Annotated in this window: 62 protein-coding genes and 1 tRNA gene (2 of these 63 only partly in view); 29 read left to right on the forward strand and 34 right to left on the reverse strand. The window is 60.6% G+C overall.

The genetic code is table 11. The features are described from left to right. Positions 1–1,070, forward strand: partial view of a DNA topoisomerase IV subunit B gene (parE, locus tag ACSQ2W_RS18495; protein ID WP_436087563.1) — the 3' portion only. 1,006 nt of this gene lie to the left of the window's left edge; the window shows 1,070 of its 2,076 coding nt (coding positions 1,007–2,076); the start codon falls outside the window, past its left edge; its stop codon occupies positions 1,068–1,070. Between the two features lie 105 nt (positions 1,071–1,175). Here parE and ACSQ2W_RS18500 read toward each other — a convergent pair whose 3' ends face one another. Then, positions 1,176–1,634, reverse strand: a complete 459-nt coding sequence (locus ACSQ2W_RS18500) for a GNAT family N-acetyltransferase (protein WP_436087564.1) — start codon at positions 1,632–1,634, stop codon at positions 1,176–1,178. Between the two features lie 249 nt (positions 1,635–1,883). On the opposite strand from ACSQ2W_RS18500, the gene ACSQ2W_RS18505 reads away from it, so the two are divergent. Further along, on the forward strand, positions 1,884–2,330 hold the full coding sequence (locus tag ACSQ2W_RS18505; protein ID WP_436087565.1) for a hypothetical protein: 447 nt from the start codon (positions 1,884–1,886) through the stop codon (positions 2,328–2,330). Positions 2,331–2,334: 4 nt separating this feature from the next. Here ACSQ2W_RS18505 and ACSQ2W_RS18510 read toward each other — a convergent pair whose 3' ends face one another. Then, positions 2,335–3,354, reverse strand: a complete 1,020-nt coding sequence (locus ACSQ2W_RS18510) for an SDR family oxidoreductase (RefSeq protein WP_436087566.1) — start codon at positions 3,352–3,354, stop codon at positions 2,335–2,337. Between the two features lie 90 nt (positions 3,355–3,444). Here ACSQ2W_RS18510 and ACSQ2W_RS18515 point away from each other — a divergent pair, with 90 nt between their 5' ends. After that, a complete protein-coding gene (locus ACSQ2W_RS18515; RefSeq protein ID WP_436087567.1) occupies positions 3,445–4,017 on the forward strand; it encodes a TetR/AcrR family transcriptional regulator in 573 nt (190 codons plus the stop codon). A gap of 2 nt (positions 4,018–4,019) precedes the next feature. On the opposite strand, the gene ACSQ2W_RS18520 is transcribed toward ACSQ2W_RS18515, so the two are convergent. After that, the gene (locus tag ACSQ2W_RS18520) at positions 4,020–5,159 is read right to left on the reverse strand and encodes a DUF2336 domain-containing protein (protein ID WP_436087568.1); all 1,140 of its coding nucleotides are present in this window, start codon (positions 5,157–5,159) and stop codon (positions 4,020–4,022) included. 138 nt (positions 5,160–5,297) lie between these two features. On the opposite strand from ACSQ2W_RS18520, the gene ACSQ2W_RS18525 reads away from it, so the two are divergent. After that, positions 5,298–5,954, forward strand: coding sequence for an aldolase (locus ACSQ2W_RS18525; protein WP_436087569.1), 657 nt, complete (start codon positions 5,298–5,300; stop codon positions 5,952–5,954). Positions 5,955–5,960: 6 nt separating this feature from the next. Here ACSQ2W_RS18525 and ACSQ2W_RS18530 read toward each other — a convergent pair whose 3' ends face one another. Together ACSQ2W_RS18530 and ACSQ2W_RS18535 are read right to left on the reverse strand one after the other, a co-directional pair. Continuing rightward, the gene (locus ACSQ2W_RS18530; RefSeq protein WP_436087570.1) at positions 5,961–6,563 is read right to left on the reverse strand and encodes a flavin reductase family protein; all 603 of its coding nucleotides are present in this window, start codon (positions 6,561–6,563) and stop codon (positions 5,961–5,963) included. Further along, entirely contained in the window at positions 6,563–7,147 is a 585-nt protein-coding gene (locus tag ACSQ2W_RS18535) for a nitroreductase family protein (protein WP_436087571.1), read from the reverse strand. Before ACSQ2W_RS18535 ends, ACSQ2W_RS18530 begins: the two co-directional genes overlap by 1 nt. 126 nt (positions 7,148–7,273) lie before the next feature. Here ACSQ2W_RS18535 and ACSQ2W_RS18540 point away from each other — a divergent pair, with 126 nt between their 5' ends. Next, a complete protein-coding gene (locus ACSQ2W_RS18540; RefSeq protein WP_436087834.1) occupies positions 7,274–8,272 on the forward strand; it encodes a hypothetical protein in 999 nt (332 codons plus the stop codon). A gap of 9 nt (positions 8,273–8,281) precedes the next feature. Here ACSQ2W_RS18540 and ACSQ2W_RS18545 read toward each other — a convergent pair whose 3' ends face one another. The 5 genes from ACSQ2W_RS18545 to ACSQ2W_RS18565 form a co-directional block, all read right to left on the reverse strand. Then, positions 8,282–9,124 (reverse strand): lysophospholipid acyltransferase family protein, encoded by an 843-nt coding sequence (locus ACSQ2W_RS18545; RefSeq protein WP_436087572.1) that lies wholly within the window; start codon positions 9,122–9,124, stop codon positions 8,282–8,284. Positions 9,125–9,328: 204 nt separating this feature from the next. Beyond that, on the reverse strand, positions 9,329–11,317 hold the full coding sequence (gene thrS, locus ACSQ2W_RS18550; RefSeq protein ID WP_436087573.1) for a threonine--tRNA ligase: 1,989 nt from the start codon (positions 11,315–11,317) through the stop codon (positions 9,329–9,331). A 180-nt stretch (positions 11,318–11,497) separates the two neighbouring features. Continuing rightward, on the reverse strand, positions 11,498–12,037 hold the full coding sequence (locus ACSQ2W_RS18555) for a DUF1697 domain-containing protein (RefSeq protein WP_436087574.1): 540 nt from the start codon (positions 12,035–12,037) through the stop codon (positions 11,498–11,500). Then, on the reverse strand, positions 12,034–12,417 hold the full coding sequence (gene yidD, locus ACSQ2W_RS18560) for a membrane protein insertion efficiency factor YidD (RefSeq protein WP_436087575.1): 384 nt from the start codon (positions 12,415–12,417) through the stop codon (positions 12,034–12,036). The genes ACSQ2W_RS18555 and yidD overlap by 4 nt, the downstream gene beginning before the upstream one ends. A 1-nt stretch (position 12,418) precedes the next feature. Next, positions 12,419–12,868: an iron-sulfur cluster assembly scaffold protein gene (locus ACSQ2W_RS18565; protein ID WP_436087576.1), complete on the reverse strand. Its 450-nt coding sequence runs from the start codon at positions 12,866–12,868 to the stop codon at positions 12,419–12,421. A 339-nt stretch (positions 12,869–13,207) separates the two neighbouring features. Here ACSQ2W_RS18565 and folE point away from each other — a divergent pair, with 339 nt between their 5' ends. The 3 genes from folE (at position 13,208) to ACSQ2W_RS18580 (ending at position 15,474) form a co-directional block, all read left to right on the forward strand. Continuing rightward, positions 13,208–13,825: a GTP cyclohydrolase I FolE gene (folE, locus tag ACSQ2W_RS18570; protein ID WP_436087577.1), complete on the forward strand. Its 618-nt coding sequence runs from the start codon at positions 13,208–13,210 to the stop codon at positions 13,823–13,825. Between the two features lie 24 nt (positions 13,826–13,849). After that, entirely contained in the window at positions 13,850–14,302 is a 453-nt protein-coding gene (gene hisI, locus ACSQ2W_RS18575) for a phosphoribosyl-AMP cyclohydrolase (protein WP_436087578.1), read from the forward strand. A gap of 209 nt (positions 14,303–14,511) precedes the next feature. Further along, on the forward strand, positions 14,512–15,474 hold the full coding sequence (locus ACSQ2W_RS18580; protein ID WP_436087579.1) for a patatin-like phospholipase family protein: 963 nt from the start codon (positions 14,512–14,514) through the stop codon (positions 15,472–15,474). Between the two features lie 58 nt (positions 15,475–15,532). Here the strand turns inward: ACSQ2W_RS18580 and ACSQ2W_RS18585 are convergent, their stop codons facing one another. Together ACSQ2W_RS18585 and ACSQ2W_RS18590 are read right to left on the reverse strand one after the other, a co-directional pair. Beyond that, the gene (locus ACSQ2W_RS18585; protein WP_436087580.1) at positions 15,533–15,985 is read right to left on the reverse strand and encodes a CBS domain-containing protein; all 453 of its coding nucleotides are present in this window, start codon (positions 15,983–15,985) and stop codon (positions 15,533–15,535) included. 235 nt (positions 15,986–16,220) lie between these two features. Further along, positions 16,221–16,952 carry a rhomboid family intramembrane serine protease gene (locus ACSQ2W_RS18590; protein ID WP_436087581.1) on the reverse strand — a complete coding sequence of 244 codons (732 nt, stop codon included), beginning with the start codon at positions 16,950–16,952 and terminating at the stop codon, positions 16,221–16,223. Between the two features lie 423 nt (positions 16,953–17,375). On the opposite strand from ACSQ2W_RS18590, the gene ACSQ2W_RS18595 reads away from it, so the two are divergent. The 6 genes from ACSQ2W_RS18595 to ACSQ2W_RS18620 all read left to right on the forward strand — a co-directional run bounded on the left by ACSQ2W_RS18595 (position 17,376) and on the right by ACSQ2W_RS18620 (position 23,270). Then, positions 17,376–18,005, forward strand: coding sequence for a PAS domain-containing protein (locus ACSQ2W_RS18595; protein ID WP_436087582.1), 630 nt, complete (start codon positions 17,376–17,378; stop codon positions 18,003–18,005). Between the two features lie 91 nt (positions 18,006–18,096). Then, on the forward strand, positions 18,097–18,705 hold the full coding sequence (locus tag ACSQ2W_RS18600) for a PilZ domain-containing protein (protein ID WP_436087583.1): 609 nt from the start codon (positions 18,097–18,099) through the stop codon (positions 18,703–18,705). Between the two features lie 598 nt (positions 18,706–19,303). After that, positions 19,304–19,912: a transglutaminase-like cysteine peptidase gene (locus tag ACSQ2W_RS18605; protein WP_436087584.1), complete on the forward strand. Its 609-nt coding sequence runs from the start codon at positions 19,304–19,306 to the stop codon at positions 19,910–19,912. 621 nt (positions 19,913–20,533) lie between these two features. Further along, on the forward strand, positions 20,534–21,265 hold the full coding sequence (locus ACSQ2W_RS18610; RefSeq protein WP_436087585.1) for a hypothetical protein: 732 nt from the start codon (positions 20,534–20,536) through the stop codon (positions 21,263–21,265). Positions 21,266–21,449: 184 nt separating this feature from the next. After that, positions 21,450–22,928, forward strand: a complete 1,479-nt coding sequence (locus tag ACSQ2W_RS18615; RefSeq protein WP_436087586.1) for a D-alanyl-D-alanine carboxypeptidase — start codon at positions 21,450–21,452, stop codon at positions 22,926–22,928. Between the two features lie 75 nt (positions 22,929–23,003). Continuing rightward, positions 23,004–23,270, forward strand: coding sequence for a hypothetical protein (locus ACSQ2W_RS18620; protein WP_436087587.1), 267 nt, complete (start codon positions 23,004–23,006; stop codon positions 23,268–23,270). Between the two features lie 455 nt (positions 23,271–23,725). On the opposite strand, the gene ACSQ2W_RS18625 is transcribed toward ACSQ2W_RS18620, so the two are convergent. Next, positions 23,726–24,160: a DUF1489 family protein gene (locus ACSQ2W_RS18625; RefSeq protein WP_436087588.1), complete on the reverse strand. Its 435-nt coding sequence runs from the start codon at positions 24,158–24,160 to the stop codon at positions 23,726–23,728. A 71-nt stretch (positions 24,161–24,231) separates the two neighbouring features. Next, positions 24,232–25,632: an L-serine ammonia-lyase gene (locus tag ACSQ2W_RS18630; RefSeq protein ID WP_436087589.1), complete on the reverse strand. Its 1,401-nt coding sequence runs from the start codon at positions 25,630–25,632 to the stop codon at positions 24,232–24,234. A 257-nt stretch (positions 25,633–25,889) separates the two neighbouring features. Between ACSQ2W_RS18630 and ACSQ2W_RS18635 the strand changes: the two genes are divergently transcribed. From ACSQ2W_RS18635 to ACSQ2W_RS18645, 3 genes are all read left to right on the forward strand, one after another. Next, a complete protein-coding gene (locus tag ACSQ2W_RS18635) occupies positions 25,890–26,582 on the forward strand; it encodes a DUF599 domain-containing protein (protein ID WP_436087590.1) in 693 nt (230 codons plus the stop codon). Between the two features lie 82 nt (positions 26,583–26,664). Then, positions 26,665–27,672: a heparan-alpha-glucosaminide N-acetyltransferase gene (locus tag ACSQ2W_RS18640; RefSeq protein WP_436087591.1), complete on the forward strand. Its 1,008-nt coding sequence runs from the start codon at positions 26,665–26,667 to the stop codon at positions 27,670–27,672. A 2-nt stretch (positions 27,673–27,674) separates the two neighbouring features. Beyond that, positions 27,675–28,148, forward strand: coding sequence for a methyltransferase family protein (locus ACSQ2W_RS18645; RefSeq protein ID WP_436087592.1), 474 nt, complete (start codon positions 27,675–27,677; stop codon positions 28,146–28,148). 24 nt (positions 28,149–28,172) lie between these two features. Here the strand turns inward: ACSQ2W_RS18645 and ACSQ2W_RS18650 are convergent, their stop codons facing one another. Then, entirely contained in the window at positions 28,173–28,559 is a 387-nt protein-coding gene (locus tag ACSQ2W_RS18650; protein ID WP_436081637.1) for a MerR family transcriptional regulator, read from the reverse strand. A 166-nt stretch (positions 28,560–28,725) separates the two neighbouring features. Beyond that, the gene (mgtE, locus tag ACSQ2W_RS18655; protein ID WP_436087593.1) at positions 28,726–30,153 is read right to left on the reverse strand and encodes a magnesium transporter; all 1,428 of its coding nucleotides are present in this window, start codon (positions 30,151–30,153) and stop codon (positions 28,726–28,728) included. Between the two features lie 258 nt (positions 30,154–30,411). On the opposite strand from mgtE, the gene ACSQ2W_RS18660 reads away from it, so the two are divergent. Continuing rightward, entirely contained in the window at positions 30,412–30,912 is a 501-nt protein-coding gene (locus ACSQ2W_RS18660) for a peptide deformylase (protein ID WP_436087594.1), read from the forward strand. Between the two features lie 66 nt (positions 30,913–30,978). Here the strand turns inward: ACSQ2W_RS18660 and ACSQ2W_RS18665 are convergent. Then, positions 30,979–31,063: transfer RNA gene (locus ACSQ2W_RS18665), tRNA-Leu, on the reverse strand. 196 nt (positions 31,064–31,259) lie between these two features. On the opposite strand from ACSQ2W_RS18665, the gene lipB reads away from it, so the two are divergent. Then, on the forward strand, positions 31,260–32,006 hold the full coding sequence (gene lipB / locus ACSQ2W_RS18670; protein WP_436087595.1) for a lipoyl(octanoyl) transferase LipB: 747 nt from the start codon (positions 31,260–31,262) through the stop codon (positions 32,004–32,006). Positions 32,007–32,044: 38 nt separating this feature from the next. Here the strand turns inward: lipB and ACSQ2W_RS18675 are convergent, their stop codons facing one another. Together ACSQ2W_RS18675 and ACSQ2W_RS18680 are read right to left on the reverse strand one after the other, a co-directional pair. After that, positions 32,045–32,647: a hypothetical protein gene (locus ACSQ2W_RS18675; RefSeq protein WP_436087596.1), complete on the reverse strand. Its 603-nt coding sequence runs from the start codon at positions 32,645–32,647 to the stop codon at positions 32,045–32,047. A gap of 148 nt (positions 32,648–32,795) precedes the next feature. After that, positions 32,796–33,707, reverse strand: a complete 912-nt coding sequence (locus ACSQ2W_RS18680) for a DMT family transporter (protein WP_436087835.1) — start codon at positions 33,705–33,707, stop codon at positions 32,796–32,798. 230 nt (positions 33,708–33,937) lie between these two features. On the opposite strand from ACSQ2W_RS18680, the gene ACSQ2W_RS18685 reads away from it, so the two are divergent. From ACSQ2W_RS18685 to fghA, 5 genes are all read left to right on the forward strand, one after another. Continuing rightward, a complete protein-coding gene (locus tag ACSQ2W_RS18685; protein WP_436087597.1) occupies positions 33,938–34,333 on the forward strand; it encodes a helix-turn-helix domain-containing protein in 396 nt (131 codons plus the stop codon). Positions 34,334–34,420: 87 nt separating this feature from the next. Then, positions 34,421–35,548 (forward strand): S-(hydroxymethyl)glutathione dehydrogenase/class III alcohol dehydrogenase, encoded by a 1,128-nt coding sequence (locus tag ACSQ2W_RS18690; protein WP_436087598.1) that lies wholly within the window; start codon positions 34,421–34,423, stop codon positions 35,546–35,548. Between the two features lie 166 nt (positions 35,549–35,714). After that, a complete protein-coding gene (locus ACSQ2W_RS18695; protein ID WP_436087599.1) occupies positions 35,715–36,185 on the forward strand; it encodes a YaiI/YqxD family protein in 471 nt (156 codons plus the stop codon). Positions 36,186–36,210: 25 nt separating this feature from the next. Next, positions 36,211–36,864, forward strand: a complete 654-nt coding sequence (locus tag ACSQ2W_RS18700) for a DUF1345 domain-containing protein (protein WP_436087600.1) — start codon at positions 36,211–36,213, stop codon at positions 36,862–36,864. Between the two features lie 29 nt (positions 36,865–36,893). Then, a complete protein-coding gene (fghA, locus tag ACSQ2W_RS18705) occupies positions 36,894–37,727 on the forward strand; it encodes an S-formylglutathione hydrolase (RefSeq protein ID WP_436087601.1) in 834 nt (277 codons plus the stop codon). A 61-nt stretch (positions 37,728–37,788) separates the two neighbouring features. Here fghA and ACSQ2W_RS18710 read toward each other — a convergent pair whose 3' ends face one another. After that, complete coding sequence (locus ACSQ2W_RS18710) at positions 37,789–38,100, reverse strand: DUF1883 domain-containing protein (protein ID WP_436087602.1); 312 nt, start codon at positions 38,098–38,100, stop codon at positions 37,789–37,791. Positions 38,101–38,287: 187 nt separating this feature from the next. Between ACSQ2W_RS18710 and crcB the strand changes: the two genes are divergently transcribed. The 4 genes from crcB to ACSQ2W_RS18730 all read left to right on the forward strand — a co-directional run bounded on the left by crcB (position 38,288) and on the right by ACSQ2W_RS18730 (position 41,229). Further along, a complete protein-coding gene (crcB, locus tag ACSQ2W_RS18715) occupies positions 38,288–38,665 on the forward strand; it encodes a fluoride efflux transporter CrcB (protein ID WP_436087603.1) in 378 nt (125 codons plus the stop codon). A 128-nt stretch (positions 38,666–38,793) separates the two neighbouring features. Next, on the forward strand, positions 38,794–39,786 hold the full coding sequence (locus ACSQ2W_RS18720; protein WP_436087604.1) for an RluA family pseudouridine synthase: 993 nt from the start codon (positions 38,794–38,796) through the stop codon (positions 39,784–39,786). Continuing rightward, complete coding sequence (locus tag ACSQ2W_RS18725; RefSeq protein ID WP_436087605.1) at positions 39,786–40,451, forward strand: HAD-IA family hydrolase; 666 nt, start codon at positions 39,786–39,788, stop codon at positions 40,449–40,451. Before ACSQ2W_RS18720 ends, ACSQ2W_RS18725 begins: the two co-directional genes overlap by 1 nt. Continuing rightward, positions 40,444–41,229: an ATP12 family chaperone protein gene (locus ACSQ2W_RS18730; protein ID WP_436087606.1), complete on the forward strand. Its 786-nt coding sequence runs from the start codon at positions 40,444–40,446 to the stop codon at positions 41,227–41,229. The genes ACSQ2W_RS18725 and ACSQ2W_RS18730 overlap by 8 nt, the downstream gene beginning before the upstream one ends. 79 nt (positions 41,230–41,308) lie before the next feature. Here the strand turns inward: ACSQ2W_RS18730 and sugE are convergent, their stop codons facing one another. The 3 genes from sugE to ACSQ2W_RS18745 all read right to left on the reverse strand — a co-directional run bounded on the left by sugE (position 41,309) and on the right by ACSQ2W_RS18745 (position 44,371). Further along, positions 41,309–41,623, reverse strand: coding sequence for a quaternary ammonium compound efflux SMR transporter SugE (gene sugE, locus ACSQ2W_RS18735; protein ID WP_436087607.1), 315 nt, complete (start codon positions 41,621–41,623; stop codon positions 41,309–41,311). 148 nt (positions 41,624–41,771) lie between these two features. Then, positions 41,772–43,082, reverse strand: a complete 1,311-nt coding sequence (locus tag ACSQ2W_RS18740) for a replication-associated recombination protein A (RefSeq protein ID WP_436087608.1) — start codon at positions 43,080–43,082, stop codon at positions 41,772–41,774. Next, a complete protein-coding gene (locus ACSQ2W_RS18745; RefSeq protein WP_436087836.1) occupies positions 43,079–44,371 on the reverse strand; it encodes a DegQ family serine endoprotease in 1,293 nt (430 codons plus the stop codon). The genes ACSQ2W_RS18740 and ACSQ2W_RS18745 overlap by 4 nt, the downstream gene beginning before the upstream one ends. Positions 44,372–44,640: 269 nt before the next feature. On the opposite strand from ACSQ2W_RS18745, the gene ACSQ2W_RS18750 reads away from it, so the two are divergent. Continuing rightward, positions 44,641–45,507 carry a hypothetical protein gene (locus ACSQ2W_RS18750; protein WP_436087609.1) on the forward strand — a complete coding sequence of 289 codons (867 nt, stop codon included), beginning with the start codon at positions 44,641–44,643 and terminating at the stop codon, positions 45,505–45,507. A gap of 207 nt (positions 45,508–45,714) precedes the next feature. On the opposite strand, the gene rplQ is transcribed toward ACSQ2W_RS18750, so the two are convergent. The 11 genes from rplQ to rplF form a co-directional block, all read right to left on the reverse strand. Continuing rightward, the gene (rplQ, locus tag ACSQ2W_RS18755; protein WP_436087610.1) at positions 45,715–46,140 is read right to left on the reverse strand and encodes a 50S ribosomal protein L17; all 426 of its coding nucleotides are present in this window, start codon (positions 46,138–46,140) and stop codon (positions 45,715–45,717) included. A 121-nt stretch (positions 46,141–46,261) separates the two neighbouring features. Continuing rightward, positions 46,262–47,272 (reverse strand): DNA-directed RNA polymerase subunit alpha, encoded by a 1,011-nt coding sequence (locus ACSQ2W_RS18760; protein WP_018328262.1) that lies wholly within the window; start codon positions 47,270–47,272, stop codon positions 46,262–46,264. Between the two features lie 100 nt (positions 47,273–47,372). After that, positions 47,373–47,762, reverse strand: a complete 390-nt coding sequence (gene rpsK / locus ACSQ2W_RS18765) for a 30S ribosomal protein S11 (protein WP_018328263.1) — start codon at positions 47,760–47,762, stop codon at positions 47,373–47,375. Positions 47,763–47,996: 234 nt separating this feature from the next. Continuing rightward, entirely contained in the window at positions 47,997–48,365 is a 369-nt protein-coding gene (gene rpsM / locus ACSQ2W_RS18770) for a 30S ribosomal protein S13 (protein WP_436081657.1), read from the reverse strand. A 230-nt stretch (positions 48,366–48,595) separates the two neighbouring features. Beyond that, the gene (locus tag ACSQ2W_RS18775) at positions 48,596–49,192 is read right to left on the reverse strand and encodes an adenylate kinase (protein WP_436087611.1); all 597 of its coding nucleotides are present in this window, start codon (positions 49,190–49,192) and stop codon (positions 48,596–48,598) included. Then, a complete protein-coding gene (gene secY, locus ACSQ2W_RS18780) occupies positions 49,189–50,529 on the reverse strand; it encodes a preprotein translocase subunit SecY (protein ID WP_436087612.1) in 1,341 nt (446 codons plus the stop codon). The genes ACSQ2W_RS18775 and secY overlap by 4 nt, the downstream gene beginning before the upstream one ends. Positions 50,530–50,764: 235 nt before the next feature. Then, the gene (rplO, locus tag ACSQ2W_RS18785; protein ID WP_436087613.1) at positions 50,765–51,235 is read right to left on the reverse strand and encodes a 50S ribosomal protein L15; all 471 of its coding nucleotides are present in this window, start codon (positions 51,233–51,235) and stop codon (positions 50,765–50,767) included. Between the two features lie 13 nt (positions 51,236–51,248). After that, positions 51,249–51,452, reverse strand: coding sequence for a 50S ribosomal protein L30 (rpmD, locus tag ACSQ2W_RS18790; RefSeq protein WP_112850761.1), 204 nt, complete (start codon positions 51,450–51,452; stop codon positions 51,249–51,251). A 13-nt stretch (positions 51,453–51,465) separates the two neighbouring features. Next, the gene (rpsE, locus tag ACSQ2W_RS18795; RefSeq protein ID WP_037133560.1) at positions 51,466–52,035 is read right to left on the reverse strand and encodes a 30S ribosomal protein S5; all 570 of its coding nucleotides are present in this window, start codon (positions 52,033–52,035) and stop codon (positions 51,466–51,468) included. A 134-nt stretch (positions 52,036–52,169) separates the two neighbouring features. Next, positions 52,170–52,532, reverse strand: coding sequence for a 50S ribosomal protein L18 (gene rplR / locus ACSQ2W_RS18800; RefSeq protein ID WP_037169470.1), 363 nt, complete (start codon positions 52,530–52,532; stop codon positions 52,170–52,172). Between the two features lie 12 nt (positions 52,533–52,544). Continuing rightward, a protein-coding gene (rplF, locus tag ACSQ2W_RS18805) for a 50S ribosomal protein L6 (protein WP_018328271.1) crosses the window boundary here: on the reverse strand, positions 52,545–52,878 show its 3' portion. Its footprint extends 203 nt past the window's final position; 334 of the gene's 537 nt are visible here — the last part of the coding sequence; its start codon lies beyond the right edge, outside the window; the stop codon is at positions 52,545–52,547.

The raw sequence follows: 52,878 nt of genomic DNA on the forward strand, positions 1-52,878 counted from the left end.
GCACGCATGAGGCCGGGTTTCGCATTGCGCTGACCAAGGGGCTGAAGGCCTATGCCGAGCTCACGCAGAACAAGCGGGCGGCAATCATCACGACCGAAGACGTGATGATCTCGGCGGCCGGCATGTTGTCAGTCTTCATCCGCGAGCCGGAATTCGTCGGCCAGACCAAGGACAAGCTGGCGACGGTAGAAGCGCAGCGCATCGTCGAGAACGCGCTCCGCGACCCGTTCGATCATTTCCTCGCCGACAACCCGCAGGAAGCAGCCAAGCTGCTCGAATGGGTGATCGAACGCGCCGACGAGCGTGTGCGCCGCCGCAAGGAAAAGGAAGTCAGCCGCAAGACCGCGGTGCGCAAGCTTCGCCTGCCCGGCAAGCTCGCCGATTGCTCGCAGAATTCGGCCGAAGGCGCCGAACTTTTCATCGTCGAAGGGGATTCGGCCGGCGGCTCGGCCAAGCAGGCGCGCAACCGCGCCAACCAGGCGATCCTGCCCCTGCGCGGCAAGATCCTCAACGTCGCCAGCGCCGGCCGCGAAAAGCTCGGCGCCAACCAGCAGATCGCCGATCTCACCCAGGCGCTCGGCTGCGGCACGCGCAGCAAATACCGCGAGGAAGATCTCCGCTACGAGCGCGTCATCGTCATGACCGATGCCGACGTCGACGGCGCCCATATCGCATCACTGCTGATCACCTTCTTCTATCAGGAGATGCCGGAGCTGATCCGCGGCGGACACCTGTATCTGGCCGTACCGCCGCTCTACCGCATCACGCAGGGCGCAAAGACGCTCTACGCCCGCGATGACGCCCATCGGGTGGAGCTGATGGGAACGGAGTTCAACGGCCGCGGCAAGGTCGAGATTGGCCGCTTCAAGGGTCTTGGCGAAATGATGCCGGCGCAGCTGAAGGAAACCACCATGGACCCGGCCAAGCGCACGCTGCTGAAGGTTGCCATCGACGAGATCGATTTCGAAGGCACCCGCGAGGCCGTCGACAATCTGATGGGCACCAAGGCCGATGCCCGCTTCCGCTTCATCCAGGAACGCGCGGTGTTTGTGGAAAACCTGGATATCTAGGCAGGTCATTTCACAGCTTGATTCAACAGGCTGTTGAATTGAATCAGGTTTCCGCTCCAACTGACGGAGCGGAAACGATTATTCGATGTTTTGCCTGACGCTGCGTCAGCCGATCATCTTTTCCATGAACAGGCTGAGCGGATCCGGTTGGTAGGCACCGAACGGTCCGATGTCGACATAGCCGGCGGTCCTGTAGAGCGCGATGGCTTCCGGCTGATGGATACCCGTTTCAAGGCGGATGGCCGACAACCCCGCCTCTCGGCCATGGTCCTCCATGGTCTCCAAAAGCTTGCGGCCGATCTTCAGACCGCGCGCTTTCGGATTGACGAACATACGCTTGATCTCGGCGCTGCCGTCGCCGGCATCCACCAGCGCGCAGCAACCGACGACCTCGCCTTCGTGCCGCGCCACGAAGAAAGCCACTGAGGGTTTTTCCAGTGTCGATACATCGACCATATGATTGCTTTCCGCCGGATAGAGCGATTGCGCATAGGCGTCGGATTGTTCAAGCAGATCGAGTACTCCGGGCTGGCGGGGCGGTTCTTTTGCAATGAGGACGGTCACTTGGCGGTATTCCTTCACAGATCGATTCACTCAGCCATGTCGATACTATGAGCAGTTTACACGACGGAACAAACGACAATTTACGCACAGCGGTACCCAAGTTCACCCGTCGAAACGAACAGAAACAACTTATTTTCGAAGATTTTTCCGGCCTGCCTTACTTCCGGAGCAAACAGGACGTTACGTCAGCGAAACACGAATCGAGCCCTTGGCGGCTGATGCCGAAATCGAACTGGAGATATATTCGCGATGGTTCCTGCCCTGATCGTCATGACAATCCTCGGCTGCGACGACAGCCTCAGCCAATGCCACTACGTATCGACAGTGAACGGCACCTGGGAGACAGTTGCTAAATGCGACGCCGAATCACAGAAGCAACTGCCGAAGTTCTCCAACAGCAACTACCCGGTAATCGTCGCCGTCTGCGAGACATCGGACAAACAGATGGCGAAGGTACAGGATCCCGCCCCTTTGCCCGCAGTTCAGACAGAGCTTGATCAGACCCATGTGGTGACGCCGGATCCGGTTCCGACGCCGCCCTTGGCCGAACAGCAGCAACCGAGCCTGCCGCGTCGCACGCTAGCGCTGGTCACGGGTGCCCTTCCCGATACGTCCAAGCTGCGCGACGCCGTGACCAAACCGGTCCACTATATAGAGGACGGCTATTCCTGGGTGGCGCGAAAGTTCACGAAGTAAGCCGCTATACCAGACCGGCGGCGATCAGGCTTTCGGCGCTGGCACGAATGGCGTCCTCTTCCAATCGCGGTTTCCAGCCGAGAACCCGCCTGGCCTTTTCGTTGGAGACACGCGCATCGCGGCCCAGCTCGCCGATGATCATCTTGAGACCCGGATCGAAGCGCGCGGCAAGGCCGGCCAGCCAATTGGGCAATACGAATTTCGGCAGCTTGCGCGCATAGGCGGGAAAGTCGCGTTTCAGCACGCCGGCAATATCCTGCACCGACAGGGCCTCGCCCCCGGCGATGAAGCGTTCGCCCGCAGCCTCTGGGACGGTCAACGCAAGGACATGCGCCTCGGCGACATCGCGCACGTCGACCACCGATATGCTGAAATCGGGCACGGCCGGATAGCGACCTTTCAACAGGTTTTTCACAACCCCAACCGAAGTCGCCGAATCCTTGCCGAGAATGGGTCCGAGAATCATGCCGGGATTGATCACCACGAGTTCCAGATCATTTTTACCGGCAAAATCCCATGCGGCACGCTCTGCGAGGGTCTTGGACTTGTAATAAGGCGTGGCCAGCGAGCCATCGACATCGGTCCAGTCGGATTCGGTAAATGGCGCCCTCCCCGAACCATAGTTGATCGCCGCGATTGACGACGTCAGGACAACGCGGCGGATGCCCGCTTTCTTCACGTTCCGCAATACACGCAGCGTTCCCTCACGGGCGGGCCGAATGAGCTCGTTTTCGTCCCTGGGCACGATCGAGGGGAATGGTGACGCCGTGTGGATCACGCCGATCGCCCCGGAAAACGCCGTTTCCCAACCATTGTCGGACAGCAAATCGGCCTCGACGAAGGACAGCTCGCCGGCACTGGCGCCATCTGCAGAGCGGATCGCCATCTCGATGGAGTTTGCTCGTTTCAGCGAGCGCAACGTGCCGCGAACATCGTAGCCAGCGCGCAGCAATCGCACCGCGACATGCGTTCCGAGGAAACCGCCAATGCCGGTAACGACGACTAGCCCGTTTTCTGTGTGCATTGCCTGATCTCCTGTTGGAACTGTCAGCGTGACATTTCTTGTCTATTTTGTCACCTTGACATTTTTAGTCCAAAGTGTCAATTCACTTGCATGGACGAAAGGAAGCAGCACATCGTCATGGCCGCGGCGGAGGTCTTTACCCGCTATGGCTTCAAGAAGGCATCGATGCAAGATATTGCCGATGCCGCCATGATGTCGCGGGCTGCGCTCTACCTGCACTTCCGAAACAAAGACGATCTTTTTCGGTCGCTGATGCAATGGCATCACGGAGAAGCGTTGAAGGCAGCCGAGGCGGCCCTTGCGTCGGAGAAATCCTTCCTTGTCCGCCTGGAGGCGGCGCTGATGGATTTCACGATGGTCCTGTTCGGTCCGGTGAGGGCGAGCACTTACGGGCAGGAACTGTTCGAGGCCAACATGGCCCTGGCAGCCGACACAATGGCGGCGACCTCCACCCGCCTGCGTTCGCTGATGGAAAACGCCGTGACGGAAGCGGTATCTACGGGTGAAATCTCGCTGTCGGCCACCGGGCTTTCCGCGGCAACCCTGACCGATCTTCTCTACGTCTGCCTGGATGGCATCAAGAAAGCGCCGAATGGATTGGACAAGCTCAACGGGCGGCTCTCCGCGCTGATGCGATTGCTCGGCGCCGCAACCTGCATCTGACGTCAGGCGGCTTCCCTCGCCGCAAGCAGCGCGTAGTCGCGTGCCGTCTGCCGCTGCTCGGCGATGGTCAATTTCTCGATGATATCGGCAAGGCCGTCGGATGTTTCCGAGGCATGCCTCTTGCCCCGCAACTTCGACAGCAGGACAGAGGAAATGGTGGCGGCCGACCCAGCAGAACCGGACCGGTTTTCCTTGCGCCAGATCATCATCGCCTCGGCAAAGAGTGCGCTCACATCGGGGCCAAGGCCGGCGCTTTCGAACAGAGCGCGAATGGCGTGGATCCGGCCATCGGAGAGGATCGAACGCACCCGCTTGCCGGTTACGCCCGACAGATTGACAATAACCGCCGCAAAGAAATCAATCTTACCCGAACACAGGGCATGCAGCAGGAAGGCCGGGGTCAGACGCCCGGTCGCGCGCAGATGCTCGACCAATGCCGGGATCTGATCTGCTTGTGCGGCTCCCGCCATGTCGACGGCGGCCCTGTCGCAGGCTTCGCGGGTGATCCGCTCGACACGGCGCCCGCCGATGGCTGCCTGCACCAGGCCGACGCTGGACAAGGCGGCGCCGACCTTCTCGGCCAGCGTGTGGCGGGCGTCCGCCGGCAGGTCCTCGCGCTCGAGCAGGCAGTTGCGGATCGACCAGAGGTGACCAAGCCGGTCGCTCAACCGCTTCAACGTCCGGCAGGAAAATCTGGCCTGCTCGTTTTCAAGCAGGATCAGCACTTCCTCTTCGCCACCGATTTCGGCGATCGCGGCAGCAACCGGCCGGGACATGGCCTGGCGCGCAGCTATAACGGCGCGTGTCTCCGCTGTTCCCTTGGCGGCGAGATCGACGAGATCCATATCGTTCAGCACCGGCGAGCGGGAGATCACGGCATACGCCGTTTCCGGTTGGTCTTCGGCCAGCGACAGGATGATCGCGCGCGGGACCCGGCCGCAATCGGCCACCGCCTCCGCAAGCGCGAGGCGCACTTTCGGAGAGGGGTCGTCAAGCAGGAACGTCATCGCCATTTCGGCGGCATGGTGGTCGAGCGTGGTCATCTCCGTCGTCACGTAGGCCCGGCCCAAAGCCGACGCCGCCCGAACCCGATCCCCTGTTTTCGCGGTTTCGACCCAACGAAGAAATGCTTGAATGATCACCGACGCCTCACTACACACCACCCACCATATCCTGGTTTCGATGTATGTTAGCGATTAAAGGTTTAAGATTGGTTCACCATGTCCGTTAACCGCTTCGAAATCATGCCTTTACTGCTCTGCGCACCGGCGGAGGCGTTGGTGTCGGCAGACGTCCCGGCTGGCCGTCCCGTGACCGTCATCGTCGACATCCGCGAAGACTGGGCGACCGCGAAGGTGCAGCCGGTCCTCGATAGCCGTGCATCAGACAGCACCAAGGGGCCGACGCTGCTGCGTATCGGCATGCCGGACGATGGCAATGGTGAGATAGCGCTTTCACACCTTGTGGCGCTCAGGCCCGACGGCTTCGTCCTATCGCGCTGTGGCGGGGTGGCCGACATCCAGAAACTCGATGTCATGCTGCGGGTTGCCGAAGCGGAAACCGGGCTGGAGGCCGGATCGATCGCCATTCTTGCCGAGGTCGGAGAATTGCCAGCGTTCTTTCTTTCGCCCCATTCGCTTCTGGGCATATCGGCGCGGCTGAGGGGCCTGATCTTCGACGGTGCGGCGTTGGCAGGGGTGACAGCAAGTGACGCGAACGACGCGTTGGCCGGAAGGCCCGGCGCACCGTCCTTGTTTGCCCGAGCAGCCACGATCCTGAAGGCCGCGCAGGCCGATCTTGCATGTTACGAACTGCTTACCGAAGAACCGCTTTCGCCCGACAAATTGCGAGCGAGGCGAGACATCAGCCGTGCCGACGGTTTTTCCGGCGTGATCGCACGTAGCGCCGCCCAGTTGGCGTCTCTCTCGGCGGGCTGACCTGCGCTACCACTTTGGCCTGAACATCTCGAAGACGTCGCCGGCATCGCAATAGTCCATATAGCCCATGCGGCCGATCGGCCTGACCTTGGCCATGTCGAAGCGCCCATCTCGAATTGCTTCTTCGCGGATATGGATGCCGACGACCTGCCCGATGACCACGTGACTGTCGGAGGTCGAGCCATCAAGAGCCTTCGGCTGAAACATCTCCGTCACCTTGCATTCGAGCACCGCATAGGCCTCGGCGACAAACGGCGCCCGGACTAGCTTGCCCTCGACCGGGGTCAACCCGGCAAGAACGAATTCGCTCTCGCCATGGCCCACCGGAGCCGATGTCGTGTTCATCGCATCCTTGAGGTCGTGGCTGACGAAGCTGGCGGTGAATTCACCGGTTTCCTCGATGTTGCGGACCGAATCCTTGCGGCCGGATGACGAGAACATCACCAGCTTCGGCGTGTCGCTGATTGCGTTGAAGAAAGAATAGGGCGCAAGGTTGAGGCTGCCGCCCGCCGCCCGCGAACCGATCCAGCCGATCGGCCGCGGCGAGACAATCGCCTTGAAAGGGTCATGGGCAAGGCCGTGGGCGTTCTGTCCGGTCTCGTAGAACATCACGCGTCCTCGCCGACCCAGGTGACGATGTCGGCCAGTTCCGGTCGCGGGCGTTCCGTCGGGGGCACTTGCGGCGTGCCGATATGGATGAAGCCTGCAATCTTTTCGCCGGGCTGCACGCCGAGCAGCGGATAGGCCTTTTCATCGAAGGCATACCACTCCGTCAGCCAGTTGGAAGCATAGCCATGCGCGTTGACGGCCATCAGCAGGTTGAGGCAGACGGCACCGGCGGACATGACCTGCTCCCATTCCGGAACCTTGAAATGCGGCGCCGCCGTGCTGACGACGGCGATGACAACGGGCGCCCGCGTCAGGCGCGTGTTTTCCACCTTGATCATCTCTTCCGAAAGATCCGGCTTGGCGGCAAGCGCCATCTTCGCAAGCTCGCCACTGATTCGTGCCCGCTCTTCGCCGCGATAGACGATGAAGCGCCAAGGCGCGAGTTTGCCATGATCCGGAACGCGGGATGCGAGCTTCAACATCTCTTCGATTTCCGCCGTTCCAGGCCCCGGACCGCCCATCTGAAAGGCCGGGATGGAGCGGCGGGTTGCCAGATACTCGCGCAGACTGATTTCGGTTTTCATCGCCGTCCATTTCCATTAGTTTTGCCACCGCACGCCACCATCGCACTCCACGATCAAAGGGGCAGCCACGAAATTGCCATACCGGCGTTTCAAGTGGAGCCACACACTCAGGATGTCAACCATCTCATGCGCATCACCGCCGGTCAGTTCCTTGGAGTTTTCACAGCACTTATTTTTGTTGCAGGTGGCTCCGGATCGCGCGCGCAGGATCTGGCCGATCCCTTCAAAAGCTTCCCGGCGATATCCTCCCCGCAGAAGATGCCGAAGCTGAACAGCTTCAATCCCGTGGTCTCAGAGGCCGAGGGCATCAAAGCCAAGGACATTCGGCTTGAAGCACTGCTGACCGAAAAGGGCAAACCCGTCGAGCAGGGCCTGACTTGGCGTGTCTTCAACCCGATCCCCGGTTCGGACGGCAAGCTGCCGCTTCTGGCGACCTCGGAAGGTGGATCGGCGGCATTCCAGCTCATTCCCGGCGAATATTTCGTCAATGTCGCCTTCGGGCGCGCCGGCGCAACCCGCAAGATCAGGATCGCGGAAACAGGCGCGGTTGAAAAGCAGGTTCTCGTTCTCGATGCCGGCGGCGTCATGCTGAACGCGATCTCCGGCAGCGACGTGCGCATTCCGCCGGGCGAACTGAGCTTTTCGATTTTTTCCGCGGACGAGAAAGAAGATGGCGAGCGTGCGCTGGTCGTCGCCGACGTGAAGCCGGGTACTGTGGTCCGGCTGAATACCGGCACCTACCACGTGGTCTCCAACTACGGTTCGGTGAACGCGGTCATTCGCGCCGATATCCAGATCGAGGCAGGAAAGCTGACCGAGGCGACGATCCAGCACCGGGCCGCGAAGCTGACCCTGAAGCTGGTATCGGAGCCCGGCGGCGAAGCGATCGCCGATACGGCCTGGTCGATCCTCACTTCGTCCGGCGACGTTGTCAGCGAAAGCGTCGGCGCCTTCCCGACATTGGTTCTCGCCGAGGGCGGCTATACCGCGATCGCCCGCAACAAAGAGAAGATTTTCCAGCGGGATTTCACCGTAAAGGCAGGCGTCAACACCGACGTCGAGGTCTTGCTGAACGACAAGGGATCGCAGCCGGCCGCCAACGGGGCCGCAGCCGCGCAGGATTGAGCGAGACGCTCAGGAGACTGCTTTGCCGAGAAGCCGGCGGCGAGGCGGCGCCATGGAAAAGACGGCATCATAAATCCGCGTCAGGATATCCTTACGATCCGCAATGGCGCTGAGCTCTTCCCAGGCGATCAGCTTGCCAATGCGCGACGTGAGCGTCGTGCCGGAGAGCCGGCGAAACTCGCGGATGAGCAGCGAGATGCGCAGCGTCATCGATACCTTGCTGGCAAGATGAAACAGCGGGCCGTTCTGACCTTCGAAATAGATCGGAATGACGCTCGCCTTGGCGGCCTGGATGAGCTTTGCCGGAAACATCTTCCATGGAAGGTCCTCCGCGCGCCCAAAGCACTTCCTGGCAGTCGCGACGCCGCCAGCCGGGAAAACGATCAGCGTTACACCTTCCTTCAGAAGACGAACGGCCTCGTGGCGTGTCTGCATGTTGAGCGCCAGCGCTTGCTTGGTTTCCTCGAATGAGATCGGCAGCGAATAAGGCGCCATCTCCGGCACCTTCATCAGCTCATTGTTGATCAGCACCCGGAACGGACGGCCGAGCTGTTCGGCGAGCGACAGGACCGCGATGCCGTCACCGATGCCGAAGGGATGGTTGGCGACGATCACCACCGGCGTATCCGGCAGATGACGCGGCGGCCACTCACCCTGAATACGCAAGCGCACATTGATCAGTTCCAGCATCTCGCCGAAAATGCGGTCGCTCTTGCCGACGATGTCATGGCGCCACTGATTATAAAGCCTGGCGTAGCGGTTGCGCCCGGCAAGGCCTTCCATGGAGCGTATGAACCAACGCTTCAGCCGTCGATCATTCTCGTTGGCGTAAGACAGCTCTTTGAACTGCACCTTGTTCCTCGTTTCATCAAGGCGCGTCCAGAGGGGCGCTGCGGAGAGGCGTGATCTAACCGGGTCTCGTTCCGGCGGCGGGTGTTTCGTTCCGGCGGCCCGGACCTTATTCGGATAGTGCGCAAATGTTACAGTTTTCTGACACAAGACGAGAGGTGTGCACGGCACACCTCTCTCGCTTTGCCACTCACGCCCTGGTGCGAATCAGGCAGCAGCCTTTTTTCGCCGCTCCGCCTTACGCTTCAGATCCGGCGGTGTTGCCTCCGAAACGAGCGAGGCAACCGCCTCGTCGAGCGTCATCGGCGTCTGTGCCTGCGAACCCAGCCTGCGGATGTTGACGGTGCGTTCTTCCGCTTCCCGCATGCCGCAGACGATGATCACCGGCACCTTGGTCACCGAATGCTCACGGACCTTGTAGTTGATCTTCTCGTTGCGGAAGTCGGTCTCCACCTGCAGCCCGGCATCGCGCAGAAGTTCGGCCACCTCGCGGCCGTAGTCGTCGGCCTCGGAGGTGATGGTGGCGACGACGACCTGCAGCGGCGAAATCCACAGCGGCATATGGCCGGCAAAGTTTTCGATGAGAATGCCGAGGAAGCGCTCCATCGAGCCGCAGATGGCGCGGTGGATCATCACCGGCTGCTGCTTGTCGGAATTCTGGTTGATGTAGAAGGCACCGAACCGCTCCGGCAGGTTGAAGTCCACCTGCGTCGTGCCGCACTGCCATTCGCGGCCGATGGCGTCCTTCAGCGTATATTCGAACTTCGGTCCGTAGAAAGCGCCCTCGCCGGGCAGGATGCCGGTCTTGATGCGGCCTTCCGACTGCGCTTCGATCGTCTTCAAGACCTCCATCATCACGCTTTCGGCGCGATCCCACAGAGCGTCGTCGCCGACGCGCTTGTCCGGACGGGTCGAGAGCTTGACCACGATTTCCTTGAAGCCGAAGTCCTCATAGACCGACAGGATGAGGTCGTTGATGCGCAGGCATTCCGCTGCCATCTGCTCGTCGGTGCAGAAGACATGCGCGTCGTCCTGGGTGAAGCCGCGCACGCGCATCAGGCCGTGCAACGCGCCCGAGGGCTCGTAACGGTGAACGTTGCCGAACTCGGCAAGCCTGATCGGCAGCTCGCGGTAGGACTTCAGGCCATGCTTGAAGATCTGGATGTGACCGGGGCAGTTCATCGGCTTCAGCGCGAAGACGCGATCATCGTCGGTATCGTCGCCGGCGACCGTCACCTTGAACATGTTGTCGCGGTACCAGCCCCAATGGCCGGAGGTTTCCCAGAGCGACTTGTCGAGCACCTGCGGCGCGTTGACTTCCTGGTAGGTGCCGGCGAGACGCCGGCGCATATAGGCAACCAGCGTCTGGAAGATACGCCACCCCTTGCCGTGCCAGAAGACGACGCCCGGGCCTTCCTCCTGGAAATGGAACAGGTCCATCTCGCGGCCGAGACGGCGGTGGTCGCGCTTCTCGGCTTCCGCCAGGACGTGCAGATACTGGTCCAGCTCTTCCTGCGTGCGCCAGGCGGTGCCGTAGATGCGCGTCAGCATCGGATTGTTCGAGTCACCCCGCCAATAGGCGCCGGCCACCCGCATCAGCTTGAAGGCGTTGCCGATCTGGCCGGTGGACGCCATATGCGGGCCGCGGCAGAGGTCGAACCAGTCGCCCTGATAGTAGATCTTCAGGTCCTGGTTCTCGGGAATGGCATCGACCAGCTCGACCTTGTACTTCTCGCCCTTGTCGGCAAAGACCTGGCGGGCCTTGTCGCGCGACCAGACTTCCTTGGTGAATGGCTTGTTGCGCTGGATGATCTCCTTCATCCGCTTTTCGATCTTCGGCAGGTCGTCCGGCGTAAACGGCTCGTCCTTGGCGAAATCGTAGTAGAAGCCGTTCTCGATCACCGGACCGATGGTCACCTGCGTTCCCGGCCACAATTCCTGCACGGCTTCGGCCATCACATGGGCCGTATCGTGGCGGATCAGTTCCAGCGCGCGGGCATCTTCGCGGGTGACGATCTCGAGCCTGCCGGTGACGACAGGATCGGACAGGTCGCGCAGTTCGCCATCCAGCGCAATCGCGATGGCCTTCTTTGCAAGCGACTTGGAGATCGCTTCGGCGACGTCACGGCCCGTCGTGCCAGCAGCGTAACCGCGGACGGAACCATCGGGAAATGTAAGGGAAACTGCGTCAGACATGATTTCTTCCTTGTCCAGTCCCGCCAACGAATGCGGGTGGTGAAGAGCATGATGCCGAAAAGTGTAGGCGGTTTTCGGACGACATCATGCTCTACTTCTTTGTTTCTAGAGCGCCGGAAGCCCGGCAAATTGACGCGCGGGTGATAGAGCGTTTTTGCAACGGAGTAAAGAACGGGCTGCTCAGGCGCCGATCATATCCCGCAGGCCGCGCACGGTGTTCCAGTTGCGCAGCGTGCCGACGCCGAGGCGTTTCGTGGTCAGCGCCGAAAGCAGCTTTGAAGTGCTCGGCTTGCCGGGGAAATGAACCCAGAGGTCACCGTTGACGATGCGGATTTTCTCGCCATCGCGGCAGTGCCGTTGCAACCCCGGCAGAACATCCTTGCTCAACGGCGTCCGCATCACGCGCACGACAATGTTTGGTGCGTCCGACGCGCTGGCATCCGAAAACGGAAGGCCTGCAGCAAGCGCAATCCAGTCTTCGGCAGCGCGCGCGATGATATCGACATGCTTGCCGAAATCGCGGGCGAAGGCCGTTTCCAACGCCGCTTCCACATCGGCAACCGTTTCATCGTCGGCGTCGAAGACCAGATTACCGGTGGCGACCAGCGTGCGCGGAGATCGGAAGCCGGCGCTTTCTACGGTTTCCCGCAAATCCGCCATGACAACGCGGCGCCCTGCCCCGAGAACGATGCTGTGCAGCAACGCGACATAAGTCGTCATTTTTTCGCAGGACCGGTTTTCGCAGCACCCGTCCGCCAGTAACGCCAGGGTGTCCACCAATGCTTGGCCGGGTCGAGCGTCTCCGGCACCGGATCGAAACCGCTCGTTCCGCCTGGTCCGCAACGCATGAAACGAAACAAAACCATCCAGCCGCCGGGCCAGAAGCCGTGGCGGGCGATCGCCTCGTAGCCATATTCGGAGCAGGTGGGGATATGCCGGCAGGAATTGCCGATGAAGCCGGAGAGCGTCAACTGATAGAGCCTGATGAAAGCCATACCGAACAGCCGCCCGGGCGTCTTGCGAAACGGCCCCGCATAGTTCCGGCCCGAATAGGGCCGATGGACCGCCTTATGCCCCTGGCATCCCGGCTCGCCGCACATCTCACACCGCAGCTCTGACGAGGCGGGTCGCCTCGATCTGTCCGATGGCATCAACCACCGCATCGAAGGTCAGCATGGTCGAGGCGTGGCGGGCCTTGTAGTCCCGCACCGGCTTCAGGAACCGCATGTCCTCGAAGCGGCCGGATGGCCCCTCGCCGTCCGCCTTGAGCATGGCGAGCATGTCCTCCCGCGCCTGACGGATTTCACCGGCCGAAGCACCGACAACGTGACGCGCCATGATCGATGACGAAGCTTGCCCCAGGGCGCACGCCTTCACCTCATGGGCGAAATCGGTGACAACATCACCCTCCATTTTCAAGCCGATGCGGACCCTCGAGCCGCAGAGCTTGGAATGCGCCGTCGCCTCGGCGTCGGGGTGCTCGAGCCTGCCGCTTCTTGGGATATTCCCGGCGAACTCGAGAATCCTGCTGTTATAGATTTCATCCATCATTTGACGCGATCCGGTTGTTTTTGCGCGTTTTCAGGCAATCCGCGCATGATTTTCTATCGTATCCGGGAAAAAAACACAGTGTCTTCGCCTGCGCCCCTTTCACATGTATCCCGGCATATTATATGGTATGTCGTGTGGAGGCGACAGGTTCGCAAGAGCGAACGGTCGCCTGTTGTTTGGGAAACCGTGCCGGATGATCCAGAGCCTTAACCTCTGTCAATCTGAAAGCCCCGGAGCCCGCCGACGGAAACCAGGCCTGAAGCGTCAGGTAAATGGCCAGTGGCGAGTTGTCCGAAAAGATAAAACGTCAAGTAACCCGTGTTACGTCAAGGGGCCATTATGGACGCCATAGTCAAGAATTTTCCTGCCCTGCCCGCCACGGATGGCAGGCCCAGCCAGAAAGAGGCTGAGGACGCCGTGCGCGTTCTCCTGCGCTGGGCCGGTGACGATCCGGAACGCGAAGGGCTTCTTGATACGCCCGCCCGCGTCGCCAAGGCCTACAAGGAACTGTTCTCGGGCTACGAGCTCGCCGCCGAAGACGTTCTTGGCAAGACCTTCGAAGACGTCGGCGGTTTCGACGACATGGTGCTCGTCAAGGACATTCCGTTCTTCTCGCATTGCGAACACCACATGGTGCCGATCATCGGCAAGGCGCACATCGCCTATCTGCCTGATGGAAAGGTGCTTGGCCTGTCGAAGATCGCCCGTGTCGTCGATATCTATGGCCGCCGACTGCAGACGCAGGAGACCATGACGGCCCAGATCGCCAAGGCGATCGACGACACGTTGCAACCGCGCGGCGTTGCCGTGATGATCGAGGCCGAACATATGTGCATGGCGATGCGCGGCGTTCAAAAGCAGGGCTCGACAACGCTGACCACCACCTTTACCGGTGTCTTCAAGACCGAGCCCGCCGAACAGGCCCGCTTCATGACCTTGCTCAGGGGCTTCAAGTAAGCTCCTTCAAACGGAGCTTTCCCCATGACCATTGAATTTGCCCCGCCGCCTGCCGACAAGGCGGAGCTGGAATCCGGTTCCGCCTTCACGCCCCGTTTCGACAGCAACGGACTGATCACAGCCGTTGTTACCGATGCGAAGGACGGCGTCTTGCTGATGGTCGCCCATATGAACGCCGAGGCGCTGGCGCTGACGCTCGAGACCGGCATCGCCCATTACTACAGCCGTTCGCGCAAAAGCCTCTGGAAGAAGGGCGAAACCTCCGGTAACCTGCAGAATGTAGTGGAACTGCGGACCGATTGCGACCAGGATGCATTGTGGCTGAAGGTTCGCGTTGCCGGTCATGATGCGACCTGCCATACCGGCCGCCGCTCCTGCTTCTATCGCGTCGTGAATGCCAAGGATGGTGTCACGGCACTTAACATTGTTGATACCGAAATTCATTTCCATCCAGACGACGTCTACGGCAAAAATTAAGCATCTGACGCTTTTTGGATCAGTTTCAGGGGGGATTCACGATTTCGCAACCAGAGTGGGAGCGTAATCTCAACATTCGGACGCGTTCCGCCGGAAACACCGGCAAAGAAGAGTCTGATGTAGATTGTGTCTTACCGCATGCGCTTGCAACGCAGCAACGCGAGACGTGACGGCCTGTAACAGTGCGTTCTGCGGCATGGAGGTGCCGGATGTTGAACTGGACATTTAATCGCAGCGGGATCACGGCAGACGCGTCGGCGCCCGGCGGTCCCTCCCACGCTCTGACCGCACCTCCTCCCGAACAAATCAAACCGCCAAAGTCCAAGATCGCCCTCGCCCTCGGCGGCGGCGCGGCGCGCGGCTGGGCCCATATCGGCGTCCTCAAGGCGCTGGATGAAGAAGGCATCGAAGTCGGCATGATCGCCGGCACGTCGATCGGCGCGCTGGTCGGCGGCTGTTATCTTGCCGGAAAGCTCGATGAACTCGAAACGTTCGCCCGTTCACTGACCATGCGGCGCATCGCCGGCCTGCTCGATTTCGCGATCGGCGGCGGCGGTCTGTTCGGGGGCTTGCGCCTGACGAAGCGCATGCAGGAACATCTGCAGGATATATCCATCGAAAATCTGGACAGGCCATTTGTCGCGGTCGCGACCGAGGTCAACTCCGGCCATGAAGTCTGGATCGGCGAAGGATCGCTGATCACCGCGATCCGCGCCTCCTATGCGCTGCCCGGCATCTTCGAGCCGATCAAGTCCAACAACCGCACACTGATGGATGGCGCGCTCGTCAATCCGGTGCCGGTATCGGTCTGCCGCGCCTATGAGCAGCAACTCGTCGTTGCCGTGAACCTTAATTACGATCTATATGGCCGCTCCGCGGTGATCAAGCATCGCGCCGACAATCAGGCGGTTGACAACCAGCCGGCGCCCCACCCGACCACGCGCCTTGGCATGACGGGTGTCATGGTTCAGGCCTTCAACATCATTCAGGACCGCATCTCACGCGCACGCCTTGCCGGGGACCCGCCAGACCTGGCGCTGCACCCCAAGCTGAACGACATCGGATTGTCGGAATTCCACCGGGCCGGCGAAGCGATCGATCGCGGCTATCACGAAACCAAGTCCAGGCTCAGCGAGCTGAAGCGGCTGCAGGACGTGATGGTGCGCGGGTAACGGCGGCGGCACGCGGCGGGCGAAGCCTGACACCTCGCCGCGCCGTTCGCGGAAAGCCTTATAGATGAACAGTCTTGGCGTCCTGCCCGGCGATATAGGCCCTGATGTGCTCGGCCTCGTTCTCGATCGCACGGATATGATGTCTCACCGCGTCGCCAATCGAGACGATTCCGACAAGGCGCCCGTTCTTTTCCACCGGAAGATGGCGCGCGCGCATGTTGTTCATGATTTCCATGATGTCGTGGATGCTCATTTCTTCCGTGCAGCTATGGACCTTCGACCACATCAAGGCGGAAACCGGCTTGTCCAGACATGCCGCGCCATACTTGTCCATGGCGGCGACCACGTCGCGCTCCGTCAAAATGCCTGCGATCTTGTCACCGGGTTTGACGACAACGATGGCACCGATACGATTTTCATGGAGCAACCGGACAGCTGCTCGCACCAGCGAGTGCGGATCGACCGTGAATACCTGACGGCCTTTTTCATTGAGAATTGCAGTAACTGACATTCACGACCTCCCGTTTCAGCGACTCGTCTGACCGGGATATTGGCGAACCGCAAACGCGCATATCGCGCCTTTCCGGTTGGGGACCAATCCGCAAGACAGATGTCATTCCTGTCGCGTTTTTTCCCATCCGGCAGCCCATCGATCTCCTCTTGATCGGCTGCCCTCGGACAGGAATGGTGCGCTACAGCTTTTGGAAAATCAAGAGTTGTCGGCGAGATCGCCGATCTTTCCAAGGTCAATTCCGGGGATCGAAAAGGCCAAACAGAAAGAAGCCGAACAGGAAACCGCCGATATGCGCTTCCCAGGCAATGCTTGCGTCGCCGAAGGCAAAGACGCCGAGGGCGATCAGGATGTTCGTCAGGAACCAAATACCGGCAAAGAAGACCACGGAGCGGTTCGACAACGACTCACCAATCGTCAGGCGGCGGTTCAGGTGGGCAAACTGCCGGCTGATGCGGCCGCTGGGTGAAAAGACGAAGCGGGCAGCCGCCCCCATCATGCCGGCCACGACGCCCGAGGCGCCGACGACAACGGCCATGTCGCCCCAGTGGAATGCGATATGCAACCCGACCGCGGCCACGGCCGACAGGCACCAGAAGACTGCGAGGCGCGCCATACCGATCCGGCGAATGACAGGCGCACCAAAGGCCACCATCCAGAAGCCGTTGAAAACCAGATGTTCCCAGGAGCCGTGCAGGAACGAATAGGTGATCGGGCTCCAGAGCCAGGCGAGGCTCTGGTCAGCCAGCGGATGGTCATAGCGCGCAGGCAGAAAGGCGACATTGAAGACCAGTTCGTTGTCAATTGACTGCGGCAGCAGATAGGTGCGCACGGCGTGGATCGCCACGAGCACCGCCAGGATGCCGACCAGGCCCGAAGGCAGATTGAACGCCGGTTCGCGCACGCGCACCGGCTTTTCCGTTTCGGCATCCTCTGCCGGCGTCACCCCGTCCGGTTGGTCTGTCATGCTGCTCACAATTCCTTCTGCGGTTCCAACCGCTGCCGCACAATTGATTTCGTCGCTTTATACGATAAAGACGCCAACAAAAACGGCCGAACGCGCGGCATTCGTTGGCGAAGATTTCGCACGACGTTCATGTCCCTGCTTTTCTAGAAAGCATCCGGCGTTGTCGACGAAAAAAAGGCCGTCCAGTCAAAAACCGAACGGCCGGTGAGCTCCCAAAACCCGAGCCCAAAGTTTGTGTGCCGAAGGCAACCCTTCGTGAAGTGATGTCCCTGGATGCCACCGATACCGCCCGCTTTCAATCTAAACCAAAAATTAACCTTAATATCCGTGTGGCATGGAATTCGCACCGTCGTTGCTGCGGGGCCAATTTTCCGCCGCCAAATGTGCCAAAGCGGCACAGAGTGTCTCGAACGGAATAAGAGAATGCGCAGCAAAACCACAATCGAGATCTACGCCTACTGGGACGAGTTGCGAGGACATCGCGACGTGCCGGCCCGCGGCCAGATCGAGCCTGCCCACATCCGGCATATTCTGCCAGACCTCTTCATCCTGGAAAAAACACCACGGGGCGAAATCCGCTTCCGATTGGCGGGTACGCGCATCTGTGCATTGTTTGCCCGCGAACTGCGCGGCTCGAAGTTCGACGCGCTGTGGCTTGGCGAACAGACGGCCCGGCTTGAGCGGATCGCCGGCGATGTCATGACACAAAAGGCGCCCGTCGTCCTGACGGCGGCGGCCATCGCCGGCGCGGCCGATCATCTGCCGACCGAACTTGTCCTTTTGCCGCTGAAATCACCTGATGGCAGCGTCGATCGTCTCATCGGTGCGCTCGTTCCGCTGGCGCGGCCCCATTGGCTGGGCGCCACCCCCGTCAACTTCCTCGATCTTGGCGAAATTCGCGTCCTCGATATCGAAAAGACCAGCCTGTTTTTGCAGAACCGCCCCGCAATCTCCCTGCCCGCAAATCCGCACCCGGTTGCCGACAACGGCATAGCCGGCGCGATCCGCCGCGTTCTCCATCTGCGCGTCTTCGAGGGTGGTCGGCTCGACTAAAGCGCATCGAACCGCGGAAGCGCGAAAAAACCTTCTGTTAACCGGAACACGGTAAAGCTGTGATCCAGATGGACATCGCATAAGTGTGGTCATGTATTCGTTTCAGCAAACGCAGACTGCCGGCCCCAAGCAGCACAACGAAAGCGCATTTCAACGCGTTTCGGTGAACCTCACCGGCCGGCTCATGCTTGCGAATCATGACGAATTCGAATGCACCGCGATCGACATGTCGCCGGGCGACGTTCTTTTCACCTGCGATGCGCGGCCGCGCACCGGCGAGCGCATCATCGCCTATGTCGACCATGTCGGCCGCCTGGAAGGCACTGTTTCGCGCCTCGCCGATAACGCCTTCGTCATCCAGATCAACGCGACCGACCGAAAGCGCGAAAAGCTCGCCGCACAGCTGACCTGGATTGCCAACAAGCACGAGCTTGGCCTGCCGGAGGACCGGCGGCATGATCGTCTTGCGCCACGCAAGACCCGCACCGAAATCACGCTCGACGACGGCAGCAAATATGTCTGCCGCATCATCGACCTGTCGCTGTCCGGCGCCGCCGTCGATATAGAAACCCGCCTGCCGCTTGGAACAGCCGTCCTGCTCGGCAGCATGAAGGGTCGCGTCGTCCGCCATTTCCAGGAGGGCATGGCGATCGAATTCCTCGGCATCCAATCGCGCGACGCTTTGAGAGAGTTTCTCTAGGCACGCCTCAACGCGCCGCGTCTCGCACACACCCTCCGGGTCCGATCCAATTACGCACACTCCGGCGCCACCGCCACGCCGACTGGCAAGCCACATGCGGCGCGCAGAGGCGCGCCGCAAAACGCCCCAATCTGGCACATACGCCAGTCGGTAAATGTCCCGATTTTTCAAATTTCGTCATTCGGTCCGCAAACTTTCGTGCCAGAATGAAAAATAATTTTGCCCGTTCACCGCTATTTCCGGTCGAAATCAGCAAACATCCTGGTAAACAAGTCTATCCGAAACACGCCCCCGCCGCCCGGAGTCGCGCCAGCCTTCGGGGTCACCATGGCCGGGCTCCCGGTCGCCGCAGATGCCGCTTGTCAAAAACATCAATTTTTCCGGGACTTAGGTAGTTTCCAATCGATTAACCGCGCCCAGGCACGCGGAAAATGCATAAAAATTTACACATAGTTGAATCAAATGAATCTCAAACTTTAGTCAAGTTAAATTCGAATTTTGTACTTATTTCAGTTTGTTTTGTACTTTATTTTACTTCCAATTTTCGCGAGCGATAAAAAACTCGGTGTCATTGTCTAGCCACAACGGGGAGACAAGCATGACAACGAAAACGTTCCTGAAGGCAGGCCTCATCGGCGTACTCTTCTCTGCAGTCGCAGCACAGTCGGCGCTCGCTTTTCCAGCCAACATGACGACCGATGGCCCGACCAATCCGCCGGTCGGGCACTACGAATTCTGCCGCAGCCTGCCTCAGGAATGCCGGTCTAATCCGGGTAGCGCGGCGCCTGGCGTGCTGACCCGCGAAGGCTGGAAGAAGATCCTTGAGGTCAACTACGAGATCAACCAGGCGGTGACGCCGATGACGGACAAGGAGATCTTCGGCGTCGAAGAGCACTGGGCCTATCCTGACAAGGTCGGCGACTGCGAAGACTATGTGCTTTTGAAACGCAAGCGGCTGATTGAGGCCGGCTTTTCGCCTGCCGACCTTCTGATCACCGTTGTCTTGCAACCGAACGGCGACGGCCATGCGGTGCTGACCGTGCGGACCGATCGCGGCGACTTTGTGCTCGACAATATGCGCAACAAGGTGCTTTTGTGGTCGGAGACCGAATATACCTACCTCAAGCGGCAATCGGAACAGAATTCCGGCCGGTGGGTAAAGCTTCAGGATGGCCGCACGGTGGCCGTCGGCAGCGTCAGCCAGTAGCCCCACATATATCGGAGATTCGCGGATCGGCTCAGGATGCCTGGACCGCGTTTGAAAAGGGCTTCGGTCAGTCCCCAATCCCCGTCCCAGACCAGGTCCTTTTGGCCGGTTCCGCTGTCCCCGGAACCGGCCTTTTCTTTGCGCGCCGCAATCGCAGCAGAAATCAGGGGCTGGCAGACCGGCAAAATGGACGCATTGCACAACCAGTAGCCCGTAGCAGCAAGCCCATGCGCAGGCTATCGCGACCCCAACGACACCGTCGCTGATCCGTGCACCTCCCGACAAGAGCATCCGCCACAGCGCCATCACGAACAGGGCCGGTCCAGCAAACAGTGCCAGGAATATGGCGAACGGCCGGAAATTGTCACTCACCATTTGATGCAAGGACGGCCAGTGGTGGCGGCCCGCAGCTGACATCCAGAACAATGAAAGAGACGCCAAATCCGGCAGCCAGCAGAACGAGGATCATCGCAAAATTCATTGAAAATTAACCATGTTGCCGCAGCGTTGAGATCACCCTGCCAATCAGCAAGTTCCGTGCCGCCGAGGCTGGTTCATTTCGGGACGCATGCGGCTGGAATTTATACCCTCCGTTAACGAGAGCAAGGTTGCGATCCGCCGATGACAGCCAATCCTGCAGCCACCGATGAGGATCACGGACCGCTGATCTCCGCGCGTTTTGTCTATGGACTAACGGCCGTCGTCGCCAGCCTGGCCCTGTTGACCGCGGGCATTAGCATTGCCGGGCGCTGGTACGGCGAAAACCTGGCGCTGGCGGGACATACGACGAGTACCGAAAACAACGATATTTTCATCGGCTTGGATCACCTCCGTCTGCCGTCCAACGTCATCCGCTTCGAAGAGCAACGCATGACCGGCGTGGCCGAACGGGCCGACCTCTACCTTACCTGGCCCGGCATGCAGGGCTACACCGACAAGACCCGCACGCTCTTCAACGACGTCAATCACCCCGGAAAGTTGATCTTTCTTCAAATTTCCCAGAGCACGATGTCGCGCGACATGTCGGGGCGGCTGGAGCCGATCTACCAGCATCTTTTCGACGATACAGCCCTGCCCGGCCCGGCCGGACTGCAACGCCACGTGATGAAGGAGAATTCCGGTTATGGCCAGGAAGTCTTCTTCACGGCGGACCGCGATGGAGACACCGCGTATACCGTGCGCTGCATCCTGCCTGCAACGCCCGCGATGTCCACCAGCGCCGATTGTCAGCGCGATATTCATGCGGGTCGCGATCTTGTTGTGCTTTACCGCTTTTCGAGCCAATTGCTGCCACAATGGCAAGCCATCGACACGGCCGTCCTCAACTACGTCAATAGCAAGCTCGTCCCATGACACTCCCTATCCACCTCTTCATTTTTCTCAGCCAGACCTGCGGCTGATTTTGTAGCGAAATGCAATTCAAGCGGCGGAATACGAAACCAATCATTCATCATAAACCGATTGGTAACGCTATTCCGATAGAGTTTTTAGAACGGTCGTTCTGGAGGCCACGCCCGGACGCCATCTGTGAAAAAGAATGAAGAGTAGTGTAGTGTCCAAATCCATATTCAACGGTTCCGTTCAACGCACCATTGCCCCATTCTTTCGGAAGGCTTGCCAGGTGCTGCTGGTGTCGCTGGCCGCGTCGCTGACGACCATTTCCGTGGCGGCCGCAGCGCAATATGCCGGCATCGTTGTCGACGCCAAGACCGGAAAGGTGCTGTATAGCGAGGATGCCGACAGCCTGCGCTACCCCGCATCGCTGACCAAGATGATGACGCTCTATCTGACCTTCGAGGCGCTCGAAGCCGGCAAGATCAGCAAGAGCACACCGGTACCGTTTTCGAAGCGGGCATCGGCGGAGCCGCCGTCCAAGCTTGGCGTACGCGCCGGCCAGTCGATCACGGTGGAACAGGCAATCCTCGCCCTGGTCACCCGTTCAGCGAATGATGCGTCAACCGCGCTTGGCGAGCTGCTCGGCGGCTCGGAGGAGCGTTTCGGCCGGATCATGACAAACAAGGCCCGCGCCCTCGGCATGACCCGCACCACCTATCGCAATGCCAACGGCCTGCCGAACACCGCGCAGATGACGACGGCGCGCGATCAGGCGCGGCTCGGCATCGCGCTTCGCCAGCATTTCCCGCAGTATTATCCCTACTTCTCAACGCGCAGCTTCCGTTTCGGCAAGCAGACGATTGGCAACCACAACCGCCTGCTCGGCAATGTCCGCGGCGTCGACGGTATCAAGACCGGCTACACCCGCGCTGCTGGCTTCAATCTTGTGACATCGGCACAGGCCGATGGCCGCAGCATTGTCGGCGTTGTGCTCGGCGGCAAGTCCGGCGGCAGTCGCGACGCGCAGATGCGTGCCCTCGTCGCCAAATACCTGCCGGCGGCCTCACGCCGCGGCGGCGGTGATCTGATCGCGGAAACGGCCGACGCACCAACCATGCAGGCGCAAGCCGCCGAACAACCGGCCGAAGCGGCTGTTGCCGCGACCGGCGGCAGCTTCAATCTGCCGAACAGTGGCCCTGTTCCGGATTTCCGCTACAGCGGCGAAACCACCCAGAGTATCGAAGTCGCCTATGCCGAACCTGCAAAGGTCAGCGCCAACCCCGTGCTGAACGAGAACATCGCGCCGAACACACTGGAAGCCCAGAGCCGCAAGATCGCCAAGGCTGCACCAGTCCCGGCCGCTGTCGACAACCAGATCACCAATTCCGTTGCCAAGGCCGCAGCCGAAACGCCTGCCGCCACCGGATCAGCGTCTGACGGCTGGGTCATTCAGATCGGCGCGACGCCGGACAAGGATCAGGCAATGACGCTGCTCGAAAACGCCAAGGACAAGGGCGGCAAGGCGCTGCGCGGCGCAACGCCCTTTACCGTGGCCTTTGCCAGCGGCGGGGGTCATCTCTATCGGGCGCGTTTCGGCGGGTTCGCCAATCAGGACAAGGCCGTGAATGCCTGCAAGACGCTGAAGCGCAAGGGTTTCGCCTGCTGGGCGAGCCTGCAATAGCGTCTTTGAAGTTTCGATCGCCGGGCGTTTGCCGGCGGTCCTCCTCGGATTTGGTTTTGCGTAACGAGGTCAGTTATGGGAATGAACGAGAATGGGCCGGGCATGACGCCCGCACCGGACAAGAAGAGGAAGGCGCCGCGCTACGGCCTGCATCCTCTGCACGAGGCCGCCATGCGGATTGCCGAACTCGGCAGTCGCCCCAAGTCGAAGACGAAGGATCTGGTAACACTGCTACTGACACATGGCGCCCGGGCCTGGCGCTCGACCCAGCCCACCGCGCAAATCCATGTGCATGTGACGTCGCCTTCAGGGCGCTATCCGATCCGGATCAAGATCCGCTAAAGCGCGTCGCATCGAAAATGGATAAATGCGCCGCGCTCTAAACGATGGCAGCGCGCCCATACAGCTTACCGATATCAATCATCGTCGCCATTGTAGCGGTCATGATGCCGGCGTCGCTCACGTGCACAGCCACCACGCCAATCGTCGCAGGATACCCGACGCTGCACGGAGCGCTCGCAATAGCCATCTTCGCAATAAGTGTCGACGATCCGCTCGCGAATAACACCGTTGTTGGATGAGCTGTCCGAGCTCGTATTCGACGATTGGCTGCCGGCCTGGGCCAACGGCTGGTGAACGAGGGCAACCGCATCCCGATACACGACAGTTCTGGAAATACCCCGTCTCTGTCACTTCGTGACATCTCCCCCAAGGGGCGGGCTGTCCCATATGGATCGAAATCCGGCGCTTCGCACCACCTTCTCTCCGCCGGGGGAGAAGAGTAAGCAGGCCTCAAATCAAAGAAGGCCGAGCTCTGCGAGTTCCCGCCGCAGCTCAAGTGGCATTTCCGTCGCGCCGCCCAAGGCAGTCAGATCGCGCGGCGCGTCCTTGTCCTCCAGATAGCGCCAGCCCTGGAAGGCGCGGCGCGGCTGGTAGGCCGTTTCGATCACTTCGGGGCCGAGAATAAGATTACAGCGGCCGATGCCGTCGGCGTCTGTGAACGTCTCGATGCCGGTCAGCCGCTGGCGCGCCTGCACCTGCCCCTTGATCACCCAATAGAGCGATCCGCCATCGAGCAGTTCCTCGACGCGTTTCGGAACCATGCGGGTTGTGTGGGAGGAGTGTGGCTCGAGGCCGGCGGCTATCGCCGTCAGCGCCCGCCGCGAAACCCATTCGCGAAGGTCTTCGATCGATTCCGCGCCGACGCAGAGCTTGATGAGATGCAAGGCCATGGCCGGAGTTGAACACCCAGTCGCCCATCGCGGTCAAGCTTGTTCTTGACCGCTCCACAATACGAGACTGCTCAGCACTCCACGACGTTGACGGCGAGACCGCCTGTCGAGGTTTCCTTGTATTTATCGTGCATATCGACCCCTGTCTGGCGCATCGTCTCGATGCAGGCATCCAGCGGCACGAAATGCTGGCCATCGCCCTTGATCGCCAGCGATGCTGCCGTGACGGCTTTGACCGCGCCGAGCGCATTGCGCTCGATGCAGGGCACCTGCACGAGGCCGGCAATCGGATCGCAGGTCATGCCGAGATGATGTTCGAGCGCGATTTCCGCGGCGTTCTCGATCTGCTCCGGCGTGCCCCCCATCACGGCAGCAAGACCGGCCGCCGCCATCGCGGAGGCCGAGCCGACCTCGCCCTGACAGCCAACCTCGGCACCGGAGATCGAGGCGTTGAACTTGATAATGCCGCCGATCGCGGCCGCGGTCAGAAGATAGTCGCGAATACCATGATGATCCGCATCGTCGTGAAAATGCAGGTAATAACGGATCGTGGCGGGAACCACGCCAGCCGCGCCGTTGGTCGGCGATGTCACCACCCGACCGCCTGCGGCGTTCTCCTCGTTGACCGCCATCGCATAGACGCTCAGCCAGTCGTTGGCGAGCAGCGGATTGACCTTGTTCGAGCGCCATTCGTCTTGCAGCTTATCATGGATCATGGCGGCGCGGCGGCGCACCTTCAGCCCGCCGGGCAGTATCCCGCCACCGGTCAGGCCGCGGTCGATGCAGCTCTTCATCGCCGCCCAGATGCGGTCGAGGCCCTCGTCGAGCTCCTCCCGCGACATCGAACATTCCTCATTCGCCCGCTTCATCTGGGCGATCGACAGGCCGGAGCGCGCCGCCATCTCCAGCATCTGCTTGGCCGTTGCGAAGGGATAGGGAACCTTGACGCCGCCCGGCTTGGACTTGCTCGCCTTCATCGCCTCCAGTTCCGTGTCGGTGACGACGAACCCGCCACCGATGGAATAATAGACGCGCTTCAACAAGAGCCGCCCGTCCTTGTCGAAGGCAGAGAAGGACATACCGTTGGCGTGGCCCGGCAGGGGCACCTTCTTGTCGAAGACGAGGTCGGCCTTCGGCTGGAAATCATAGGCCGGATGTCCGGGCGGCGTGATGCGGCCGGTGCGCTCGACCGTTTCGATGATCTCATCCATGCGATCGGGATCGACCTGATCGGGGCGCTCGCCCATCAGGCCGAGGATCACCGCCCTGCCCGTGCCATGGCCGACGCCGGTAAAGGCGAGAGAACCGTGCAGGCTCGACTTGATCGAGGCAACGGCAGCGTTGGCCGGCCGCGGCCAGTCGCTCGACAGGATCAGGTCGAGAAAGCGGTTCGCAGCCGACATCGGGCCCATGGTGTGCGAGCTTGAAGGACCGATACCGATCTTGAAGACGTCAAAAACCGAAAGAAACATTCGAACTCCGCCCTGGGCACTGGTTGGCCGGAAACACTGCCGGACCACAATCATATCGACGAAACTAGGCTATCCTGCGCCCGCCGTCCGGCGACCGACCGACATCCGCAACCGCGCGTGCGACACGGCGCGCCGTCGCTTTCCCGGCGCCGTGATTCCTTACATATAAGTCGCCATGCACGGGAGCGGATTTCAAGATGCATGGCGAACTTTTGCAGTGCCTTGCAATTTCGGCAAACCATGCCAAAAACGGAAGCATGACATTTACCGACTATATCGCACTGGCCATTTTCGCGCTCCTGTGGACTGGATACAATTGGGCGACGGACGGCAAGGTGCTGCTCAAACGCATCGGCCTAACGCGGCTGATGATGGAGAACCGCCGCCGGTGGATCCTCAATTCGCTCAATCGCGACCTGAAGATGATCGATACCCAGATCGTCGCCGGACTACAGGCAGGCACGGCCTTCTTCGCGTCCACGACGATCTTCGCGCTCGGCGGCTGTTTTGCCTTGCTCGGTGCCACGGACGAGGTCCAGAGGATCATGAACGACCTGCCCTACGTCTTCCGTGGCGGGCGCAGTGCCTTCGAGCTGAAGGTCGGCGGCCTTGCCTGCCTGTTCGCCTATGCCTTCTTCAAGTTCGCCTGGTCCTACCGCCTGTTCAATTACTGCTCGATCCTGATAGGCGGCATTCCGATGATGTCGGACATGCATGAGGATCGCGCCGGGGCCGAACGCGCGGCCGGGCGGGCGGTCAGGATGAACATCCTTGCCGCCAAGCATTTCAATGCCGGCCTGCGCAGCATCTTCCTGTCGATCGGCTATCTCGGCTGGTTTGTCAGCCCCTATGTCTTCATCGCCCTGACCGTCTTCGTCATCTTCGTCCTGACGCGGCGGCAATTCTATTCGGAAGCGCGCCAAGCGCTGCTTGACGACACAAACCGCTGAAATCCGCAAAATAGCGCCGCGAAGCATTGCGCCTCGCGCAAGCTCGCGCATGTATGTTCCGATGATTGGAAAAGATAGAGCCATGTCGATTACCAACGCAGTTTCCGCAAGCGACACCGGGGCGACGCCACCGGCAACAACCGAAAAAGGGGGCCGGATCTGGGCGATCGATGCCCTGCGCGGTGTCGCCCTGATCGCCATGGCGACCTATCATTTTTCCTGGGACCTGGAACTCTTCGGCTATCTTGAACCGGGCACCGTCGGAACCGGTGCATTCAAGATGTATGCCCGGCTGATCGCCGGCAGTTTCCTGTTTCTGGCCGGCGTCAGCCTCGTGCTCGGGCACTACCCCGCCGTCCGCGCCCGCTCCTTCGCCATCCGCTTTGCCAAAATAGCGGCCGCCGCCCTCGCCATCACCGGCGTCACCTGGTTTACATTTCCCGACAGCTTCATCTTCTTCGGCATCCTGCATTCGATCGCCGCGGCGAGCCTGATCGGCCTGATTTTCCTGCGACTGCCCGCCCTCCTGACGCTGGCAGCGGCGGTCGCTGCCTTCGCGGCACCGCTCTACCTGCGCTCGGCGGTCTTCGACACGCCGGCGCTTTTATGGGTTGGCCTGTCGGAAACATTACCCCGCTCGAACGACTACGTGCCGCTGCTTCCGTGGCTTGCACCGTTCCTTGCGGGCATTGCGGCGGCGCGCATCGCAACGGGCTTTGGATGGTTCGACAAATTGCGCACCGACGGCAGCGCGCGGTGGAAAGCACTGCTGACCACGGCCGGCCGCCACAGTCTCATCATCTACCTTCTGCATCAGCCGCTGCTGTTGGCACTCGTCTATCTCTTCTCTCTCGGTTTTCCCGCGGCCAAGCCGGACCCGGTCGAGGCCTTCCGCGCCAATTGCGAGGTGACCTGCAGCAAACAGGAAACCGCCGCCATCTGCGCGAAGTTCTGTGGCTGTACGCTAGACAGGCTGATGGACGAAAATCTGTTCGAGCCGCTGAACGTCGGCAAAATCGACATCAACACCGACGAGCGCATTGCGCGCATCGCCGGTCAATGCACCGTGGACGCACAAGCGAAGGAATAGACATGAACGCCTATCGCGCCAAGCCGCTAACATACCCCTGGCCACCCGTTCTCTATGCGGCTGCCATGCTGGCCGCTGTCAGCTTGGGGCGTTTGGTGCCGATTTCCGTCGTTCACAGTCGCGGGTGGCTGCCCTCACTTGCCGGCGCGGCCCTCGTCCTCGTCGCAGTGTCGCTGGATATCTGGGCGATGAAGACGCTGATCGAGCGGCACACCGCCGTTCTGCCGCACCGGTGTTCGTCGCATCTCGTGACCTGCGGGCCGTTCCGCTATACCCGCAATCCGATCTATCTCGGCTACACGGTCATGATGGTGGGTTTCGGCCTGATCACGCTCAATCCATGGTTCTTCATTCTGGCCAGCGCTTCCGTCGCCCTGACGACCGCTTTCGCGATCCGCAATGAAGAACTGCATCTTTTGTCGCGCTTCGGTTTCGAGTTCGAGCGCTATTGCCGCGCCACCAGCCGGTGGATTTGACACGGCATCAGGAGACCGAGCCGCTCAGGTACCAACGCCGATCTCGGCGAGCCGCGTCAGGCAGGCTTCCTCGACATTGCCCAGTTCTTCGAGTGTCTCCTCGATGTCCTTGCGCTTCTGCAGCAATTCTTCGCGCTTTTCCTCGACGCGCTTCATCAAAAGGCGCAGCTGCCCCGCCTCGCCGGGCGGATCCTTGTATACCTGGATGATTTCGCGAATCTCGGCGATTGTGAAGCCGATACGGCGGCCACGCAGGATTTCCATGATCAGGCGGCGATCGGCCGAGCGGAACAGCCGGGTGCGGCCGCGACGCTCGGGATGGATGAGCCCCTCATCCTCGTAGAAACGCAGCGTGCGGGTCGAAATCCCGAATTCCCGTGTCAGTTCCGTAATGGTATAGTATTTGTTCACGCCTGCCTCGCTGGAAACCGCAGCTTGAAGACCTGACGCGAAACGCCCGTACTGCAGATGCGGTTTAAGTGTCGCGCCGGTCAACCCGCCTGAAACGAGGCCGTCGCATATATGGCTGTCCAATCTGATTGACTTTGACGTAAAAGTCAAATTTTTGACGTAACCATCAGCTGACCTGGAACCACCAGGCTGCTAGCCCGAGGAAGGCGAAAAATCCGGTCACATCCGTCACGGTGGTGACGAAAACCGCCGAAGAGACGGCGGGATCGGCCCCGAAACGGTCAAGGAGCAGCGGGATCATGATCCCGGCCAGAGCGGCGGCGATCATGTTGATCAGCATGGCAGCGGCGATGATGCCGCCGATATTGTAGTCCTGGAACCAGGCACCGGCGACGATGCCGATCAGCACGCCAAACAGCGTCCCGTTCAAAAGGCCGACACCGGCCTCGCGCCGAACGATGCGCCAGGCGTTGTGGATGTCAAGGTCGCGGGTGGCAAGTGCGCGCACCGTCACCGTCATCGTCTGCGAGCCGGCATTGCCGCCCATGCCGGCAACGATCGGCATCAGCACGGCAAGCGCGACGATCTGCTGGATCGTCGCTTCGAAGAGCCCGATGACCGACGCAGCCAGAAACGCCGTCAGCAGATTGACCATGAGCCACGGCACGCGTGAACGCGACGTACTGCCGATCGAATCGGAGAGTTCTTCGTCGCCGACGCCACCGAGGCGCATCAGGTCTTCTTCGGCTTCCTCCTGGATGACGTCGACGACATCGTCGATGGTCAAGACGCCGACGAGGCGGTTGTTTTCGTCAACGACGGCGGCGGAGAGCAAATCGTATTGCTCGAACAGTTGCGCTGCCTCTTCCTGGTCCATTTCGGCCGGGATGGGATGAGTGGTTTCCCGCATGATCGTCTCGACCTTGACCGAGCGTTTGGTGCGAAGCACGCGGTCGAGATCGAGCGCACCGACCAGCTTGAAGGTCGGATCGATCACGAAAATCTGCGTAAAGCTTTCCGGCAGATCATCATCTTCACGCATGTAGTCGATGGTCTGGCCGACGGTCCAGAATGGCGGCACCGCGACGAATTCCGTCTGCATGCGGCGGCCAGCCGTGCTTTCAGGATAATCCAGCGAACGCCGCAACCGCACCCGTTCGGTGAACGGCAGTTTCGACAGGATTTCTTCCTGGTCTTCCTGGTCGAGGTCTTCCAGAATGTAGACGGCATCGTCCGAATCCATCTCGCCGATCGCTGCGGCGATCTGTTCGTTCGGCAGGTGTTCGACGATATCGAGGCGGATCGCCTCGTCCACCTCGGTCAGTGCCGAAAGGTCGAAATCCTCGCCGAGCAGGGAAACGAGCGCCCGGCGCTGCTCCGCCTGGATCGCTTCCAGCACGTCGCCCATTTCCGACGCGTGCAGGCGGGCCACATGCTGGCGAAGATAAAGCAGATCGCGATCGGCGATGGCGGCGCCGACATGCATCAGGTAGTCGGAGCGCACCGACCCGTCTTCTGCGTAGATATCGGAGCCGTCATAGGCACCCTCGTCCATCGCAATGCGCTCTTTTTCCTGATCGCCGGTGCTGCTCATGTGCCCGCCCTCGAAAGAATTACAGCCCTCCGAAACGCCGGCTCAGGGTCCGGCGGGAGCAGGAAGGCGATGCCGTATACAGGTGGTCGCAGACGCCTTGCGAAAGGCAACCGCCCCTCCCTGCTAACCCAACATACCGGCGAGGTCCACCATCCGATTCGCCCCCAGACCGCTCACGCCATCACTTTTGCCCAAGCTGTTGCAAAATCATAGGAATTGTTTAGCTCTGACGTCGCCGAAAAAACGCGGAGAACGACCTTGCCGATACGATCGATCCTGCGATTTCCCGATGCGCGACTGAGCATGCCGGCAGCCCCCGTGGAACGGTTCGGTCCGGATCTCGCCGCTCTTGCCAGTGATCTCTTGGAAACGATGCGCGCAGCGCCGGGCATCGGCATCACGGCGCCGCATATCGGCGTGCTGCAACGCCTCACGGTGATCGAGCTGGATTCCGTATCCGGGCCGAAAATCTACGTCAATCCTGAAATTACCTGGTCTTCCGATGACACGGTCTCCAACACCGAAGGCAGTGTCTCCATGCCGGGAATTACCGAAGACGTCGTTCGGCCCCGTCTGGTCCGCGTCCGCTACCAGATGCTTTCCGGCGATGTGGTGGAAACAGAAGCGGACGGCTTCTTGTCGATCTGCCTGCAGCATGAAATCGACCAGCTCGACGGCATCTTCTGGCTGCAGCGCCTATCACGGCTGAAGCGCGAGCGCGCGACAAAGCGTTTCGCAAAGCTGGCGAGGAGTGGCTAAATCCTTCTAGAGGCATAAAAAAACCCGCTGAAAAGCAGGCTCTTTTTGCTTGGTTCGAAAACCAAATGGTGCGGTCGAGAAGACTCGAACTTCCACGGGTTGCCCCACAGCGACCTCAACGCTGCGCGTCTACCAATTCCGCCACGACCGCATCGTGGTAGGTGCCCGATTGCTCCGGCGGGGTGCATGTAGCAAAAGCATTTGGGGTGCACAAGAGCAGGATGACAGAAAGTTGACGGCAACAGCAACTATTTCAACAGGCCGATCTCGCGCCCCCTGAGAACGCTGGACTCTTGGCCTTTCGCGTACCATTTAGAAAACACGCACAAACAGGATTACCCGCGACCATGCAACGCGAAAGCCTTGAAAAGACATTCTTCTCTGCCGATGGCTTACCGCCGGTGCGCTGGAGAATCGCACCTTCGCTCGTCGATTATGCCGAGGCTGTGGAAACGATGGAGCGCGAGGCAGCGGCAATCTCAGCCGGCGAGGCGGACGAACTCGTGTGGCTGGTCGAGCATCCGCCACTCTATACGGCCGGCACCAGCGCCGATGCGTCAGACCTTGTGATGCCTGACCGGTTTCCGGTGTTCCAGACCGGCCGTGGCGGCGAATACACCTATCACGGACCGGGACAGCGCGTCGTCTACGTCATGCTCGATCTGAAGCGGCGCAAGCAGGACGTCCGGGCCTTCGTTGCCGCACTCGAAAGCCTGGTCATCGAAACGCTCGCCAGCATGAATGTCAAAGGCGAACGACGCGAGGACCGCGTCGGCGTCTGGGTGCGCCGGCCGGAACGGCCAGCCCTGCCCGATGGCTCGATGGCGGAAGACAAGATCGCCGCCATCGGTATCCGCCTGCGCAAATGGGTGAGCTTTCACGGGCTTTCGCTGAATGTCGATCCGGATCTCGATCATTTCGGCGGCATCGTGCCCTGCGGCATTCGCGGCTATGGCGTCACCAGCCTCGTCGACCTCGGCCTGCCGGTGATGATGGCCGATGTCGATATCAAGCTGCGGCAGGCGTTCGAGGCCATTTTCGGCCCGACCGTCAACGACGGATCGGCTCAGGAGAACAGCCGGTCCGTCGCATAGCCATGCACGGCGACCGAGCCGCTGCCTGCTTCCAAGGCCTATGCTACGGTCGCATCATGGGCCGGCAGGTCCGTCAGAACACCGATCTTGTCGAGCATGCGGCGCTCGCGCGCCGTCAGGTGGTTGCCGCGCGACCGCGCGATCGCGCTCATCACCCGGGCGATCCGCATGACGTCCGATGCCTGCAGGCCATGCTGCCTGCTGCCGCGCATTCCTGCCCAGGCGCCAACCTCGTCGATGACGGCGAGGCGAACCTGTTCCAGCGCGAAGACCGAAAGGCTGTCGGGAATGCGAGACGAGATATCGATGACATGAAACAGCAGATCGAGTTCGATGGGCGAATTGATCACGCCTCGCGTCGAGATCATCGCGATCAGCCAATCGGCATTCCGTTCGTCCATGGCGCCCTGTGGATCCAGGTGGTGAACGATGAAATCCGTCATGGTCTCGAGGAAATAGTGATGCCATTCGGGACATTTTTCGCTGCAGGAGCTGTTAATCGCCAGAAGGATCATCGCATCCTGCGACGACGTCAGCCCTGCCTCGAAAACATGCTCGCGCAGAATGCCGACATCTTCGGCCGTCAAGCGCGTCTTCCCGGCGATCGCACATGCCGGATAAGAAAGACGAAGTTCGCTCATCTTTTCTCCTCCCCGTTTCATCATGAAACTGGAGGTAGTGTAGACGCAAGCCCTTTCCATTCAGAAAAGAATGGGCGTTAACAAGAGCCTGCACGATTCATTCAACTTTTGCCATTCCTGGTGTCTCACTTCGAGTTGCGGTTTGCCCTTAGATCGCTTCCGATTCCATGGAATTATGCAGTCGCCCTGCCCGCCGCTCCCGCCAGATCATGAAAAGACCGGAACCGACGATAATCGCGATGCCGAGCCATTTCGACGCTGTCGGAAATTCGCCGAAGATCAGGAAGCCCAAGGCGGTCCCCGAGATGATCTCGAAATAGTGGAACGGCGCGAGGAGCGATACGGGCGCTGCCTGAAAAGCCTTGACGACGAGGAGATGGCCGTAGCCGGAAATCGTGCCGAGGGTGATGACCAGAACCCAGCCGAGCGGGGAATGCGGCAGCGACGGGACGAAATCCACCGCTCCGGCACCATGGCCGACGGCGATCACCACGATCATGAACAGAGACCCGCCGATGCCGGCGATCGTCTGCATCGCGAGCGGCGTGTCGGCACTGCCGACAATCCGGTTCAACAGGAGATAGCAGGCGAACAGGAACGCGCAGAAGACCGGCAGAAACGACGTCGCGCCGAAGAGTTCGAAGCTCGGCTGAATGACGATCATCGCCCCGCCGAAGCCGACGATGATGGCAAGCCACCGCCGCCACCCGACCTTTTCGCGCAGGACCAGGGCCGAAAGGCAGGTGAGGATGAACGGTTCGACGAAATAGATGGCAAAGACGTCGGCGAGCGGCATGTATTTGACTGCGACGAAGAAGAACAACGCCGCGCCCGCAAGCAGGACGCCGCGCAGCAGATTGAACCAGAGGCGCCTGGGTTTCAACGCCCTGAGGCCACCGGTCGTCAGCAGCAGCGGCAGCACCGAAACAAGCTGGAAGAAAAACCGATAGAACGTCACCTGCCCCGGCGACATGCCCTGATAGACGGCCATGTATTTGGCGATCGCGTCCATACACGGCAGGATGATCATCGCAAACAGCATGATCGCAAGACCCTGCATGACGGTGGTGGCGGAGGCGCCGGTTGTGCGAGATGACGTGCTCAAACAGGAGTTCCCATTTCTTCGTTGTCGGACATGGAAGCGAAGGCGTTTTTGGCGGCATTTTTGGCGTGCTGGAGTGCCCGGTCATGTGCAGGGCCATATAGACTGGCTGAGTAACTATCCGACCGCAACAGCGCGGCCGCCCCGGAACTCGACCATCCAAGCCAGCAAGGCAAAAGGAGAGACCGATGCGCTTATCAACCGATACCTTTTTAGCGATGATTCGCCGGCCAAGCGACAATGATACGCTCGGAGGCCGCATCTGGCGCGCGCGCGACGCGATGAACCTGTCGGCGCAGGAACTGGCAGACCGGCTGGGCGTTCGCAGCGACACGATTTCCGCCTGGGAACGCGACCGCTCGGAGCCCCGCACCAGCCGGTTGTTCACGCTGGCGGGCGTGCTTGGTGTCAGCCCGGCCTGGCTGATCGCCGGTATCGGGGAGGCGCCGAAGGACGATCTCTCCAACAGCATCTCCGGACATCTGCGCGACCAGCTGGCGCAAGTGAAGAAACTGCACGAACAGACAGGAAAAGCGATCTGCGCCCTTGAGATGGAGATCAACCGCGTCCTACAGGACATGTGACAATCACGACTCAAATCGGCCGATTCCGGCTTGAGCGCCGCACGCCACTCTGCGATTGTGGCGCCAATTCATTCAGGGAGAAGAACCATGGACGTACGTGCCGCTGTTGCCGTTCAGGCCGGCAAGCCACTGGAAATCATGACCGTTCAGCTGGAGGGCCCGCGAGCTGGCGAAGTCCTGGTCGAGGTCAAGGCGACCGGCATCTGCCACACCGACGAGTTCACGCTGTCCGGCGCTGATCCGGAAGGCCTGTTTCCGGCCATCCTCGGCCATGAGGGTGCCGGCATCGTCGTCGATGTCGGACCGGACGTCACCTCCTTGAAGAAGGGCGACCACGTCATCCCGCTCTATACGCCGGAATGCCGCGAGTGCTATTCCTGCCTGTCGCGCAAGACCAATCTCTGCACCTCGATCCGCGCCACCCAGGGCCAGGGCCTGATGCCGGACGGCACGAGCCGCTTTTCGATCGGCAAGGACAAGATCTTCCACTATATGGGCTGTTCGACCTTCGCCAACTTCACCGTTTTGCCGGAGATCGCGCTCGCCAAGGTCAATCCCGACGCGCCGTTCGACAAGATCTGCTATATCGGCTGCGGCGTCACCACCGGCATCGGCGCCGTCATCAACACCGCCAAGGTCGAGATCGGCGCGACCGCGATCGTCTTCGGCCTCGGCGGTATCGGCCTCAACGTCATCCAGGGCCTCAAGCTTGCCGGTGCCGACATGATCATCGGCGTCGATATCAACAATGACCGCAAGGCCTGGGGCGAAAAATTCGGCATGACGCATTTTGTCAATCCGAAGGACGTCGGCGACGACATCGTGCCCTATCTGGTCAACATGACCAAGCGCAACGGCGACACGATCGGCGGCGCCGACTACACCTTCGACTGCACCGGCAATACCAAGGTGATGCGCCAGGCGCTGGAATCGTCGCATCGCGGCTGGGGCAAGTCGGTGGTCATCGGCGTTGCCGGCGCCGGCCAGGAGATCTCCACGCGGCCGTTCCAGCTGGTCACCGGCCGTTCCTGGATGGGCACCGCCTTTGGCGGCGCCCGCGGCCGCACCGACGTGCCGAAGATCGTCGAGTGGTACATGGACGGCAAGATCCAGATCGACCCGATGATCACCCACACCATGCCGCTCGAGGACATCAACAAGGGCTTCGACCTGATGCATGCCGGCGAGAGCATCCGCAGCGTGGTGATCTACTAGGGCTACGCCGATAGTTTTCCGCGACCCGCTCAGGGGCGCGGAATCTATGGGAACGGCGACGTGCAGCCGCTCGCTCGAGCGGCCATGACGCCGGCCAGCAGCGCATTGAAACCGACGGGCAATTCGGTCGCGCGGCCATAACAGTGAAGATCCGGGTATAGCGGCCATGTCGGAAGAAACATCTCCCAGCAGCACGATCTACGTCGATGCCGACGCCTGTCCGGTCAAGCCGGAGATCCTGAAGGTTGCCGAGCGACATGGCCTGCCCGTTGTCCTCGTCGCCAATTCGGGCCTGCGGCCGTCCCGCGACCCGATGATACGCAACGTCATCGTCTCGGCCGGTTTCGATGCTGCCGACGACTGGATCGCGGAACGGGCCGGCGAAGGCGACATCGTCGTCACGGCCGACGTTCCTTTGGCCGGCCGGTGCGTCGCCGCCGGCGCGCAGGTGACGGGGCCAACGGGACGAATCTTCGACAAGACCAATATCGGCATGGCCACCGCAATGCGCGACCTCGGTGCGCATCTGCGCGAAACCGGGGAAAGCAAGGGCTACAACGCCGCCTTCTCGCCCCGTGATCGCTCCGCTTTTCTCGAAACGCTCGACCGGCTTTGCCGCCGTGCCAAACAGCGCTAGTGATGTAAAAAACGCGGGAGCGTCCATGAGCAAGACTGACAGGAAGATCGCCCATCGCCGCCATGCGCCGTTTTACGCGGGCGGCATTTGCGCCGTCATCACTGCTGTTGTTTGTCTGCTTGTCGCACCAAAATTCGCGGTGGTTCTCTCGGCAGTCGTGTTCTTTTCGATCTATCTGGCTCTCATCGCCCGACGTCTGCCGAAATTGACGGGAGCCCATCTGAAACGCAACGCTGCCGGGACCGACCAGCCCGCGATCGTCATTTTTGCGGTCACGCTCATCGCCGCCGGCGTTTCCATCGTTTCACTGTTCCAGGTGCTGAATGCCGGCGGTACCGAGACTGTGGTCGAACTTATGCTCGCTTTTGCCTCGGTCGCGCTTGGCTGGTTGACCATCCATACGATGGCGGCGATGCATTACGCGCATCGCTATTGGAGTCCGGAAATGGGGGATGACGGGGGCGACGGCCACGGTCTCGATTTTCCAGGTACGGCAGAGCCGGGCGGCTACGACTTCCTCTACTTCGCCTTCGTCATCGGCATGACGGCACAGACCTCCGATATCGTCATTTCCTCGACTGCCATGCGAAAGATCAATCTCGGGCACGCGGTCGTATCCTTCTTCTTCAACACGGTGCTGGTGGCGGCTGCGGTCAACGCAGTGGTCTCGCTGGCATAGCGGCACTATCAGCTTCAAAGGAGCACAGCTTGAAAGTCCTTTCCCAGAACACCGCCTTTGGCGGCATGCAGGGCGTCTTTTCGCACGCATCGCAGTCCTGCAAGACCGAAATGACCTTCGCGGTATATGTTCCGCCGCAGGCGATTTCCGCACCTTGCCCGGTCGTCTGGTATCTCTCCGGCCTCACCTGCACCCATGCGAACGTGATGGAAAAGGGCGAGTACCGCCGCATGGCTGCCGAACTCGGCCTGATCATCGTCTGCCCCGATACAAGCCCGCGCGGCAACGATGTGCCGGACGAGCTGACTAACTGGCAGATGGGCAAGGGCGCAGGTTTCTATCTCGATGCGACAGAGACGCCCTGGGCCGAGAACTACCGGATGTACACTTACGTCACCCAGGAACTGCCCGCTTTCATCGGCCAGCATTTCCGCGTCGACATGGACCGCCAGGGCATCTTCGGTCATTCGATGGGCGGCCATGGCGCCATGACGATCGCGCTGAAGGACCCTCAGCGCTTCAAGAGCTGTTCGGCCTTCGCGCCGATCGTCGAGCCCTCAACGGCCGACTGGTCAATCGGAGCCTTCGAAAAATACCTCGGCGAGGACAAGACTAGCTGGCGGCAATATGACGCCTGCGCACTGGTGAAGGACGGCGCCCGTTTTCCGGAGTTCCTCATCGACCAGGGCAAGGCCGACAATTTCCTGGAAAACGGCCTACGCCCCTGGCTGTTCGAGGACGCTATCAAGGGCACCGGCATCGATCTGACGCTTCGGATGCACGAGCGTTACGACCACTCCTACTATTTCATTTCGTCGTTCATGGACGATCATCTGAAGTGGCACGCCGAGCGGCTGGCCTGAGCTTTAGCCAGCGATACCTGATAGCCGCGCCATGCCACACGGCGCGGCTATCGCAATTCCTTCAGGACGCCGACTGGAACCGGGCCGGAGCCGCGGTCTCGATCATCCGGATACTCGAATTGCTCTGACCGTGATGGCCTTCCATGTCGACGACGAGGTGCCAGTGGCCGGATTGCGGGATGGTCAGCCGGAGTGGCGACTTGCGCGCCACGCCGCCGACGAACTGGTGCTTCATCGCCTGCTTGTAAAGCGCGAAATTGTTCTCCGTCATCAGCCGGACATTGGCTACGGCGCTGAGCGTGATCTCGATGGTAACGCCGGCGCGCTGCTGCTTGAGATCATAGTGGGTAAAGCTGAACTTCAGTTTCGTCATTCCAGTCTCTTCGAGTTCCTTGCCCGCGGGAACCGTATATTAGGTGTTGCGCGTTAAAGAATGGTTTTGCGCTGGCGTCTCAAAGCGATACCGCTTGCATTAAAAATCAGCGCTAACACCTTTAATCATGAGATGCTTCTAAGTAGCCTCCTTCCCTGTCCTGCCGGTTTCGGCTATGGCGGTTTCCATGACACATATCCTCCTCGTTGCCGCCGGTGGCGCCCTCGGTTCCGTGCTCCGCTACCTTGTCGGGCTCTGGACATTGCGCGGTTTCGGACCGTCCTTTCCCTGGGGAACGCTCACCGTCAACGTTACGGGATCCTTTCTGATCGGCGCCTTGGCGGAAGCGATCGCACGCAAATTCGGCGCGTCGACCGAGATGCGTGTTTTCCTGATCACCGGCATTCTCGGCGGCTATACGACCTTCTCCGCCTTCTCGCTCGATGCGATCACGCTCCTCGAACGCGGCGAGCCGGTCACAGCAGTCATTTATGTGGGCGCCAGCGTGCTTCTTTCAGCAATCGCCGTGTTTGCCGGGCTGGCCCTTATGCGCGCAATGGTCTAAAGCGTCCGTCTCAGAGCGCCGCGCGTCCATGCGGGACCGGCCTGCTCTGTCATATCAGTTTGCGCAGGATTTCCGGTCGGCACCCTTGTCGAGGCGCGATCGCAATTGGATGCAGGTAAGAACATATCATGGCGGGCATTGAACACAGACAAGTGGAATCCGACGAGGCCGGCATGCGGCTCGATCGCTGGTTCAAGGTCCACTATCCCGGCCTTGGCTTCGGTCCGCTGCAGAAGCTTCTGCGTTCCGGCCAGGTTCGCGTCGATGGCGGCCGCGTCAAATCGGACACGCGTGTCCAGCCAGGCCAGGTCGTCCGCATCCCGCCGATGGATTTCGATGCCAAGGCGAAGACCGGCCCGATCGCCGGCCGCGACCTGCGCCATGCCTCAGATCACGAGCTCCTGTCGCGCATGCTGCTGCATGAAGACGCCAAGGTCATCGTTCTCAACAAGCCGCCAGGCATCGCCGTCCAGGGCGGCTCCGGCGTCAACCGCCATATCGACGAGATGCTCGAAGCCTGGACCAGCCCGAAGGGCGAGAAACCGCGCCTCGTGCACCGGCTCGACCGCGATACCTCCGGCGTGCTGGTTGTCGCCCGCACCCGTGGCGCCGCGCAGAAGCTGACCGCGGCTTTTCGCGAACGCGATACCAAGAAGACCTACTGGGCACTGGTGAAAGGCGTACCCCGCAAGCGCGAAGACAAGATCTCCACCTGGCTGGTCAAGGAACAGACGCCGGACGGCGACCGGATGCGGATCGCCAAGCACGGCGAAGACGGCGCCGACCACGCCATTTCCTACTACCGCATCGTCGAGCAGGCCGGCCAGAATTTTGCCTGGCTGGAGATGGAGCCCTATACCGGCCGCACGCATCAGCTGCGCGTCCACGCCGCCCATATCGGCCATCCGATCATCGGCGATCCCAAATATTTCGAGGCCGAGCCGAGCTGGTCATTTCCCGGCGGCGTCCAGAACCGCCTGCATCTGCATGCGCGCCACATCGACATTCCGCATCCGGACGGCGGGCGGCTGAAAATCAGCGCCCCCATGCCGCAGCACATGGTCCAGAGCTGGAACCTGATCGGCTTCGACATGGCCAGCGCCGAGGAAGACCAAGCCTGATGAAGCTCGTACTGTTCGATTGCGACGGCACGCTGGTCGATAGCGCCGGCCTGATCCACGAGGTCATGGCCCGCACCTTCGAGGACTTCGGCCTTGCCCGCGTCTCGCTCGACGCGACGAAGGGTATCATCGGGCTGACGCTCGATATCGCCATTGCGCGGCTGATGAACCAGCCACATGTGGATGACCGCGCGCTTGCGATGACCGCGCACTACAAGAAGATCTATGGTGGTGTCCGGGCCGAGATGGATTTCCGCGAGCCGCTCTTTCCCGGGATCGCGAGCCTTCTTGCCACGCTTTCGGCACGCGATTCGCTTATTCTGGGTGCCGTAACGGGAAAGTCACGGCGCGGACTTGATCAGATCTGTGCAAGTAACGGTTACGAAAAGACATTCTTCGTTTCTCGAACGGCCGACGACTGCCCGTCGAAGCCGCACCCGGCAATGGTGACGGAGTGCTGCTTTGAGGCCGGTATCGACCCGAAGGATACCATCGTCATCGGCGACGCGATCTACGACATGCAGATGGCGAAGAGCGCCGGCGCTGCAGCGATCGGTGTTGCATGGGGATACGCCACTGTGTCCGAGCTTATCGACGCCGGCGCTGATCATATCGCCCAGGCTCCGACCGATATTCTGGAATGGATGGAGACATATCATGCCTGATATTCGCGATGATCTGACGGGCGCGCTCAGCGACCCGGATCCCGTGCGCCGCGCTCAGATACAGATGCTGAAGCCGCTGCCCAAGCGATTCTACACGACCGTCAGCATCGGTCCTGCCGAAGACGGTCGACACGCGGTCCTGCTCGACGGCCGCACGGTCCGCACGCCGGCGAAGCACCCGTTGACCGCGCCGACGGCGCGCGCCGCTGAACTGCTGGCCGCCGAATGGGATGCTCAGAAGGACGTGATCAATCCCGCGACAATGCCCGTCACGCGGCTTGCCAACACTGCAATCGACGGCGTCGCGAAGGATATTCGAGGTGTTTTCGATGACATTCTGAATTTCGCAGGGACCGATCTCCTGTGCTACCGCGCCAGCGAGCCGGAAGGGCTGGTGGCCCGGCAGACCGAACGATGGGATCCGGTGATTTCCTGGGCCGCCGAAAAACTCGACGCACGTTTCATCCTTGCTGAAGGTGTGGTTCATCAGACACAGCCGGGTGCGGCGATCGACGCCTATGCCAAGGCGCTGCGCGCCTATGCGACGCCGCTCTGCCTTGCCTGCCTGCATACGATCACGACCCTCACGGGGTCCGCCCTGCTGGCCATCGCCTTCGCCGAGAAACACCTTTCGGCTGAGGAAGCCTGGGCGCTCGCCCATCTCGACGAGGACTGGCAAATCGAGCATTGGGGCACAGACGAGGAAGCCTTTCAGCGTCGCGAGAATCGCTGGCAGGACATGCAGGCGGCCACGGCGACGCTCGACGCGTTGCGCTGAGGACATCGCACTCAGGATGGCGATCCCACCGCGCCGGTCCTGTCGCAGTGTGATCGCAAATTCAATGGACGGGAAAGATTCAGGCCGTCAGCTTCAACCCGGCGATGCCGGCAATGATCAGCGAGATGCAGCCAAGGCGGATGGCGGTCGCCGGTTCGGCGAAAAGCACGATGCCGAGAGTGACCGTTCCGACCGTACCGACGCCGGTCCACACGGCATAAGCCGTACCGAGTGGCAGGGTCCTGACCGCGATACCAAGCAGAACGACGCTTGCCACCATAGAGGTCGCGGTCAAAACCGTCGGCACCAGCCTGGTAAAGCCGTCGGTGTATTTGAGGCCGATCGCCCAGCCGATTTCGAGAAGTCCTGCGAGGAAAAGAATGATCCAGGCCACGATTTAACTCCGTTCAAGGGAGCGAGGCCGTCCTCGCGGATGTTCGGTTATCAAACAATGGCTTGATCCCGTGCAGCCGTCTGCATGGGCAATCTATGCCATCCCGGCTTGACGCCTGCAAGAGCCCGGCCTGCATGGCTGATCTGTCCTATTGGCCACGCTCTTTCCTGAGCTTTGCCCACCATTCGAGGCGCTTGCGGATATCGCGCTCGAAACCACGCTCGGGTGGATCGTAGAAAATCTTGCGGCCCATCGTCTCCGGGAAATAGTCCTGGCCCGAAAACGCGTCCGGCTCGTCGTGGTCGTAACGATAGCCGTCGCCATAGCCCTCGCCCTTCATCAATTTGGTCGGCGCATTGAGGATGTGCTTCGGAGGCAGCAGCGAGCCGTTTTCCTTCGCCGCGCGCATGGCGGACTTGTAGGCGGTATAGACGGCGTTCGACTTCGGCGCGGTCGCGAGATAGACGCAGGCTTGCGCCAGCGCCAATTCGCCCTCCGGCGAACCGAGATAGTCATAGGCATCCTTGGCGGCATTGCAGATCACCAGTGCCTGCGGATCGGCAAGGCCGATATCCTCCACCGCCATGCGCACCAGCCGCCGTCCGAGATAGAGCGGATCCTCGCCGGCGTCGAACATGCGGCAAAGATAGTAGAGGGCCGCGTCAGGGTCCGAGCCGCGCACCGATTTGTGCAGGGCGGAGATCAGATTGTAGTGGCCGTCCTGCCCCTTGTCATAGACCGGCGCGCGACGCTGGACGATCTCCTGCACGGCGTTGGCGTCGAACACCTCGTCCTTGCGCGCGGCGCGCCAAACCTCTTCGGCAAGCGTCAGCACGGCCCGCCCATCGCCGTCGGCCATGCGCACCAGGCTGGCGCGGGCATCTGCATCGAGCGGCAGCGGCTTTCCCTCCACCTGTTCGGCGCGTGCCAGCAATTCGGCAAGGCTCGCTTCGTCATGCGGCTTGAACGTCAGGACACGGGCGCGCGACAGAAGAGCGGCGTTGAGCTCGAAGGACGGGTTTTCCGTCGTGGCCCCGACCAGAATGACCGTGCCGTCTTCCATGACCGGCAGAAAGCTGTCCTGCTGGGCGCGATTGAAGCGATGGATCTCATCAACGAAAAGCAGGGTCTGCCGCCCGGACATGCGGCGGGCACGGGCCGTTTCGAACACACGCTTCAAATCCGCAACGCCGGAGAAAATCGCCGATATCTGCTCAAAGGCAAGTCCTGCCTCCCCCGACAGCAGCCGGGCAACCGTCGTCTTGCCCGTTCCCGGTGGTCCCCAGAAGATCATCGACCCGAGCGAGCCGGAGGAGATCATGCGGGCGAGAACACCGTCCTCGCCTGTCAGATGCGCCTGGCCGGTGACCTCCGCCAAAGTCTTCGGCCGCAGCCGATCGGCCAGCGGTCGTTTCTCGCTCATGCCTGCGGGTTCGATTGGGGAAAACAGGTCGCTCATCGGAAAAACTGGCGGATGCGCTGGCCGTCGCGTTCGATCTCGACGCGCCACAGAGACGGATCGTCCTGGGTGATCGCCTCGAGCGTGGCCGACTTGTCGATCGGCGTGCCATTGACGGCAATGACGATATCCTTGGGCTGGAAGCCGACGCGAGCGGCCGGCGATCCACGGTTGATCTGCGTGATCACCACACCCTGCGACGAGGTCGACATGTGCAGTTCGTCGGCCAGGCGCGGCGAGAGATTGCCGACCACGGCGCCGGCGAAAGGATTGCGCCCCTCGATCAGCCGCTCGTCGCGCGGCGACGTTTCCGGGGCTCCGGATAGCGTCAACGACAGGTCGCGGGCCTTGCCACCCTCGCTCACGGTAACCTTGGCCTCATGACCAATGCCGACTGTCGTCAGGCGGTAACCGAGCGCGTCCGGATGTTCCACCGGGATGCCGTTGACCGCGACGATCACCTGGCCCGGCTTCATGCCTGCCTTTTCAGCCGGTCCGCCTTCGATCACCGAACTCACCAGCGCGCCCCTTGCCCGGTCGAGCCCGAGCGCATCTGCGACCTCCGACGTCACCGGCTCAAAGCTTGCGCCAATGAACGGCCGCGTGAAGCTGCCGTTGCCGCCTTCGGCCGATGCCAGGAAGACTTTCACGAGATTGGCGGGGATGGCAAAGCCCACACCGTTGGAGCCGCCACCGCGCGAAAAGATCGCCGTGTTGATACCGATCAGCTGGCCGTTCATGTCGATCAGGCCGCCGCCCGAATTGCCGGGATTGATCGCCGCGTCGGTCTGGATGAAGAAGCCGAAATCACCCGAGACGACCTGGTTGCGGGCGAGCGCCGAAACGATGCCACTCGTTACCGTCTGACCAACGCCGAAGGGATTGCCGATCGCGAGCACGAGATCACCGACTTCGACCGCGTCGGAATCGCCAAGCGGAATGGTTTCGAACGGGCCGTCCGACTTGATCTTCAGCACGGCCAGATCCAGCCGGTCGTCCTTGAGCATGATCGTGCTCTCGAATTCTCGTCCGTCGGCAAGTGCGATCTTGATGTCGTCGGCGTCGGCGATCACGTGGTTGTTGGTCACGACGATGCCGTTCTTGCCGACGATGACACCGGAGCCGAGCGACGACTGCTTTTCCGAGCGGTTCGGCATCTGTTGGCCGAAGAACTGCTCGAAGAACGGATCGTCGGCGAAGGGCGAGCGGCGCTCGACCGTCTTTTCAGCATAGACGTTCACCACCGCGTTTGCCGTCTGCTTGACCAGCGGCGCAAAGGACAGCTGCATTTCCGTGCGGCTTTGCGGCAATACCTTCTGCGTGTCCGCCGGCGCGACGACGGAGCCGGTCGTTATATTCTCCACACCATAGGAGGTGTCGGCACGAGGCACGATAAAATGCACGGCGCCGGCAAAGAGAGCCAGCCCGGCCATGGTGGACAGGACAAGAGTACGGGGCGAACGGGTCATGCGGGGCATCCTGCCGAATTCGATTGGTGGAAAAGACAGATAGGACGTCAGCGATAAAAAGCAAAGACGACCGGCGACAGAAAAACCGAGTGCTGAACAGCCCGGCGAACAACTGGCTTGTCCAGAAACTCGAACGGGGTGACTTTACACAATTGGGGCTCTTTCAACGTTTCGGATATAAAACAGGCAAAGAGGCGTTCCGCGCCATCAGAACATTCATCCGCCTACGTAAGGTCGATCCTCAGAAAAAGGGCAAATTTCGAATTGTTACCGCCTATCCGACCAATGAGTTGCCCCGGGAGAAAAAATTGAAGAAGCGATCAGAGACCTTTCGTGAATTTGGGGTTTTTCTGCAAGCTGACCCAGGCTTCAGCTTCGAGGAAGGAGAAGAAATGCTCCACATGGCCGGTCGGCAGATGACAAAGAATGACCGCCGGCAAATGAACGTGCCCCTCAAGGACGTCGAGGCCGGCAAGATCACCTATCAAGACATTCAAAGTTTTTGGAACGGTTCCGGCGCGCGCTTCTACATCGTCGGCGAGGACGCAGTCAGGTCGTTTCTTTACCGGGCGCGTCTGGTCCTCGAACAGTCTTTTTTTCTGCTGGACGTCGAGGATGTGAAGACCAGCACCCCCTTCAAAAAACGAGAAACGCGAACGCAACTGTTCCCGGCCGAACACCGCGCAATCCAGCGTCTCGCCGATCTTGTCTACGACATCCATCTCCTGGACCCGTATTTCAACAAGGACCGTCGGAAGCTTGTACTGGAACGGCTGATCGCCGAAGACAAAGACGGTGTGATGAAGCTCCCCGCAGCAATTGCGCGCAGCGAGATAACGGACGAACTGCTTCAGGCCGCGTGGCAAAAAAACGTTGCGGCCGATCTCGTTTACATGCGGGGAAACATCGTAAGTTCGATCTACGGCGTCGCGCAGTTGATCGACGAACGGAGATAGCGGACGCCGAGGCCGTTTACATTCCGATGCGACATCGCAACGAGGAGCCCACGTCCGTGCTATCCAAGAAACGATGAATGAGGAACCGAGCCTCAAATTCGAATTTTGACGAAATCGGGAAAACCACGCAAGGTTCGGGCAGTTCTTATGCAAGAAGGCCGGATGGTCTCCCATCCGGCCTTCTTGCATGACCCGTCGCCGGGTATTTTATGCGGCGTCTGCAGCTTCTGCTTCGGCGGCAACGCGAGCGATGTCCTTGGCGCCCTTGGCCGAAGTGTCGCGGTCAACGAATTCGATGACGGCGAGAGCGGCGTTGTCGCCGTGGCGGAAGCCGGCCTTCATGATGCGCAGGTAACCGCCGTTGCGGGTAGCGTAGCGCGATGCGATGGCATCGAACAGCTTCGAAACGACAGCGGCGTCGCGGATCTGCGAGATGGCCTGACGGCGGGCATGCAGGTCACCGCGCTTGCCGAGCGTGACGAGCTTCTCGACGATCGGGCGGATTTCCTTTGCCTTCGGCAGGGTGGTGACGATCTGCTCATGTTCGATGAGCGAGGCAGCCATGTTGGCGAACATTGCCTTGCGGTGGCTGGCGGTTCTGTTCAGCTTGCGGCCGGCTTTCTGGTGGCGCATTGCTATTCTCCTTAAATGCAGGTGCCCTTCACTTTATGGGCCTGCCGTTTCCTGGCACATACAGGTTCGAAACCTGCTGTTTGACGGGGAAAGGCAGAGAGTTAACCTGCCTCTTTTGTTGTTAGTATTGGTCTTCGTAGCGCTTGGCGAGATCTTCGATGTTCTCGGGCGGCCATGCCGGCACTTCCATGCCGAGGTGCAGGCCCATGGAAGCGAGAACTTCTTTGATTTCGTTCAGCGACTTGCGACCAAAGTTCGGAGTGCGAAGCATTTCGGCCTCGGTCTTCTGAATGAGATCGCCGATGTAAACGATGTTGTCGTTCTTCAGGCAGTTGGCCGAACGGACGGAGAGTTCCAGTTCGTCGACCTTCTTCAGGAGCGCCGGGTTGAACGCCAGTTCGGTAACGGCTTCTTCTTCGGCTTCCTTCTGCGGCTCGTCGAAATTGACGAAGACGCCGAGCTGGTCCTGAAGGATGCGGGCCGCGAAAGCGACTGCATCTTCACCGGTGACGGAACCATCGGTTTCGATCTGCATGGACAGCTTGTCGTAGTCGAGAACCTGGCCTTCGCGGGTGTTTTCCACCTTGTAGGACACTTTCTTGACCGGCGAATACAGGCTGTCGACCGGGATGAGGCCGATCGGAGCATCTTCCGAACGGTTGCGGTCAGCCGGCACATAGCCCTTGCCGTTGTTGACGGTGAATTCCATGCGGATCTCGGCGCCCTCGTCGAGGGTGCAGATCACGTGGTTCGGGTTGAGGATTTCGATATCGCCAACCGTCTGGATGTCACCGGCGGTTACAACGCCCGGACCCTGCTTGCGCACGACCATGCGCTTGGAATCATCGCCATCCATCTTGATGGCGATTTCCTTGATGTTGAGCACGATGTCCGTCACGTCTTCCCGAACACCCGGGATCGAGGAGAACTCGTGCAGCACGCCGTCGATCTGCACTGCGGTGACCGCAGCGCCGCGAAGCGACGACAGAAGAACGCGGCGAAGCGCGTTGCCGAGGGTGAGGCCGAAGCCACGCTCGAGCGGCTCGGCAACAAGGCTAACCTTGGTGCGGCCGGAAGAGGAGAACTCGACCTTGTTCGGCTTGATCAGTTCCTGCCAGTTTTTCTGAATCATATGTCTTGCCTTCCGTTCGTTGCCACCATCCAATCGTGGCAACCGAGCCTTGAAGCGCCGGAGGAAGCATGGCCTCCCCTGGCTTGATGAATGTCGCTGATCAGACGCGGCGCTTCTTGCGCGGGCGGCAGCCGTTGTGCGGGATCGGGGTCACGTCACGGATCGAGGTGATCATGAAGCCGGCAGCCTGCAGAGCGCGCAGAGCCGATTCACGGCCGGAACCCGGACCGCAGACTTCGACTTCCAGCGTCTTCATGCCGTGTTCCTGGGCCTTCTTGGCCGCGTCTTCAGCAGCCATCTGAGCTGCGAACGGGGTCGACTTGCGCGAGCCCTTGAAGCCCTTCGAACCAGCCGACGACCAGGCAATCGCGTTGCCCTGCGCGTCGGTGATGGTGATCATCGTGTTGTTGAACGACGAGTTGACGTGAGCGACGCCCGTTGAAATGTTTTTACGCTCGCGACGGCGAACGCGTGTGGCTTCCTTGGCCATGGTATACCTTTCGTTGATCTCTGCACCGCCGTAACACCAGCGGCTCCACCGGGCCGAGGAACACCCCTGCCCTGAATTTTTATTATGCGCGAACGGACGGCCCGATCAGCGCGGCGATATCGTCACTGCCGTAGTTCCAGCAGCTCCACCGGAGGCCGCATTTGAGCGCCCTTCCGAAACCACAAAAGAGGCCGGCGCCGAGCGCCAGCCTCTGCACTTCCCCATTCAGGGAAATTACTTCTTCTTACCAGCGATCGCCTTTGCCGGGCCCTTGCGGGTGCGGGCATTGGTGTGCGTGCGCTGGCCGCGAACCGGCAGCGAGCGGCGATGACGCAGGCCGCGATAGCAGCCGAGGTCCATCAGACGCTTGATGTTCATCGAGGTCTCGCGACGCAGGTCACCTTCGACCTGGTACTCGCGGTCGATAGCTTCGCGGATCTGAAGAACTTCAGCATCCGTCAGCTGATGCACACGACGTTCAGCCGGAATACCGACCTTCTCGACGATTTCCTGTGCGAATTTCGGACCGATCCCGTGAATGTAACGGAGCGCGATTACCACGCGCTTTGCCGTCGGGATGTTGACGCCAGCGATACGAGCCACGCCTGTTCTCCTTGCTTCCAGTTGCCATCCGGCAATAGGTGCTTCGTTATGCAGCCTTAAAAAGGCCAACCGTTAAAGTGGTGTTCGGAACACGTCAAAAGAATCGCGCCCGGACTTCGTTATTTTGAAATCCGCGCCGATCCCCTGCATGTAGCGAGTTAACGCGGTCTTTGAAGGAATCGACCGCAAAAGTCAACTCCCCGCCCATCCTTTTTCAAGAAAGGGCCTTCTCAGGCGTCGGCTGAAGCCGATGCCAGTATCTTGTTGATTTCCGACGTCACCGTTTCAACCGATGCCATCCCGTCAACCGTCTTGAGTTCGCCCGTCGCCGCGTAATGCTGCGACAACGGCGCCGTCTTTTCGCGATATTCGACCAGACGCTTCTTGAAAGCTTCCGGATTGTCGTCGGAGCGAACTTTGCCGCCAGCGGCGATGGTTTCTGCTACGCGATTCTCCATCCGCCGCACAAGCGCGACTTCATCGACTTTCAACTCGATAACCGCATCGAGCCTGAGCCCCTTGTCTTCGAGCATCTTGCCGAGCGCAACTGCCTGCGGAACGGTGCGCGGATAGCCGTCGAGGATGAAACCCTTGGAGCAATCGGGCGAATCGATGCGGTCCGAAACGATCTCGTTGACGATTTCGTCTGAAACGAGTTGGCCGGCGTCCATAACGGCCTTGGCACGCTTGCCGACATCGCTCTGTTCTGCGACGGCCGCACGCAGCATGTCGCCGGTGGAAAGCTGCGGAATACCGTACTTTTCCGTTAAAAGCTTAGCCTGCGTTCCCTTGCCTGCTCCAGGCGGTCCCAAAAATATCAGTCTCATCGACCCCGCTTGCCTCCACGCAGCTTTGATTTCTTGATCAGCCCCTCATACTGCTGAGCAATCAGGTGACCCTGCACCTGTGCTACAGTATCAAGGGTCACGCTGACAACAATCAAAAGCGACGTACCACCAAGGTAGAACGGCACCCCGGTCTGCGCGATCATGACTTCGGGCAGAATACAGACGAACATCAGGTAAAGCGCGCCAAGCACGGTGATGCGCGTCAGCACGTAGTCGATGTATTCAGCAGTGCGCTCGCCTGGACGGATACCAAGAATGAAGCCGCCATGCTTTTTCAGATTGTCGGCCGTATCCTTCGGATTGAAGACAATGGCTGTGTAGAAAAAGGCAAAGAACGCGATCATGCCGCCGTAGAGCGCCATGTAGAGCGGCTGGCCGTGGCCGAGGGCTGCAACGATCGTCGTCGCCCAGGAGGGCAGCGAAGCGGTGTTGGCAAAGCCTGCGAGCGTCGCCGGCAAAAGCAGCAGCGAGGATGCGAAGATCGCCGGGATAACGCCTGACGTGTTGAGCTTCAGCGGCAGGTGCGACGTATCGCCCTGGAACATCCGGTTGCCGACCTGGCGCTTCGGATACTGGATCAGAAGACGGCGCTGGGCGCGCTCGACGAACACGATCAGCGCGATCACGCCGACGACCATGACGATGATGGCAAGGATGAGTGGCGTCGACAGCGCACCCGTGCGGCCGAGTTCGAGCGTACCGGCAAGAGCCGTCGGCAGATGGGCAACGATGCCGGCGAAGATGATCAGCGAGATGCCGTTGCCGATGCCGCGCGAGGTGATCTGCTCGCCGAGCCACATCAGGAACATCGTGCCGCCGAGCAGCGAGATGACGGTCGAGATGCGGAAGAACCAGCCCGGGTCGCCAACGAGGCCGCTGCCGCTCTCGAGGCCGACCGCAATACCGTAGGCCTGCAGCGTGCCGAGCAGCACCGTGCCGTAGCGAGTATACTGGTTGATGACCTTGCGCCCCTGCTCGCCTTCCTTCTTCAACTGCTCAAGCGACGGAACCACGGAGGTCATCAGCTGAACGATGATGGAAGCGGAAATATAGGGCATGATGCCGAGGGCGAAGATCGCCATGCGCTCGACGGCGCCGCCCGAAAACATGTTGAAGAGGCCGAGGATGCCGCCGCTCTGGCCCTGGAAGGCCTGGGCAAAGGCTTCCGGGTTGAGACCGGGAAGCGGAATATACGTGCCGAGACGATAAACCAGAAGGGCGCCGAGGGTGAACCAGAGGCGCTTTTTCAGATCTTCCGCCTTGGCGAAAGTCGAAAAATTCAGGTTGGAGGCGAGCTGTTCCGCTGCAGAAGCCATGCAATTCTCCGCGTAGCCAGTTCGGAACCCGCGGGAGAAACCCGGTCAGCTCCGGAAAAAGCTATCTTCTTTTGTGAAAACCGGCTCGGGAACGATCGCATCCGCAATCATGCGCCTCACCGTGGTTCCCGTTAAATGCTTTGCGGCGGATCAATCCCGCCGCGAATCCGTGAGGCTCTCATATGGGAGCAAAACCGCCCGGTGTGAAGCACCCCGGGCGGTTCATCAGCAACAATTATTCAGCAGCGCCCGAAAGCAGCTTGATCGAGCCGCCAGCCTTTTCGATCTTTTCGATCGCAGGCTTGGAAGCGCCGGCAACTTCCAGCGAAACCTTCGCCTTCAGTTCACCGTCGGCGAGAACGCGGACGCCGTCCTTGGCGCGGCGGATGACGCCGGCCGCCTGGAGGGCAGCAGCATCGACGGTCTTCGAAGCGTCGAGCTTCTTGGCGTCGATGGCGGTCTGGATGCGGCCGAGCGACACGACAACAAAGTCCGAACGGAAGATGTTGTTGAAGCCGCGCTTCGGCAGACGGCGGTAGATTGGCATCTGGCCGCCTTCGAAGCCGTTGATGGCAACGCCCGAACGAGCCTTCTGACCCTTCACACCACGGCCGGCCGTCTTGCCGGAGCCGGAGCCGATGCCGCGACCGAGACGCTTGCGGTTCTTGGTCGAACCTTCGTTGTCCTTGATTTCATTCAGTTTCATGATGGTATCCCCCTCACTTCTCGTCGACGACGCGAACGAGGTGCTGGACGGCCCGGATCATGCCACGAACGGAAGGCGTATCTTCCAGCGTGCTGACCCGATGCATCTTGTTGAGACCGAGACCGATCAGCGTCGCGCGCTGTACGGCAGGCCGGCGAATGGGGCTACCGGTCTGCTCGACCGTAACCGTCTTCTTTGCAACTTCTTTCTTGGCCATTGTTCAGACTCCCTTATTCTTCGGAAGCGACGCCGGCGGACGCACGACGGGCCTGCAGCGTGGCGTATTTCAGGCCGCGCTGTGCCGCGACGTCCTTCGGATGCGCCTGGTTCTTCAGGGCATCGAACGTAGCGCGAATCATGTTGTACGGGTTCGACGAACCGGTCGACTTCGCAACGACGTCATGCATGCCGAGCGTTTCGAAAACAGCGCGCATCGGACCACCGGCGATGATGCCGGTACCAGCCTTGGCGGAGCGCAGCAGGACCTTGCCGGCGCCATGGCGGCCATGGACGTCATGATGAAGCGTGCGGCCCGAGCGCAGCGGAACGAAGATCAGTTCGCGCTTGGCAGCTTCGGTTGCCTTGCGGATGGCTTCCGGCACTTCGCGTGCCTTGCCATGACCGAAGCCAACGCGGCCCTTCTGGTCGCCGACGACGACGAGAGCAGCAAAGCCGAAACGACGGCCGCCCTTTACCACCTTGGCAACGCGGTTGATTGCTACGAGCTTGTCAACGAATTCGCTGTCGCGCTCCTCGCGGTTCTGGCGATCGTCGCGAGAACCTCTTTTTTCTTGTGCCATTGTCCTTTTCCTTTTTCTTTTCCGGGTGCAATCGGCAGATTGACAAAAGTCGCTTCGGTTACTTTGAACCGAAGCGACCGGGTATTACTTATGCAATTCGTTCGAGTCCAGACACGAATGCCCGGAAAATTGCATCAGAAGTTCAGGCCACCCTCGCGGGCTGCCTCGGCGAGCGCCTTGACGCGGCCGTGATAGATGAAGGCGCCACGGTCAAAGACGACGTCCTTGACACCAGCCTTCGAGGCGCGCTCTGCGAGGAGCTTGCCAACGGCAGCAGCTGCTGCCGTGTCAGCGCCCGTCTTCAAAGACGAACGCAGATCCGTGTCGAGCGTGGAGGCAGACGCAACGGTCTTGCCAGCAACATCATCGATAACCTGTGCGTAGATGTTCTTCGACGAGCGATGAACGGACAGGCGCAGGCGGCCATTGGCGACTGCCTTGACTTGACGGCGCACGCGGCTGGCGCGGCGCACAAGTGTATCTTTCCTTGTAGCCATTTCGCGTGATCCTTACTTCTTCTTGCCTTCTTTGCGGACAATCCGCTCGCCGGCATACTTGACGCCCTTGCCCTTGTAGGGCTCGGGGCCACGGTATTCGCGGATTTCCGCGGCAACCTGGCCGACCTGCTGCTTGTTGATGCCGGTGACGACGATTTCCGTCGGCTTCGGCACAGCAATCGAAATGCCTTCCGGAGTCTGGTAGACCACGTCATGGCTGAAACCGAGCGCCAGCTGCAGGTTCTTGCCCTGCATGGACGCACGATAGCCGACGCCGTTGATTTCGAGCTTGCGCTCATAACCGTCCTTGACGCCCTTGAAGATGTTTTCGATCATCGTGCGGGAC

The sequence above is a fragment of the Pararhizobium sp. LjRoot255 genome (genome assembly GCF_964252905.1).
Classification (GTDB): Bacteria; Pseudomonadota; Alphaproteobacteria; order Rhizobiales; family Rhizobiaceae; genus Pararhizobium.

Bases quoted from the DNA above. Each gene is read 5' to 3' on its own strand.
- thrS (WP_436087573.1), bottom strand. From the start codon at position 11,317: ATGTCTGACGCAGTTTCCCTTACATTTCCCGATGGTTCCGTCCGCGGT.
- rpmD (WP_112850761.1), bottom strand. From the start codon at position 51,452: ATGGCCAAGAAAGAAGTTGCAAAGAAGACGGTTACGGTCGAGCAGACC.
- ACSQ2W_RS18600 (WP_436087583.1), top strand. From the start codon at position 18,097: ATGTATTCGTTTCAGCAAACGCAGACTGCCGGCCCCAAGCAGCACAAC.
- ACSQ2W_RS18760 (WP_018328262.1), bottom strand. From the start codon at position 47,272: ATGATTCAGAAAAACTGGCAGGAACTGATCAAGCCGAACAAGGTCGAG.
- lipB (WP_436087595.1), top strand. From the start codon at position 31,260: ATGCAACGCGAAAGCCTTGAAAAGACATTCTTCTCTGCCGATGGCTTA.
- rplR (WP_037169470.1), bottom strand. From the start codon at position 52,532: ATGGCTACAAGGAAAGATACACTTGTGCGCCGCGCCAGCCGCGTGCGC.
- ACSQ2W_RS18680 (WP_436087835.1), bottom strand. From the start codon at position 33,707: ATGCAGGGTCTTGCGATCATGCTGTTTGCGATGATCATCCTGCCGTGT.
- ACSQ2W_RS18635 (WP_436087590.1), top strand. From the start codon at position 25,890: ATGACATTTACCGACTATATCGCACTGGCCATTTTCGCGCTCCTGTGG.
- ACSQ2W_RS18730 (WP_436087606.1), top strand. From the start codon at position 40,444: ATGCCTGATATTCGCGATGATCTGACGGGCGCGCTCAGCGACCCGGAT.
- ACSQ2W_RS18675 (WP_436087596.1), bottom strand. From the start codon at position 32,647: ATGAGCGAACTTCGTCTTTCTTATCCGGCATGTGCGATCGCCGGGAAG.
- ACSQ2W_RS18565 (WP_436087576.1), bottom strand. From the start codon at position 12,868: ATGATGGATGAAATCTATAACAGCAGGATTCTCGAGTTCGCCGGGAAT.
- ACSQ2W_RS18555 (WP_436087574.1), bottom strand. From the start codon at position 12,037: ATGACGACTTATGTCGCGTTGCTGCACAGCATCGTTCTCGGGGCAGGG.
- ACSQ2W_RS18695 (WP_436087599.1), top strand. From the start codon at position 35,715: ATGTCGGAAGAAACATCTCCCAGCAGCACGATCTACGTCGATGCCGAC.
- ACSQ2W_RS18595 (WP_436087582.1), top strand. From the start codon at position 17,376: ATGCGCAGCAAAACCACAATCGAGATCTACGCCTACTGGGACGAGTTG.
- ACSQ2W_RS18690 (WP_436087598.1), top strand. From the start codon at position 34,421: ATGGACGTACGTGCCGCTGTTGCCGTTCAGGCCGGCAAGCCACTGGAA.
- ACSQ2W_RS18510 (WP_436087566.1), bottom strand. From the start codon at position 3,354: ATGCACACAGAAAACGGGCTAGTCGTCGTTACCGGCATTGGCGGTTTC.
- ACSQ2W_RS18605 (WP_436087584.1), top strand. From the start codon at position 19,304: ATGACAACGAAAACGTTCCTGAAGGCAGGCCTCATCGGCGTACTCTTC.
- ACSQ2W_RS18710 (WP_436087602.1), bottom strand. From the start codon at position 38,100: ATGACGAAACTGAAGTTCAGCTTTACCCACTATGATCTCAAGCAGCAG.
- rplQ (WP_436087610.1), bottom strand. From the start codon at position 46,140: ATGCGCCACCAGAAAGCCGGCCGCAAGCTGAACAGAACCGCCAGCCAC.
- ACSQ2W_RS18535 (WP_436087571.1), bottom strand. From the start codon at position 7,147: ATGAAAACCGAAATCAGTCTGCGCGAGTATCTGGCAACCCGCCGCTCC.
- rpsK (WP_018328263.1), bottom strand. From the start codon at position 47,762: ATGGCCAAGGAAGCCACACGCGTTCGCCGTCGCGAGCGTAAAAACATT.
- ACSQ2W_RS18645 (WP_436087592.1), top strand. From the start codon at position 27,675: ATGAACGCCTATCGCGCCAAGCCGCTAACATACCCCTGGCCACCCGTT.
- ACSQ2W_RS18745 (WP_436087836.1), bottom strand. From the start codon at position 44,371: ATGCAGCTGTCCTTTGCGCCGCTGGTCAAGCAGACGGCAAACGCGGTG.
- ACSQ2W_RS18620 (WP_436087587.1), top strand. From the start codon at position 23,004: ATGGGAATGAACGAGAATGGGCCGGGCATGACGCCCGCACCGGACAAG.
- ACSQ2W_RS18505 (WP_436087565.1), top strand. From the start codon at position 1,884: ATGGTTCCTGCCCTGATCGTCATGACAATCCTCGGCTGCGACGACAGC.
- ACSQ2W_RS18590 (WP_436087581.1), bottom strand. From the start codon at position 16,952: ATGACAGACCAACCGGACGGGGTGACGCCGGCAGAGGATGCCGAAACG.
- ACSQ2W_RS18685 (WP_436087597.1), top strand. From the start codon at position 33,938: ATGCGCTTATCAACCGATACCTTTTTAGCGATGATTCGCCGGCCAAGC.
- crcB (WP_436087603.1), top strand. From the start codon at position 38,288: ATGACACATATCCTCCTCGTTGCCGCCGGTGGCGCCCTCGGTTCCGTG.
- ACSQ2W_RS18720 (WP_436087604.1), top strand. From the start codon at position 38,794: ATGGCGGGCATTGAACACAGACAAGTGGAATCCGACGAGGCCGGCATG.
- yidD (WP_436087575.1), bottom strand. From the start codon at position 12,417: ATGTGCGGCGAGCCGGGATGCCAGGGGCATAAGGCGGTCCATCGGCCC.
- rpsE (WP_037133560.1), bottom strand. From the start codon at position 52,035: ATGGCACAAGAAAAAAGAGGTTCTCGCGACGATCGCCAGAACCGCGAG.
- ACSQ2W_RS18775 (WP_436087611.1), bottom strand. From the start codon at position 49,192: ATGAGACTGATATTTTTGGGACCGCCTGGAGCAGGCAAGGGAACGCAG.
- ACSQ2W_RS18630 (WP_436087589.1), bottom strand. From the start codon at position 25,632: ATGTTTCTTTCGGTTTTTGACGTCTTCAAGATCGGTATCGGTCCTTCA.
- ACSQ2W_RS18530 (WP_436087570.1), bottom strand. From the start codon at position 6,563: ATGTTCTACGAGACCGGACAGAACGCCCACGGCCTTGCCCATGACCCT.
- ACSQ2W_RS18610 (WP_436087585.1), top strand. From the start codon at position 20,534: ATGACAGCCAATCCTGCAGCCACCGATGAGGATCACGGACCGCTGATC.
- ACSQ2W_RS18615 (WP_436087586.1), top strand. From the start codon at position 21,450: ATGAAGAGTAGTGTAGTGTCCAAATCCATATTCAACGGTTCCGTTCAA.
- rplO (WP_436087613.1), bottom strand. From the start codon at position 51,235: ATGAAACTGAATGAAATCAAGGACAACGAAGGTTCGACCAAGAACCGC.
- secY (WP_436087612.1), bottom strand. From the start codon at position 50,529: ATGGCTTCTGCAGCGGAACAGCTCGCCTCCAACCTGAATTTTTCGACT.
- ACSQ2W_RS18540 (WP_436087834.1), top strand. From the start codon at position 7,274: ATGCGCATCACCGCCGGTCAGTTCCTTGGAGTTTTCACAGCACTTATT.
- folE (WP_436087577.1), top strand. From the start codon at position 13,208: ATGGACGCCATAGTCAAGAATTTTCCTGCCCTGCCCGCCACGGATGGC.
- ACSQ2W_RS18585 (WP_436087580.1), bottom strand. From the start codon at position 15,985: ATGTCAGTTACTGCAATTCTCAATGAAAAAGGCCGTCAGGTATTCACG.
- ACSQ2W_RS18580 (WP_436087579.1), top strand. From the start codon at position 14,512: ATGTTGAACTGGACATTTAATCGCAGCGGGATCACGGCAGACGCGTCG.
- ACSQ2W_RS18515 (WP_436087567.1), top strand. From the start codon at position 3,445: ATGGACGAAAGGAAGCAGCACATCGTCATGGCCGCGGCGGAGGTCTTT.
- ACSQ2W_RS18625 (WP_436087588.1), bottom strand. From the start codon at position 24,160: ATGGCCTTGCATCTCATCAAGCTCTGCGTCGGCGCGGAATCGATCGAA.
- ACSQ2W_RS18700 (WP_436087600.1), top strand. From the start codon at position 36,211: ATGAGCAAGACTGACAGGAAGATCGCCCATCGCCGCCATGCGCCGTTT.
- ACSQ2W_RS18740 (WP_436087608.1), bottom strand. From the start codon at position 43,082: ATGAGCGACCTGTTTTCCCCAATCGAACCCGCAGGCATGAGCGAGAAA.
- mgtE (WP_436087593.1), bottom strand. From the start codon at position 30,153: ATGAGCAGCACCGGCGATCAGGAAAAAGAGCGCATTGCGATGGACGAG.
- hisI (WP_436087578.1), top strand. From the start codon at position 13,850: ATGACCATTGAATTTGCCCCGCCGCCTGCCGACAAGGCGGAGCTGGAA.
- ACSQ2W_RS18725 (WP_436087605.1), top strand. From the start codon at position 39,786: ATGAAGCTCGTACTGTTCGATTGCGACGGCACGCTGGTCGATAGCGCC.
- ACSQ2W_RS18640 (WP_436087591.1), top strand. From the start codon at position 26,665: ATGTCGATTACCAACGCAGTTTCCGCAAGCGACACCGGGGCGACGCCA.